Source organism: Luxibacter massiliensis (assembly GCF_900604355.1).
Classification (GTDB): Bacteria; Bacillota; Clostridia; order Lachnospirales; family Lachnospiraceae; genus Luxibacter; species Luxibacter massiliensis.
This window is the reverse complement of record NZ_UWOE01000002.1, coordinates 56,478-114,148: the sequence shown is the minus strand read 5'-3', so window position 1 is coordinate 114,148 and position 57,671 is coordinate 56,478. Positions and strand designations below refer to the sequence as shown.

General features: G+C 39.6%; 48 protein-coding genes, 7 tRNA genes and 3 rRNA genes (2 of these 58 cut by a window edge). 20 read left to right on the top strand and 38 right to left on the bottom strand.

Annotated features, from left to right (window positions below; all coding sequences use genetic code 11):
* The 3 genes from EFA47_RS18500 to EFA47_RS18490 form a co-directional block, all read right to left on the bottom strand.
* Positions 1–412, bottom strand: the start of a protein-coding gene (locus EFA47_RS18500; RefSeq protein ID WP_122644665.1) for an NYN domain-containing protein. Its footprint begins 563 nt before the window's first position; only the first 412 of its 975 coding nucleotides appear in the window; its start codon is at positions 410–412; its stop codon lies off the left edge, out of view.
* On the bottom strand, positions 388–942 hold the full coding sequence (yfcE, locus tag EFA47_RS18495; protein WP_122644664.1) for a phosphodiesterase: 555 nt from the start codon (positions 940–942) through the stop codon (positions 388–390). Before yfcE ends, EFA47_RS18500 begins: the two co-directional genes overlap by 25 nt.
* A gap of 81 nt (positions 943–1,023) precedes the next feature.
* Positions 1,024–1,701, bottom strand: coding sequence for a TIGR00266 family protein (locus EFA47_RS18490; RefSeq protein ID WP_122644663.1), 678 nt, complete (start codon positions 1,699–1,701; stop codon positions 1,024–1,026).
* A gap of 337 nt (positions 1,702–2,038) precedes the next feature.
* Between EFA47_RS18490 and EFA47_RS20005 the strand changes: the two genes are divergently transcribed.
* A complete protein-coding gene (locus EFA47_RS20005; protein ID WP_164690067.1) occupies positions 2,039–2,215 on the top strand; it encodes a hypothetical protein in 177 nt (58 codons plus the stop codon).
* A gap of 303 nt (positions 2,216–2,518) precedes the next feature.
* On the opposite strand, the gene ilvC is transcribed toward EFA47_RS20005, so the two are convergent.
* The 5 genes from ilvC to speB all read right to left on the bottom strand — a co-directional run bounded on the left by ilvC (position 2,519) and on the right by speB (position 10,314).
* On the bottom strand, positions 2,519–3,505 hold the full coding sequence (gene ilvC / locus EFA47_RS18485; RefSeq protein ID WP_122644662.1) for a ketol-acid reductoisomerase: 987 nt from the start codon (positions 3,503–3,505) through the stop codon (positions 2,519–2,521).
* A gap of 627 nt (positions 3,506–4,132) precedes the next feature.
* Entirely contained in the window at positions 4,133–4,858 is a 726-nt protein-coding gene (locus tag EFA47_RS18480; protein WP_122644661.1) for a FadR/GntR family transcriptional regulator, read from the bottom strand.
* Positions 4,859–5,022: 164 nt separating this feature from the next.
* Positions 5,023–7,779: a cation-translocating P-type ATPase gene (locus tag EFA47_RS18475; protein WP_122644660.1), complete on the bottom strand. Its 2,757-nt coding sequence runs from the start codon at positions 7,777–7,779 to the stop codon at positions 5,023–5,025.
* 92 nt (positions 7,780–7,871) lie between these two features.
* Positions 7,872–9,332, bottom strand: a complete 1,461-nt coding sequence (locus EFA47_RS18470) for a YjiH family protein (RefSeq protein WP_235853375.1) — start codon at positions 9,330–9,332, stop codon at positions 7,872–7,874.
* A 28-nt stretch (positions 9,333–9,360) separates the two neighbouring features.
* Complete coding sequence (speB, locus tag EFA47_RS18465) at positions 9,361–10,314, bottom strand: agmatinase (RefSeq protein ID WP_122644659.1); 954 nt, start codon at positions 10,312–10,314, stop codon at positions 9,361–9,363.
* Between the two features lie 183 nt (positions 10,315–10,497).
* On the opposite strand from speB, the gene EFA47_RS18460 reads away from it, so the two are divergent.
* Positions 10,498–11,391, top strand: a complete 894-nt coding sequence (locus EFA47_RS18460; RefSeq protein ID WP_122644658.1) for a LysR family transcriptional regulator — start codon at positions 10,498–10,500, stop codon at positions 11,389–11,391.
* 7 nt (positions 11,392–11,398) lie between these two features.
* Here EFA47_RS18460 and EFA47_RS18455 read toward each other — a convergent pair whose 3' ends face one another.
* Complete coding sequence (locus EFA47_RS18455) at positions 11,399–12,013, bottom strand: nucleoside recognition protein (protein WP_122644657.1); 615 nt, start codon at positions 12,011–12,013, stop codon at positions 11,399–11,401.
* An 87-nt stretch (positions 12,014–12,100) separates the two neighbouring features.
* Positions 12,101–13,843 carry a DUF885 domain-containing protein gene (locus EFA47_RS18450; protein ID WP_122644656.1) on the bottom strand — a complete coding sequence of 581 codons (1,743 nt, stop codon included), beginning with the start codon at positions 13,841–13,843 and terminating at the stop codon, positions 12,101–12,103.
* 179 nt (positions 13,844–14,022) lie between these two features.
* Between EFA47_RS18450 and EFA47_RS18445 the strand changes: the two genes are divergently transcribed.
* Together EFA47_RS18445 and EFA47_RS18440 are read left to right on the top strand one after the other, a co-directional pair.
* Positions 14,023–14,550, top strand: a complete 528-nt coding sequence (locus EFA47_RS18445; protein WP_122644655.1) for a spore maturation protein — start codon at positions 14,023–14,025, stop codon at positions 14,548–14,550.
* A gap of 109 nt (positions 14,551–14,659) precedes the next feature.
* Positions 14,660–15,316: an ABC transporter ATP-binding protein gene (locus EFA47_RS18440; protein WP_122644654.1), complete on the top strand. Its 657-nt coding sequence runs from the start codon at positions 14,660–14,662 to the stop codon at positions 15,314–15,316.
* A gap of 79 nt (positions 15,317–15,395) precedes the next feature.
* On the opposite strand, the gene rsmI is transcribed toward EFA47_RS18440, so the two are convergent.
* From rsmI to EFA47_RS18420, 4 genes are read right to left on the bottom strand one after another with little or no spacing between them, the layout of a single operon-like run.
* On the bottom strand, positions 15,396–16,238 hold the full coding sequence (gene rsmI, locus EFA47_RS18435) for a 16S rRNA (cytidine(1402)-2'-O)-methyltransferase (RefSeq protein ID WP_122644653.1): 843 nt from the start codon (positions 16,236–16,238) through the stop codon (positions 15,396–15,398).
* Between the two features lie 44 nt (positions 16,239–16,282).
* Positions 16,283–16,999: a tRNA1(Val) (adenine(37)-N6)-methyltransferase gene (locus EFA47_RS18430; RefSeq protein WP_122644652.1), complete on the bottom strand. Its 717-nt coding sequence runs from the start codon at positions 16,997–16,999 to the stop codon at positions 16,283–16,285.
* Complete coding sequence (locus EFA47_RS18425) at positions 16,989–17,894, bottom strand: PSP1 domain-containing protein (RefSeq protein WP_122644651.1); 906 nt, start codon at positions 17,892–17,894, stop codon at positions 16,989–16,991. Before EFA47_RS18425 ends, EFA47_RS18430 begins: the two co-directional genes overlap by 11 nt.
* A gap of 4 nt (positions 17,895–17,898) precedes the next feature.
* Positions 17,899–18,894, bottom strand: a complete 996-nt coding sequence (locus EFA47_RS18420) for a DNA polymerase III subunit (RefSeq protein WP_122644650.1) — start codon at positions 18,892–18,894, stop codon at positions 17,899–17,901.
* A gap of 306 nt (positions 18,895–19,200) precedes the next feature.
* On the opposite strand from EFA47_RS18420, the gene EFA47_RS20000 reads away from it, so the two are divergent.
* A complete protein-coding gene (locus tag EFA47_RS20000) occupies positions 19,201–19,356 on the top strand; it encodes a hypothetical protein (protein WP_164690066.1) in 156 nt (51 codons plus the stop codon).
* Positions 19,357–19,396: 40 nt separating this feature from the next.
* Here the strand turns inward: EFA47_RS20000 and EFA47_RS18415 are convergent, their stop codons facing one another.
* From EFA47_RS18415 to EFA47_RS18330, 17 genes are all read right to left on the bottom strand, one after another.
* Entirely contained in the window at positions 19,397–19,978 is a 582-nt protein-coding gene (locus EFA47_RS18415; RefSeq protein ID WP_122644649.1) for a nucleoside/nucleotide kinase family protein, read from the bottom strand.
* Positions 19,971–21,386 (bottom strand): aminotransferase class I/II-fold pyridoxal phosphate-dependent enzyme, encoded by a 1,416-nt coding sequence (locus EFA47_RS18410; protein ID WP_122644648.1) that lies wholly within the window; start codon positions 21,384–21,386, stop codon positions 19,971–19,973. Before EFA47_RS18410 ends, EFA47_RS18415 begins: the two co-directional genes overlap by 8 nt.
* 272 nt (positions 21,387–21,658) lie before the next feature.
* On the bottom strand, positions 21,659–21,868 hold the full coding sequence (locus tag EFA47_RS18405; protein ID WP_122644647.1) for a helix-turn-helix transcriptional regulator: 210 nt from the start codon (positions 21,866–21,868) through the stop codon (positions 21,659–21,661).
* A 156-nt stretch (positions 21,869–22,024) separates the two neighbouring features.
* Entirely contained in the window at positions 22,025–22,237 is a 213-nt protein-coding gene (locus tag EFA47_RS18400) for a helix-turn-helix transcriptional regulator (protein WP_122644646.1), read from the bottom strand.
* Between the two features lie 309 nt (positions 22,238–22,546).
* A tRNA-Phe gene (locus EFA47_RS18395) sits at positions 22,547–22,619 on the bottom strand.
* A gap of 157 nt (positions 22,620–22,776) precedes the next feature.
* Positions 22,777–22,850 (bottom strand) — tRNA-Met (locus EFA47_RS18390).
* Between the two features lie 31 nt (positions 22,851–22,881).
* Positions 22,882–22,954 (bottom strand) — tRNA-Thr (locus EFA47_RS18385).
* 116 nt (positions 22,955–23,070) lie between these two features.
* Positions 23,071–23,152, bottom strand: a tRNA-Tyr gene (locus EFA47_RS18380).
* Between the two features lie 13 nt (positions 23,153–23,165).
* Positions 23,166–23,238, bottom strand: a tRNA-Val gene (locus tag EFA47_RS18375).
* Positions 23,239–23,243: 5 nt separating this feature from the next.
* Positions 23,244–23,317, bottom strand: a tRNA-Asp gene (locus tag EFA47_RS18370).
* Between the two features lie 67 nt (positions 23,318–23,384).
* Positions 23,385–26,281: ribosomal RNA gene (locus EFA47_RS18365) — 23S ribosomal RNA — on the bottom strand.
* 261 nt (positions 26,282–26,542) lie between these two features.
* Positions 26,543–26,660: ribosomal RNA gene (gene rrf / locus EFA47_RS18360) — 5S ribosomal RNA — on the bottom strand.
* A gap of 120 nt (positions 26,661–26,780) precedes the next feature.
* Positions 26,781–28,313 (bottom strand): 16S ribosomal RNA (locus EFA47_RS18355).
* Together the 16S, 23S and 5S rRNA genes with 7 tRNA genes alongside form the textbook arrangement of a ribosomal RNA operon.
* Before the next feature lie 373 nt (positions 28,314–28,686).
* Positions 28,687–28,774 (bottom strand) — tRNA-Ser (locus tag EFA47_RS18350).
* A gap of 351 nt (positions 28,775–29,125) precedes the next feature.
* Positions 29,126–29,839 carry a lysophospholipid acyltransferase family protein gene (locus tag EFA47_RS18340; protein WP_122644644.1) on the bottom strand — a complete coding sequence of 238 codons (714 nt, stop codon included), beginning with the start codon at positions 29,837–29,839 and terminating at the stop codon, positions 29,126–29,128.
* A gap of 91 nt (positions 29,840–29,930) precedes the next feature.
* Positions 29,931–30,485 (bottom strand): Fe-S-containing hydro-lyase, encoded by a 555-nt coding sequence (locus EFA47_RS18335; RefSeq protein WP_122644643.1) that lies wholly within the window; start codon positions 30,483–30,485, stop codon positions 29,931–29,933.
* Between the two features lie 92 nt (positions 30,486–30,577).
* Positions 30,578–31,423, bottom strand: coding sequence for a fumarate hydratase (locus EFA47_RS18330; protein WP_122644642.1), 846 nt, complete (start codon positions 31,421–31,423; stop codon positions 30,578–30,580).
* A 403-nt stretch (positions 31,424–31,826) separates the two neighbouring features.
* On the opposite strand from EFA47_RS18330, the gene EFA47_RS18325 reads away from it, so the two are divergent.
* Positions 31,827–32,609, top strand: coding sequence for a helix-turn-helix domain-containing protein (locus EFA47_RS18325; RefSeq protein ID WP_122644641.1), 783 nt, complete (start codon positions 31,827–31,829; stop codon positions 32,607–32,609).
* Between the two features lie 267 nt (positions 32,610–32,876).
* Positions 32,877–33,362, top strand: coding sequence for a C-GCAxxG-C-C family (seleno)protein (locus EFA47_RS18320; protein WP_122644640.1), 486 nt, complete (start codon positions 32,877–32,879; stop codon positions 33,360–33,362).
* A gap of 308 nt (positions 33,363–33,670) precedes the next feature.
* Here EFA47_RS18320 and gyrA read toward each other — a convergent pair whose 3' ends face one another.
* The 6 genes from gyrA to dnaA form a co-directional block, all read right to left on the bottom strand.
* Complete coding sequence (gyrA, locus tag EFA47_RS18315) at positions 33,671–36,166, bottom strand: DNA gyrase subunit A (protein ID WP_122644853.1); 2,496 nt, start codon at positions 36,164–36,166, stop codon at positions 33,671–33,673.
* 206 nt (positions 36,167–36,372) lie between these two features.
* Complete coding sequence (gene gyrB, locus EFA47_RS18310; protein WP_122644639.1) at positions 36,373–38,310, bottom strand: DNA topoisomerase (ATP-hydrolyzing) subunit B; 1,938 nt, start codon at positions 38,308–38,310, stop codon at positions 36,373–36,375.
* An 11-nt stretch (positions 38,311–38,321) separates the two neighbouring features.
* Positions 38,322–39,407 carry a DNA replication/repair protein RecF gene (gene recF, locus EFA47_RS18305; RefSeq protein ID WP_122644638.1) on the bottom strand — a complete coding sequence of 362 codons (1,086 nt, stop codon included), beginning with the start codon at positions 39,405–39,407 and terminating at the stop codon, positions 38,322–38,324.
* 41 nt (positions 39,408–39,448) lie between these two features.
* Complete coding sequence (locus tag EFA47_RS18300; protein ID WP_122644637.1) at positions 39,449–39,664, bottom strand: RNA-binding S4 domain-containing protein; 216 nt, start codon at positions 39,662–39,664, stop codon at positions 39,449–39,451.
* 76 nt (positions 39,665–39,740) lie between these two features.
* On the bottom strand, positions 39,741–40,850 hold the full coding sequence (dnaN, locus tag EFA47_RS18295; RefSeq protein WP_122644636.1) for a DNA polymerase III subunit beta: 1,110 nt from the start codon (positions 40,848–40,850) through the stop codon (positions 39,741–39,743).
* A gap of 277 nt (positions 40,851–41,127) precedes the next feature.
* Positions 41,128–42,498, bottom strand: a complete 1,371-nt coding sequence (gene dnaA, locus EFA47_RS18290; protein WP_122644635.1) for a chromosomal replication initiator protein DnaA — start codon at positions 42,496–42,498, stop codon at positions 41,128–41,130.
* A gap of 542 nt (positions 42,499–43,040) precedes the next feature.
* On the opposite strand from dnaA, the gene rpmH reads away from it, so the two are divergent.
* The 8 genes from rpmH to rsmG all read left to right on the top strand — a co-directional run bounded on the left by rpmH (position 43,041) and on the right by rsmG (position 50,160).
* On the top strand, positions 43,041–43,175 hold the full coding sequence (gene rpmH / locus EFA47_RS18285; RefSeq protein WP_122644634.1) for a 50S ribosomal protein L34: 135 nt from the start codon (positions 43,041–43,043) through the stop codon (positions 43,173–43,175).
* A 45-nt stretch (positions 43,176–43,220) separates the two neighbouring features.
* On the top strand, positions 43,221–43,562 hold the full coding sequence (gene rnpA, locus EFA47_RS18280; RefSeq protein WP_122644633.1) for a ribonuclease P protein component: 342 nt from the start codon (positions 43,221–43,223) through the stop codon (positions 43,560–43,562).
* A 69-nt stretch (positions 43,563–43,631) separates the two neighbouring features.
* Positions 43,632–43,844, top strand: a complete 213-nt coding sequence (gene yidD / locus EFA47_RS18275) for a membrane protein insertion efficiency factor YidD (protein WP_122644632.1) — start codon at positions 43,632–43,634, stop codon at positions 43,842–43,844.
* Positions 43,845–43,856: 12 nt separating this feature from the next.
* On the top strand, positions 43,857–45,140 hold the full coding sequence (locus EFA47_RS18270) for a YidC/Oxa1 family membrane protein insertase (RefSeq protein ID WP_122644631.1): 1,284 nt from the start codon (positions 43,857–43,859) through the stop codon (positions 45,138–45,140).
* 33 nt (positions 45,141–45,173) lie between these two features.
* Complete coding sequence (jag, locus tag EFA47_RS18265) at positions 45,174–45,986, top strand: RNA-binding cell elongation regulator Jag/EloR (protein WP_122644630.1); 813 nt, start codon at positions 45,174–45,176, stop codon at positions 45,984–45,986.
* Positions 45,987–46,078: 92 nt separating this feature from the next.
* Positions 46,079–47,491: a tRNA uridine-5-carboxymethylaminomethyl(34) synthesis GTPase MnmE gene (gene mnmE, locus EFA47_RS18260; RefSeq protein WP_122644629.1), complete on the top strand. Its 1,413-nt coding sequence runs from the start codon at positions 46,079–46,081 to the stop codon at positions 47,489–47,491.
* Positions 47,457–49,349 (top strand): tRNA uridine-5-carboxymethylaminomethyl(34) synthesis enzyme MnmG, encoded by a 1,893-nt coding sequence (mnmG, locus tag EFA47_RS18255; protein ID WP_122644628.1) that lies wholly within the window; start codon positions 47,457–47,459, stop codon positions 49,347–49,349. Before mnmE ends, mnmG begins: the two co-directional genes overlap by 35 nt.
* Before the next feature lie 100 nt (positions 49,350–49,449).
* Positions 49,450–50,160 (top strand): 16S rRNA (guanine(527)-N(7))-methyltransferase RsmG, encoded by a 711-nt coding sequence (rsmG, locus tag EFA47_RS18250; protein WP_122644627.1) that lies wholly within the window; start codon positions 49,450–49,452, stop codon positions 50,158–50,160.
* A 507-nt stretch (positions 50,161–50,667) separates the two neighbouring features.
* On the opposite strand, the gene EFA47_RS18240 is transcribed toward rsmG, so the two are convergent.
* Entirely contained in the window at positions 50,668–51,624 is a 957-nt protein-coding gene (locus EFA47_RS18240) for an alpha/beta fold hydrolase (protein ID WP_122644625.1), read from the bottom strand.
* A gap of 1,203 nt (positions 51,625–52,827) precedes the next feature.
* Between EFA47_RS18240 and EFA47_RS18235 the strand changes: the two genes are divergently transcribed.
* The 5 genes from EFA47_RS18235 to EFA47_RS18215 all read left to right on the top strand — a co-directional run.
* On the top strand, positions 52,828–53,595 hold the full coding sequence (locus EFA47_RS18235) for a ParA family protein (protein ID WP_122644624.1): 768 nt from the start codon (positions 52,828–52,830) through the stop codon (positions 53,593–53,595).
* 2 nt (positions 53,596–53,597) lie between these two features.
* A complete protein-coding gene (locus EFA47_RS18230; protein ID WP_122644623.1) occupies positions 53,598–54,515 on the top strand; it encodes a ParB/RepB/Spo0J family partition protein in 918 nt (305 codons plus the stop codon).
* Between the two features lie 232 nt (positions 54,516–54,747).
* Positions 54,748–55,266 (top strand): DUF4446 family protein, encoded by a 519-nt coding sequence (locus EFA47_RS18225; protein ID WP_122644622.1) that lies wholly within the window; start codon positions 54,748–54,750, stop codon positions 55,264–55,266.
* A 109-nt stretch (positions 55,267–55,375) separates the two neighbouring features.
* Complete coding sequence (serS, locus tag EFA47_RS18220) at positions 55,376–56,665, top strand: serine--tRNA ligase (RefSeq protein ID WP_122644621.1); 1,290 nt, start codon at positions 55,376–55,378, stop codon at positions 56,663–56,665.
* A gap of 198 nt (positions 56,666–56,863) precedes the next feature.
* Positions 56,864–57,671, top strand: partial view of a DUF3881 family protein gene (locus EFA47_RS18215; protein ID WP_122644620.1) — the 5' portion only. Its footprint extends 68 nt past the window's final position; 808 of the gene's 876 nt are visible here — the first part of the coding sequence; its start codon is at positions 56,864–56,866; its stop codon lies beyond the right edge, outside the window.

Here is a 57,671-nt window from a genome sequence, read left to right as displayed (position 1 = left end):
GCACTGTGAAAATATCGCACGCCTTACGAAACGGAACCGGAGTTTTATCTTCCCCCATACCTATCACTGTTTTGCCACTTTCCCTAAGTCTGCTGGCTAATTTTGTAAAATCACTGTCACTGGATACCAGGCAGAACCCCTCCAGGTCACTTGTATAAAGCATATCCATTGCATCAATTATCATAGCAGAATCAGTAGCGTTCTTACCATGTGTATAACTGAACTGCTGTATAGGAGTAATTGAATTCTGCAAAAGCACTTCTTTCCAGCTAGAATTATAAGTACTGGTCCAGTCTCCGTAAATTCTCTTGTAAGTTACATTCCCATATTTTGACAATTCATCCAATATTGGTTTTATATACTTTGCAGAAACATTGTCTGCATCTATTAAAAGTGCATACTTGTCTTCCATGTCTGGTACACCTCTCCATTCATAACTTTCCATTCAAATACTTGATTATAATAAACCATATAACTATGCTCAGAATTTTCTTTTGGAATAGAAACAGAACCAGGATTCATATAAATATATCCTTCCATTTTATCACATGCGGGAATATGTGTATGTCCATTCAGCAATATATCCCCCTGCCTGATCATCGGTGGATTCTCAGGATTAAATATATGTCCATGAGTAGCAAAGATTGTCTGTCCATCTAAATTCAACAGACAGTACTCTGCCATTATTGGAAAGTCCAGAACCATCTGATCGACCTCAGTGTCACAGTTCCCGCGTACACATAATAGTTGTTCCTTCATGGAATTGAGCATCTCTATCACCTTTTTGGGGTTATATTCCCTAGGCAGATCATTCCTCGGCCCATGATACAGAATATCTCCAAGTATTAACAGTCTCTCCGCATTTTCCTTTTTATACGCCTCCAACATCTGCTGGCAGTAAAAAGCAGAACCATGGATATCTGATGCTATCATCAGTTTCATATAATAGTCTCCTCTCTGTTCAAAGGGGTCTGTCCCTTTTGCAAAAGGGACTGTCCCCTTTGCTCTTCATTTTCAGAATTTTCAGGCATTTCCTGTGGGGAAAAATGGACGGATAGATTCGGCCACACTGGAAATTGGCATTGTCTGGAGCCATACTCTACCTGGCCCAGTCAGGACTGTGTTAAACAAACCTTCACCACCCAGCAATTTATTTTTCAGTCCGGGCACCTGCTGGATATTCATCTGGACACTGGGTTCAAACCCTGCCACATTCCCTGTATCGACAATAATCTGCTGTCCCGGCTGCAGCTGGTACTCTACTAATTCTCCATCTATTTCTACAAATGCCATCCCTGAACCTGACAGGCGCTGCATAATAAAACCTTCCCCTCCGAAAAACCCAGCTCCAAGCTTCTTGTTAAAATGGATAGACAGCTGGACACTCCCTTCTGAAGCAAGAAATGCGCTCTTTTGTACGATCATTTCATTTCCAGGCCCAATCTGGACAGGCATGATCTTCCCTGGGAAACTAGATCCAAATGCAATAAGTCCATTTCCATTTGCTGTATAAATATTCTGAAACATACTTTCACCTGAAAAGGCTTTAGAAAACATCTTTCCTATGCCGCCTCCTGATGTCTCCATCTGCATATTGGGACTCATCCAGACCATTGACCCTTTTTCTGTAATCATCTGTTCCCTGTCCGCAAGCTGACACTCCACAACAGGGAATACCCCTCCCTTGATCTCATATTTCATAAAACTCTCCATTCTGCCGCTTATTGCCGCCTCTAATATAGTGTATAAGTTCTCTTTTTATCCTACTGTACTAGGCGCATTGCTGTCAAGCAAAGTTACTGCCTTAAAACTAATTCCCGGATTTCCCCTAAATACATTACTCATATATCGCATCCTAGCGTTACATACGTATCTTCATTCCTGCTATTTAATTTCTAATAACAAAATGAGCCTATATCTCTGCTGGGTTGCAGCAGGTTATAGACTCATTCACAGCTAAACAGCCTTAATAATTCGCATGAGTTTTCCAAATGTAATATTTTATTTGATATAATCCTCTTAAAGAAGGAGGAGCACCATGAAACCTAACACCGAGGAATTAAGCCAAAAATATATCAATAATCCACCAGAAGGAATAACATCCAAGGATATTCGCCATATAAACAAGGATGAATTTTGGGATATGGACTATTTCCTAAACGAAAATGATTTATTTGCTGATGAGGCTGGTGTGGAAAGTTTTTATCTCTTCTAACCGTACCGTCTTAACGTCATTCTCACACAAGAGTTTATTTAACGAACGTTAGATAGACTCCTGTTTTTTTCAGATTTATAAAAATCGGAATTTCCTATAAAACAAAAAATCACCCCACGGCTGAAAACATTCAGTCATGGGGTGAGCCTGATATGCCTGTTATTTTAACTTGTCGTTACTGTCACACCTCGATTTCTGGCCCGTCCTTCAGGGCCTGTTCTCTTTGGAAAAAGTCGTGGGAACAGAATAAGGACAAATGCGAAAACCTTTGAATGTACGGCAAACGACTCTCAATACACGATACTACTTTAATCTTTCCTTTAATCTATCCTCAGCCTTAGTAAATTCGCAGTTTAACGCCTCATCCTCTAATCTATTTAATGACTCCAAATGATTTTCCTGCTGTTCCTTTGTCCATTCTTCCGCAAATTTTCCACCTTTTATCCTGTCATACCTATTTTTTAGGAATTTACGGATTTCTGACGTATCAACATCATGAAAACCTATTAGCTGGCCATACTGGCTAGTGTGGGAATGGAATGGCAGCTGGCGGAAGAAACCAACCTCTGCCGCTTTCTCCATCATAACAGCTGGCTCCTTTGAAAGGTACATCTCCATTAATACAGCCTCCTCGGGATGCCCCATTTCCACTTGGAGTTTAAATGCTTCCACAAATACGTTATAAATAATAGGCCAGGTTCCCTGTTCTGCCATCAGATCCAGACAAGTCTCATCATCAAAAGTCACTTCTATCGCGCCTTTCCTGGTTGCACCAATTGCCTTGCACAAAGCCTTTCCGTATTCCAGCGCTTTTCCTGATGCATCCTGATGCACAGCTACGAATGCAGGCGAGCCTTCCCCTTTTTCAAATAACTCCCGGACGCCTTTCCCTATCATACGGGGCGCCGCCATAACAACATCCAACTCTGGGGCAGGCGTGATTTTCTTGAAAGTTATATTGTATCCCGACGCAAAATTCAAAATATTGCCTGGAGCCAGGTTGGGGGCAATCTGCTTTTCATATATTTCTGGGGCCACTTCATCTGGAAGCAATAAAAATAAAATTTCTGCCTTTTTCGCTGCTTCCTCTATAGAATAAACCATAAACCCGTCTTCGTTTGCCTGATCAAATGACTCGTCATGCCTGCTGCCTACAATTACATTCTTAATACCTGAATCCCGCATGTTCAATGCCTGGCTCCTGCCCTGATTTCCATACCCGATTATTGCCACCGTCTTGTCAATGATCAATCCTAAATCTGCATCTTCATCATAATAAATATTAGCCATACTTCCACTCCTCCTATTTTTTGTTTAATCAGCAGACATCTGGTGTCTTATGTCTGTCTTAAACATAGCACTGCTAAACTATAGAGTCAACATTAATTTTATTTTTCTACTATATTGACAAAGTACAGCTCTGTTTTATGTATAAATTGTATATCTGAGAATGTCTCTTACCAAATATCTGTCTGTCCTCAATGTCATACCCAAAGGGTATCCCCTAATGCAGGCCCTTAAAGGGGCGGGTGGACTTCGTCCAGCAAGGTATACCCACAGGGCACCCCTTAGCACATGTCCTTCGGACGGGTGGTCTTCGTCCAGCAAGGTATACCCACAGGGCACCCCTTAACACATGTCCTTCGGACGGGTGGTCTTCGTCCAACAAGGTACACTTATTGAACTACTAATGTTCAATAAGATATATTTAAGGGGATACCACTCAAAAGTATGCCCTGTTAAATACTTTAGTGTCTGCCTGCTCTTAACAAGGGTAAATATTAAGGGGCGATCTTTAGAATATGAGTTCTGAAAAAATCACCTATATTTTCTTAGCGGACTAAACCTTTCATTTATCTTTTAATATATTAAGGTGTCAGAAGGCTGCTGCCCTCCTGACACCCTATTTACAATATATCATCCCTGTACACAGGGAGCCTCGTCTAACACTAGATCCTTCCAACTCTCCAGGGATGTCTGTACCGCCTCCTCCATGGCTCTCTTATCTCTTAACTCTAATGCTTCTAAAATCTTACTGTGATTTTCTACCACAACCTTTGAATAATCCCTGTTTGAAATCACCAGTGACGGCTGAAATAACTCCATGATACAGCGCCCTATACTCAAAATAAAAGGATTATGTGTGCTTTCATAAATTGCAATATGAAATTCCAGGTCATGGTCAACAGTCGTTATCCCTTTACTTAAATCATATTTTGTCCTCTCATGAATTGACCTCAATTTTCTAATATCATCCGCAGCAGCGTTGTCAACAGCCATAAGGCTAACGGAAATCTCTATCATTTTTCTAAATTCTGCCAGTTTTTCCCTGCTCTCCTCCCCACTCTGCAAGATCAACTGAAAAATCAGCGGATTAATCACAGTGGTATCTACAGCAGTCCGAATACGGCTGCCGTTTCCCTTACATATCTCTACGACTCCCAAAGCCTCCAACATTTTTATTGCTTCGCGTACACTAGATTTTCCCACGCCGAAACGCTCTGACAACTCCGTCTCCGACGGAAGAAAATCCCCTGGCCGCAGTTCTCCGCTTATTAGTCCTTCTTTAATTTTCTCAACCACCATTTTAGACAGGGACTGCTTAGGCAGCGGGGTCATCCAATTATCTTTTTTACTTTCCATGATGCTCCTCCATGAGATGGTTACAAAAGGGACAGTCCCCTTTGCAAAGGGGACTGTCCCTTTTGCTCTCCATTGTCAGAATATTTTACTTTTTTATTCTAACATACCCTCCATCTACTGTAAATCTGATTTGAGTTTACCCGTACTGCCCCTTGCCAATTTTTTTACTTCGCCGCGCCTCCAATCATTACTTTCTTTGTATTGCCTCCTCTCCCCTTTATTATTCCACTCTTTTCTGTATCTTCCGTTAACATGCCAAGAAGTACAAATATCTCATGGGCAAGTACTGGGAATGCCGCCAGGATCAATAAGACTCCCCATTCCTGTAGGGAAAGTGATGCTGTGCCAAACATTCTTGTCAGATAGGGCACTTCCGTCACCGCCGCCTGCAAAGCTAACCCAGCGGCAAATGCGGCGGCCATCACTGGATTAAATTCTCTCTTTCTGGAAAATACAGAAGTATGTACATCTTTCATCCCCCAAGCGTGGAAAAGCTGGGATATTCCAAGCACAGTAAATGCATAGGTCTGTGCTCTGGCCAATACATCCGGGGACTGTAATACTGCCGTAATATTTGCCAATGTAAATGCTTTCTGCTGTTCTGCCAGCATTTCCCATGGCAGCTTCAAAAAGGCTGTCAGGCTAATGGCTGCAATAAGGCATCCATAAAAAACTGTACAAGCTGTGCCTCCATTTGAAAACAAACCTTCCTTCGCCTTTCTCGGAGGACGTTTCATCAACGCTTCTTTATCATTCTTATCTACCCCTAAAGCCAAAGCCGGAAGGGAATCTGTAATCAAGTTTATCCATAATATGTGGCTGGCTTTCAGAGGGGAAGCAATACCCATTAATACTGCTGCAAACATAGTAATAATTTCACCAAAATTTGATGACAGCAGAAACAGTACTGTTTTTTTAATATTTTCATAAATGCTGCGCCCTTCTTCGATTGCCTTCTCAATTGTTGCAAAATTATCATCTGTTAAAATCATATCTGCCGCATTCTTTGCCACATCTGTCCCCGTAACCCCCATTGCAATACCAATATCAGCCATTTTCAGGGATGGGGCGTCATTTACACCATCCCCTGTCATGGCAGCTATATTTCCGGTATCCTTCATAGCCTTCACAATCCTTACTTTATGCTCTGGGGAAACCCTGGCAAATACATGGGTCGTACCAAGTCTTTGTTTCAACTGTGTGTCTGAAAGCTTTTCCAGCTCCTCCCCCGTCATACATTCTTCCAGCTTTTTTGCAATCCCCAGTTCCCCTGCAATCGCAAATGCCGTATCCACATGGTCTCCCGTTATCATGACTGTCCGCACAGATGCTCTCCTGAACTGCTCAACCGCCTCCTTTGCCTCCGGCCTCACAGGGTCTATCATCCCTGCCAGTCCTACAAATACCAGATCCTGTTCCCTAGCCTCCTTCTCCCCCCGCTTTACAGCTACAGCCAATACCCTCAGTGCCTGGGCGGAGAAATCATCCACTGCCTGCCTGACCTGTCTTTTGTACTGATCTGTCATTGCATGTATCCTGCCATTTATCAATATTTTACTGCACCTTGCCAGAACCACTTCCGGCGCCCCTTTTGTATATGCCACAAACCCCTCTTTTCCTCTGTGTACTGTGGTCATCATTTTACGCTTGGAGTCAAACGCCAACTCTCCAATACGCGGCAGCCTTGCCTCTAACACCTCCCTCTTTGTCCGCCCTGCCAAGGGCGTCTCCCCCTTCAGCCGGAACCCTTGTACAAATCTAAGCAGGGCCAGCTCCGTAGGGTCTCCAAGCTCTTCCTCCCCTGAAATAACTGCATCATTGCACAGGGCCATTCCTTCCAGAAACTCATCTGGTATGTCAGATAATACATCGCTGCTTTTATAAACATTTTGATTTACATAGTACCGCGTAACTGTCATTTTATTTTGTGTCAGGGTACCTGTTTTGTCAGAGCATACAACATTTACAGCACCTAATGTCTCTACAGACGGGAGCTTTCTGACAATGGTATTGACTTTCACCATTCTTGATACACTTAGAGCCAACACAATTGTGACAATCGCCGGGAGTCCCTCAGGGACGGCCGCCACTGCCAAAGAGATGGCAGTAATCAACATTTCGAGTATGTTCCTCTTCTGAAACACTGCAATGGCAAAAAGAGCAGCACAGAGCAGCACAGATACGATGCTCAGCATTTTCCCCAACCCTGCTAATTTTTTTTGAAGAGGCGTGAATTCTTTAGGTGCATCACTGATAATTGATGCTATTTTACCTATCTCGGTTCCCATCCCTGCACCGATGACAATCCCTTCGCCTCTCCCGCCTGTCACTAAAGTAGACATAAATGCTTCGTTTTTCCTATCCCCCGCCGGCAGAGGTTTTGCAGCCTGGAAGGCTGCATCCTTACTCACAGGAAGAGATTCCCCTGTGAGGGCAGATTCCTCTACCTTTAAATTCCAAGTCTTAATCAAACGCAAATCTGCTGCCACCTGTGCACCGGCCTCCAGAAGAACCAGATCGCCCTTTACCAGCTCAGATGCCGGTATTTCTCTAACCCTCCCCCCTCTTCTCACAACCGCGTGTGGACTTGTCAGCTTTTTAAGCGACTCCAGGGCCTTTTGAGCTTTCCCCTCCTGAATCACCCCCACAGTGGCATTGACTATAATAACGACGCAAATGATAATAGCATCGCTGACCTCCCTTAACAGGAATGAGACTAGGGCTGCAACAAGCAGCACGCATATCAGGGGGTCATTTAACTGCTCTAAAAATGCCTCAGCGGCCGTCTTTTTCTTACCCTCCTCTAAAATATTAGGCCCGTCCACACTGAGCCTTTGCGCCGCCTCGGCCTCCGTAAGGCCCTCCTCCCTGTCTGTATGCAGTAAATCTAAAATCTCCCGCAAAGATTTCTCTTCAAACAAAAAACCCCTCCTTTCACGCTTGTACCATACTGACTACTGTATCGTATGCGCAAAGGAAGGGGTTTAGTCCAGCTTTTTAAATATTATTATACTTAAAATAGTAAGTGCATAAAGACTGCACTGATAGGTATAGCAATAATTGTCCTCTCAAAGAAACAAATGATAAGTTCTTTTAGAGATACCGGTATTTTAGTAGACATCATAACTACAATAGTCTCAGAGAAAAAGATAATCTGAACCATGGAGACAGTGACTACCATATACCTTGCACCTTCCGCCAGCATTGCCACTTTATCTGAAATCAGCAGCACCGGAAGAAACATTTCTGCTATGCCAACTGGCAGCGACGGTGCAATCTCTGCTGCATTTGGAACTGCCAGAATAGACAGAAGAGGTTCAAACAACTTGCCAATCCAGTTAAAGACAGGCGTATATGTAGCAATTACCATGGCGATGATCCCTGCTGCCGTCAACAGTGAAATTACCTTTGGAAGTACAAAACAACTATCCTTCAAACTTGAGGTAATCTCCTTAACCAGGCTTGGCGCTGTGGCAGCCTTTTTAATCGCCCTGCTGCTCCCAGTCTTCAGAATTTTACTTGCGGGAACCTTTTCAGCCTCAATATCTTCTTTTGTCTGTACTCTGCCATCAAGAAAAACAGATTCCTTTTTGGACAAAGGCGGTATTCTTGCCATGAAAAAGCTTACAAATAGGGTAACCAACAGTGCTATAAAATAAATGGGCAGAAAATAATCTGACAGATCGGCTGTTTCTATTACCTTATAGGCAAATCCAACGCTTACTGCACTGAAACCTGTTGCTATCAAAACAGCCTCTTTCTTTGTATAAATTCCTCTCTGATATAGTTTACTGGTAATCAGGACACCTACAGATGCTGAACTGACAAAAGAGGCAATCGCATTTACCGCGCTTCTCCCTGGAATTTTAAATACTGGCCTCATCAAAGGCTCCATCAGACTCCCTATAAAATCCACAATCCCATAATTCAAGAGGAAAGGCATAAAGACTGCACTGACAGGAATAATCCATGCCACATCCATTGCGATAGAGTACACAGTCTCCCCAATATCAGGACTAATAATAAACTCCGGACCTCCGAATCCGGGAATTGTATAATGTAATAGCAGAATAGCTGAACATACCGCGCCAAACATATACAAAAGCGGGTGTATCTTAGAATCCTCTTCATAATATTTATAGATAACAGAGCCTTTATCTTTACAGATAAATTTTCCATACACACTCAGAAGGCCGTTTCCTATAATGATTAACCCTCCCAGCCAGAGTCCTGCAAGTCCTAAAATTTCTTTAATATTTTTGTAAATAATTCCAAACGTTACGTCCGTACTCCCCCGGAATGTAATCGGCACAAAAAATATAAATACTGCAATTAGTGTGAAGAAAACTGCTTTTACTGTACCCTGCTGCCACTGTCCTTTGGTTAATGTCAGGGCATCCAGTACTGCATTGTCATTCAAGTTCTCCTCAGGGTTTACTGTAATATTCTCTTGATTTTTACTCTCTTTTCCCACACTGTCTCCTCCTTAAAGTAAAATCATATTACTGATTTTCTTTTTTCTTCAGCGCCAGGATGGAGAGATATTCAAATACAATATTTGCTGCCAGGTACGCCGTAATCTCACCGTGGTCATACGCAGGCAGTACCTCTACAATATCAAAGCCTATAAAATTCAAGTCTTTAATCTTTCTTACAAGCTCAAGGGCCTCTAAAGATGTAAAGCCTCCAACTTCCGGCGTGCCTGTTCCCGGGGCATAAGCCGGGTCTACAAAGTCAATATCAAATGTCAGGAAACAAGGTTTGTCTCCGACTCTCTCCAGAACAGCCTGGATTAACGCATCAAATCCCATCTCCCTGACTTTATGTGCCGGGATCAGCTTCATTCCCAGTTCTGCAGCCATTTTATGCTCATTTGGGTCATACAGGGAACCACGCATGCCAATCTGGATAGAATGTCCTGCATCAATGAGGTTTTCCTCCAGGGCCCTTCTAAATGGTGTGCCATGATTATATTTCTGGCCAAATACCTCATCACATAAATCAGAATGTGAGTCAAAGTGTACAAGGGCCACAGGGCCATATTTCTTTGCAACTGCCCTTAATTCAGCCAGTGTGATAGAGTGATCCCCACCTAAAACAATTGGGCAGGCATTATCTTTCAGGATATTTGCAACGCCTTTCTCAATAGCTTCATATGTAGGATGGATATACCCTGGTGTTACATTAAAATCTCCAATATCCCCACCCTTTAAATTTTCCATGATATTAACCTGCATAATTACGTTGTTAGGTTTCATCATTGCAGAAATATTTCTGATTGCATTTGGGCCAAACCGGGAACCTGACCTAAAAGAGCTCGCTGTGTCAAATGGCGCCCCTGCAATCGCAAAATCCAGGCCATCTGCAGAAGTAATTTTTTCCATTCTCATAAATGTTCCCATATTACAAAATCTTGGTGATGATAACGCACTAGCAGGCTGCTTAATTTCTGACATAATAATACCTCCAAAATATAATTCTTATTTTTTAATTTTGATTTGGTTATTGTCGACAAATAAACCTTTTTCGTTGATAAAATACTATCACTTTATAAGGCGCCTGTGTTATACTAATACTTGATAAGTTATATGGAAAATCATATAATTAATCTAGACAATATATTTGGCAGGTAACGACTGATGGATATTAAATATTTTAAGTACGTGTTGGAAATTTCAGAATGTGGCTCGATCAACAAAGCTGCCCAGAATCTTCAGCTTTCTCAGCCAAATTTGAGTGTGTGCATTAAGAATATGGAATCAGAGCTTGGTTTTCCTGTTTTCAGGAGAAACAGCAGCGGAATCTACCTCACGCCAGAAGGTAAACTATTTCTAAAATCCGCCCAAAAAATCGTACTTGAAATGGAAGCCATTTCCAATATACCTTTGCTTTTTACAAATAAGGAAAATATATCTATTTCCTGTACATATTCCTTTGATTTTATGAACCATTTCATCAAATTTAAAAAAAAGAACCCTCCCAAAATGTACGAGGATTCTTTCAAAGAAACCGGTTTGATTCAGACAATCCGGGATGTCATCGAACAGCGGTACAGAATGTCTTTATTTTATTGTTTCGATTCTGTCAGTGACACATACACCCAGATTGCAAAAAAGCATAATCTAAAGTTAATACCCATAGCAAAAGACAGGCCCCTGATACTTCTTGCGTCCAAACGCCATCCCCTGTCACAAAAAAAAGAAATATTGTTTGAAGAAATCAAGAATTATAAATTTATCATGTATGAAAACTTTAAATTTGAAGAATGGCTTAAAATACTGGGATTCCAAAATGATAACCGTATTTTGTATGTTTTTGACCGCGGAGGCCTAATTGACGCAATCCGTCAGAGTATGTACGTCACTGTTATGATGAAACGTTTTACAGATACTTACAGCGAAGATTGTGTGGAAATTCCAGTCGTCAATGCCCCCAGCCAGATGAATGCCTATCTTATGTATCACTCCACCTATACTGTAAATACACGGGAAAGGCTGTTCATCCGGCAGCTAAAAGAACTGTTTGCAAAATAGCAGGATATTATTTACTAGTCTTGCTCTTCATCTTACAATATACAATTGCCACCACTGTACTTACTGCCGTGGCAACAATCCCCGCCCCGACAATTGCCGATGGGTTCACACTCCCGTACTGGCTCCTGTAGGCAATTACATTTACGGGAATTAATTGTAGTGAGGAGATATTCATAATAAGAAATGTACACATCTCATCAGAGGCTACCCCCGGTTTCTGCGCAATACCCGGCGCTCTTCCTTCCCTTCTCTCCTTTTCTAAATCTGCAAGTGCGCTCATGCCCTGCAGTCCGGCAGGCGTTGCCGCCCACCCAAGTCCCAGAAAATTTGCAATAAAATTAGTACTTATATATTCATTTGCCTTATGTCCCCGGGGGATATTCGGAAACAAGAAATGAATAAGAGGACTCATTTTTTTAGAAGCCATTTCAATAATCCCCGCACGGGTGGCGATTTCCATAATACCCACCCAGAATGACATAACGCCCATCATTGTAATACACAAGGTGACTGCCTCTCTCGAAGAATCTAAGGCTGCATTTGTAATATCCGGCATCTTTCCATTAAAAGCACCAAAGATAACGCCCACAATAATCATCCCTGCCCATAAATAATTCAGCAATTTTTTTCCTCCTTGTTCCTATACTGCAGTCTTTCTATTTCACCAAACAGGCGCCTAAATAATCTATACAAATGAATACATATATCCCTATTCGCCTATTTTCCACATATACTCTTCCACAAGGCCAAAAGGTGCGGGGCCTACTGACAATACAGCTTCATGAAACTCTTTCTGAGAATAATCCTCTCCCTTTTTCTTAACCCAGTCTTTTTTTAATTCCAAAAACTCTACATACCCTATATAATATTTCAAATAATTTCCTGGAGAGCCTATAATTAGTTGGTACATCCTCTCTAAAGCCTTGGCGTCTGTTATCCCATAATTTTTAAAAAATGCAACCATATCAAGCCTGCTCCAGCCTTCATAATGTACTCCCATATCTGCCAACGCATATAACCCCAGTATAATAGAGCTGTTTTTCTGGAGAAATGTGGCCTGCTCTTTGCTCATCGGGGTCAGGTAATAGCTGCACATCTCCGCATAGGTGGCCCACCCCTCCACATATCCCCCGAAGTTAAAAATACTTCTAAGAGGGTCAGGGTCAGTGGCCGCATAATAGATAGTCTGGTACAGATGTCCTGGATACCCTTCATGCGCAAGTGTTGTATAAAGTGTCAGGTTATTATTCATATGAGCCTTATTTACATAGATCACATTTTCCGATATATTATCAATTGCCGGAATCATATAAAATGCCGGACTTAAATGTTCCTCCATGGCTTCAGGGACATATTTTACCTGGGTTGCTGTATCAGGCGGTTCCGGGAAAGATGCTTGAATCTTTTCCTCAAGCTCATTCAGTATACTGACGGGGTTGGAACTTTCCATTGCTGCCGTTTCTTTGGCCTCATTTCCTCCAATACTGAGAGCTTCTTCCATAGCTTCCAAGTCAGATACTATCTGGCGCCTTGTCAAATCCTCAAGTTCCTCTATGCTCCGGTCTGATCCAGTCGCCTCTGCAACTACCTGCTCATAGTAAGCTTTCCCTTCTGGAAGATAACACAACCCCTCATTATTTGTGCCACTTCCTTTTAACTTCTGTATTTCTGAAACTAGTTTGCTATAAGCAGGTAAAATATAACTTTGCAGCATATACGCATTTTTTTTAATATAACTGCTCTGTTCTCCTGCAGATAACCCAAGCTGGCCAATGCGTTCCACGAATGTAGAAATCAAATAATTACTTTCTCCCATTTCCATAAAAGCCGTACACTGGCTGATGACCGTATCTGCCGCCTCATCAGACATAAACAGTCCGGCATCTGCTTTCGCCTTTTCAAATTCTATTAAAGCATTAAAATACTCTGGCGTTGTCTCCATTAACTGCAAGTATGTATCTACATCCTCCACAGAATAAAACTGGTACTCGGACAAAAGAACCGGTAACTGCGTCTGGATTCCACTTACAAGGCCGAGCGGCTCATCATATAATAAATATTTTGCGCCTTTTTCAGACATCTCCAGGTAATAATCCAAAATATCGTATGTAAGCTGATTTTCTGTAGATAATAAATCATAAGAGAACTTATTTAATGCAGCCCGCAGATTCTCTGAGGCAGCTGCAGCCTCTTCGGGATCTGTGGTAAAACTGCCAAATAAAACCGGAGCATTCTTAATTCCATACTTTTCAGGCTCCTTTAATGAATAATGAAGGCTGACTGTATTTGATGCAACCTCCTGGCAAAATATTTCATTTGTAAATGAACGGAATGCTTTATTCTGACTCTTGTCTGTACTGCATCCGGTAAAGACGAAGGTACAGCCAATACTGATTGTGAGAACTACGGCAAGAAGCCGCTTTTTTATACTGCCGGGAATAAGAAATGACATAAGAACTCCCCTGGAATCTTTGTATTATCTTATGAACATAGGATAGCCGATATGCCCAATGCCAGGATTTACTTTATCTTAAATTCATGCCTCTGTATAAATAGGCATATAAATAAAATAACTATGTTCTGATGAGTACGTCTTTGGAAATATTTATCCAATCCGTTCCAGGAGGTTCCATGCAGTTTTTTCTATATATCTCGGATTTTATTATCCCTTTTATTATTCTTGCGATCGTTTCTTATGGAGTTTTAAAAAATACCAATGTATATGACAATTTTATCAAGGGGGCAAAAAGCGGATTCCTTACTGTAATTAAACTCATGCCCACCTTAATTGGACTGATGGTTGCCGTGGGGGTGTTACGTGCATCTGGATTTCTAGAATTCCTCTCAACCCTCATAGGGCATTTCACTGCTTACATAGGCTTTCCTGGTGAACTTGTACCTCTTACCATTGTAAAAATGTTCTCCTCCTCAGCTGCAACAGGTCTGCTTCTGGACATTTTTAAGGAGTACGGTACCGATTCCAGGCTCGGCCTAATATCTTCTATCTCCATGGCTTGTACTGAAACAATATTCTATACCATGAGTGTTTATTTTATGACTGCTAAAATAAAAAATACAAGATATACCCTCACTGGGGCACTCCTGGCGACCTTCGCCGGACTTGTGGCCAGTGTAATATTGGCAAATATGATGTTGTAATATCTCGTCCTGATTTTACTCCTGTAAAGCATTAAAGATGTACTATAAAGATTGTTTTGCCATAAGGGATGTGCTAAAATTATAAGAAGAAAACAACGGAGGTGTTTCTATGGCAAGCATAACGTTTAAAAATTTAAATAAAATATATCCCAACGGTTTTGTATCTGTCAAAGATTTCTCACTTCATATCGACGACGGAGAGTTCGTTGCCTTTCATGGCCCAAGCGGCTGCGGGAAATCTACGATTCTTAGAATGATTGGGGGACTGGAAGATATTACCTCTGGCGAGATTTATCTGGGAAATGATCTCCTTAACGATATTCTCCCCAGAGACAGGAGCCTGGCAATGGCTTTCCCGAATTATGTATTATACACACATTTTAATGTCTATGACAATATGGCATTAGGGTTAAGGCTGCGCAACCTCCCCCGGGGCGTCATTGATACACGGGTCAAAGCTGCAGCAGATTTTTTTGGTATTTCAAAAGTGATTGATAAAAAAATCCGTTCCATTTCCGAGACAGACAGGCAGAGGGTCGCACTTGGACGAGCTGTTGTATGCCATCCAAAAGTCTTGCTTGTAGATGAAGATTTTGCCAGGCAAAATGAACTTCGGCGAAAAGAAATGATTGCAGATATAAAAAAAATTAACCGTGAAATGGGGATTACCATACTTTACGTGACTAATAATTACGATGAAGCAATAACAGTTGGAACTAAAGTCGTATTCATGAAAGATGGGGAAATTACGGAGATTAGACCTTGATTTAGGACGTAACCTTTTGTAAAAGGGTTACGTCCTAAATTGATTTTTAACCTGTACCAGAATGTAAACAGACCTGTACCTATCTTTTTACAAGATAATTATAAATTTCTCTCTTTTGTACTCCTCTGTCTTTGGCAACTCTTCTCATTGCATCTTTTTTTCCTATACCAGTCGAAATATAGTAGTCCATATGTTCTTCAACAGACATCTCTTCCCATTTCTCTTTTTCTTCGCGTACTGCCTCCTGTCTGCTGCGGCCGTCAATTACAAGAACACATTCTCCCTTTGGCACATTGTTCTCATAATAAGTAATTGCATTCTCTAAGGTACTAGAAAATATTGTTTCATGACGCTTTGTGAGCTCACGGCATACCGAGATCTTTCTATCCCCCAGATGTTCTAACAGGAGCTTTAGTGTTTTAACCAGTCTATGTGGAGCCTCATATAAAACAATTGTACGAAATTCATTTTTCATTTCTTCTAAAATGAGTTCTCTTTCTTTTTTATCCGCCGGCAGAAATGCCTCAAATGCAAAACGTCTTGTGGGTAACCCAGATATAGTAAGAGCCGTGATGCATGCAGCAGCCCCTGGCAGTGAAGTTACAGGAATATGCTCTTCATAACACATTTTTACCAGTTCTTCTCCGGGATCCGATATTCCAGGTGTACCCGCATCTGTAATTAAAGCAACATCCTGGCCCTCCAATAAATCTTGAATAAGCTTTTTTCCTTTAGTAAACTTATTATGCTCATGATAACTCGTCATGGGTGTCTGAATATCAAAATGATTCAATAATTTTATACTATTCCTGGTATCCTCCGCAGCAATTAAGTCAACTTCCCTCAGAATCCTTACTGCCCGGAAAGTCATGTCCTCAAGATTTCCTATAGGTGTTGCACACAGGTATAATGTTCCTGACATAAAACCTCCTTTAGGACGTAATCTTTTTTAAAAAGGCTACGTCCCTAATTTACTTCAGACCTGTACCTTTCGTACATAATCACTGGCGGCTCAACTTTCACCCGTGATTTTCCGCCCTTTATCCCTTCTATCATAACCATGGTGGGTTCTTTATCGATATATGGATGAATAAATTGGATCCGTTTTGGCTCAATTTTATAGGTATTCATCTTTATCAGTATTTCTGCAATTCTAAAGGGTTTGTGTATCATGTAAAATCTTCCCTTACTCTCCTGAAGTAATTTTCCGCTTTCTCTGAGTATGTCATCCAGGCTGCATAGAATTTCATGCCTGGCAATACTTTTTGCATCTTGCTCATTCTGCAGGCCATGATTATCAAGCATATAGGGTGGATTTGTCACAATTACGTCAAAAAAGGCCAGCTTAAATATCTCCGCCGCCTTCTTGATATCTCCAGTGATTATCTCTATCTTTTGCTGCAGGCCATTATGCCGCACACTTCTTCTTGCCATGTCTGCACTTTCTTCTTGTATCTCCAGTCCAGTAAAATGTCCTCCCTGGCTTTTTGCTGACAAAAGAATCGGAAGAATCCCTGTCCCTGTACCCATATCCAGCACAGTTTCTCCCTTTTTAATCCTTGTAAAATCAGAAAGAAGTACAGCATCCACTCCAAAACAAAATCGTGCTGGATCTTGGATAATTTCAAGACCATTCAACTGTAAATCATCCAGCCGTTCTCCCTGTTTTAAATTAGTTATCATCCAGTTTCGAGGCTCCTTCCGACTTTTCAAGCTCTGCCAGGTTACGCATTTCTTCCTTTGAGACTCTGGCCTTTTTCCGTCTGGGCCGGAATTTCAGTTCCTCCGCCCTATACTCTCTGATTTCTTTCTCATCATTTTCAAGAGTTACAACAACTTTTACCAATTTCCTCAAAACACTCAATGAGTGGACATTTCCCGTCAAACCTTCTGAGGTAGTGACTGTATCCCCTACAGACGGCAGCTGGCTGTTCAGTTCCTCATATGTTTCTTCTTCATTTGTCAGACAGCACATAAGCCTTCCGCAAACTCCTGATATCTTTGTTGGATTCAGGGATAGATTCTGTTCTTTAGCCATTTTAATGGACACTGCGGCAAACTCAGACAGATACGTGCTGCAGCAGAGAGGCCTTCCACATATGCCTATTCCGCCTCTGATCTTAGTCTCATCCCTCACCCCAATCTGCCTTAGTTCAATCCTGGTACGGAAAACAGAAGCCAGGTCTTTTACCAACTCTCTGAAATCAATCCGCCCATCTGCTGTAAAATAGAAAAGTACCTTGTTATTATCAAAAGTATACTCTGCATCGATCAGCTTCATCTCCAGGCCATGCTTACGTATTTTCTCTAAGCATATTTTAAATGCTTCCTTTTCCTTCTCCCTGTTCTTCTCCTCTGTCTGGTGATCCTGATCCGTAGCAATCCGTATAACAGATTTAAGGGGTTGTACCACTTCTTCATCCTTTACTTCTTTCGGCCCGCTGACCACGCGGCCAAACTCAATCCCCCGTGCAGTTTCTACAATCACATGCTCCCCTTTTGTAATATTAAACTTCCCAGGAGCAAAGAAATAAATCTTTCCTGCTGTGCGGAATCTTACTCCTATTACCTTTATCATTCTATTAATTCTCCTTTATTGTCAACAACAACAGTTCCATGGCTAAATCAAAATTAACATTTGCCTTCAGTCTGGATTTTACTTTTTCAAGAGCATCCAAAATAATCTCAATACCTTCGTATGAGCTTTTACTTGCACGCTCCTTAATATATTTGAGCTGATCTGAAAAGACAACCCTGTCTACATTCTTCGTAGCTTTGTAAATAAGTACATCCCTATACCAGATAGCCATAATATCCAAGTAATCATTAATCCCAAGTTTATAAGAAACGCATTTCTTTACCGCCTCAGCCAAGTCACTGACATCCATTTCATTAATATTCCTCAATAAATGGACTGCTTCTTCTTTAATTTCATTAAAATTCTCTGAGGTGGCAAGCATGATTGCCTTTCCCATGTTTCCCTGTGCAAATGCAACGCAGACATCAGCCTTATAATCAGGTATCTGCATCTGTTCCATTAAGTATTTCTTCACAAGCTGGTCTTTAATATTACGCAGCTTAAGCATGACACATCTGGAACGGATCGTAGGGAGCAAGGTTTCAGCATTCTCTGTCAAAAGCAGAATAACGGCATATTTAGGCGGCTCCTCTATAGTCTTTAGTATGGCATTCTGTGCCTGTACCGTCATCATATCTGCATCTGCAATTATATAAATTTTATACTTACTGCTGTATGGCTTTATAACGATATCATTATTTACCTGCTCCCGTATATCGTCTATACTTACTGTATTTGGTTTTTCATGTGATACCTTGATGATATCCGGCTGATTATTATTCACCGCCTGCTTGCAGGACTGGCACTTGCCGCAGGCATCGCCGTCATCTTCTCTTTCCTGGCACTGCAGGCTCATGGCAAATAAATTGGCCAAAAGTTTCTTACCAGAACCTTTTTCTCCATTTAAGATATAAGCATGGGAAACTTTGTCCATCTTTACTGCATTCTCTATATACTGAATAATGTTATTATGTCCAACTACATCTTTAAATCCGCTCATACTATCACCTGCTGCCTCTCTGCCCTTCCCTGTAAACTTCTGTTTATATTTTACTACATGTATCTTACAAGGTTGTGAACTATTCATTAAGTATATCATAATTTTCCATGAAGATATAGCCTATAAATATTGGTTTTTCCAGGCTTTTTTACTCTATCTCAGAAAATAAAATGCCCGGAGCATCTGGAATTATTTTATTATTTTCATATTCGAAAATTTGCCGGCCCTGTGAAAGATATCTCTTAACTTTATAAAAGCTGGGGTATATATTTTATCACAATGGACATGCTATAGCGAGGTGATCTTATGGCTTCTTATGTAGCTCCTGAATTACAGGACAAATTCGAGTCTTTACCAATTAATTTAAAAAACTGTATCCTGGACAAAAATGTTCAGCTCAGAAATATCCACGACCTGATCCATGTCCTGGAGGATATAGTGGCAGAAGGAGAGACAGAGTAACCCTGTCTCTCCTTCCTTTCCCATATCTGCCCGATTGGTATTACTCAAACCCCTGGATATACCTTCTAATTTTATCCAGGCATTCATCAACAGAAGTATTCTGAAACCGCTTTGTTACTCCTGCTTCCCGTAAATTTTCTTCCGAAAAGTCTTCCTCATCAGCAAGAAACCTTCTACATAATTCAGCATATTTAGGATCACTCTGAAGCCTTTCCCTGTGCAGTGCTCTTTGAAGCCTCTCTCCATCTTCCACTTCAATATATATTGGGACTAGTCTATTGTTCCCAAAATATCTGCACATGGCTTGATATGACTGCAAGGTTCCGATTACAATATAATCATAATTTTTCAGGTCTATCTGACCGTCATCAGCAGTAAAATACTTCCATATCCCGCATTTTGTATTATATGCTCTTACTTCAATAACACGTCCCTTTTTCTCAAGGTCTGCCAGTGCCAGTTCATCCACAAAATAATATTCTGTACCATTGGTCTCCCCATCCCGGATTGGCCTTGTAGTATACAATATAATAGTTTTATAATTTAACTCCTGGGTAAGTCTCTTAAAAATAGTATCTTTCCCGGAAGAGCTCTTACCCATAATATAAAAAATCTTACCCATCACATAATACCTCTGTTTTGCCTTTGTTTTTCAATCCCTCTATAGAAAATCCCGCTGCCCTGTAATTCTGTAAGAGCTGCTTTGCTTCTTTTGATATTCTCTCGCCCGGCACTATGAGAGGTATCCCAGGCGGATACACATACGCATACTCCGTACAAATCCGTCCTACACACTCCTCCCAGCAAACCTCTTCTGTTGTAATTCTAAAATCTCCTTTTAACATATCGTCAAGCTGAGCCGGTGTATATACCTGCTGGAGTTCAGGAAGTGCAAACGATACGCCACATTCCTCTATATTTTTATGCAAATGACTGTCAATTTCCTGCATAGCGCCCACAAACCGTTTCATTCCATCTGCAGTATCACATATTGATGTCATTGCGAGGACATAAGTACCTGATGCCATTTCCATCTGTAGATGATACTCTTTTAACAGCCTGTGATACAAATCCCGGCCATTAATATTTGTCCCAGCTGTGGAAATTACAATCTTAGAACGGTCATAACACCTTGTCTCAGCGATACTTAAAAATCTCAGTTGGCCAAGTTCCTCCCTGGCTTCCTTTAATATACGGATATATGGGTCAAAATATTTTTCACGATTATCATTTAACATCTGGATACATTCATCCATGGCTGCCATAAATATATAGGAGGGACTGCTTGTCTGCAGCATATGGAGATATTTCCGTATTTCCCTTCTATCTGCCAGATTTCCATTCATATGGATAAGGGCTGTCTGTGTCAGTGACGGCAGTGTTTTGTGGAGGCTGTGGATTACAACATCTGCTCCCAGTATATTAGAGTTTTTTGGAAAATATGGATGAAACCCCAGATGAGCCCCATGGGCCTCGTCCACAATCACAGGAATCCCTTTGGTATGTGCTATATAGGTAATTCCCTGAATATCAGAAATTACGCCGTCATAAGTGGGAGATGTAATTACGACAGCTTTCACATCAGGATTTTTCTCCAGAATATCCGCTATATCTTCTATTTTTATTTCTCCATTAAGTCCCTTTTCTTCATAAAAATCAGGATATATATATATAGGCTCCAAGCTATTTAACAATACAGCATGGTATACAGACTTATGGCAGTTTCTGGAGATTAATATCTTATCTCCCCTTTTTGTACACCCCATAATAGCGCTCAAAATTCCTGCCGTACTACCATTTACCAGGTAAGATGTCTCATCAGCCCCATATACGCTGGCCGCCCTTTCCTGTGCCTTCTTTAAAATTCCCTCTGCATGGTGCAGGTCATCAAAACCTTCAATTTCGGTAATATCTATATGATATGGCAGCTTAATTCCCATCATACTACCATTTCTTTTATGTCCTGGCATATGAAATCCGTAATAATCAGTCCGGCTATATTGATCTAGTATATCATACAAAGTCTCCACTATATTCCCCCATCAAATCTTACATTATATACCAAATACATCCTACCGTACATGCCCTCGGGGGAAAATACTACAGCCAACAATATATTCCCCTAAAGGACGATCCTTATAATATGCCCTTACAAGCAAACAGATCCTGTCCAATAACATATATTTGACTATTCTATTATAAAATATATTTGCCACAAAATATACATAAAAATACCGTAGGCCCAATAAGTTAATAATTAGTCCTACGATATCCTATCATATATATCCTCTACACATATTCCTTACTTAACTTTTCTGCCGGACAAAATATCCAGAGAAATATTAAAAACATTGGCAATCGCTATAGCTGTGAGTAAATTAGGGAGCCTACTGCCGTTTTCATAATTAGATAAGGCCTGCCGTGTTATAAATAATCTTTTTGCAAGCTGCTCCTGCGTCATTCCACTGTTTTTTCTTAATATACGAATGTTCTCGCTAATATTAGATGTCATAATACCATATCCTTTCTTACTTTATATATGGTATCATTTAAATAAGAGTTTGTAAACATTCTGTCGCAATTTTATTTTCTACTATATTCCTTATAAACCAAAAATATTAGAAAGTCATCTTTAGCATATATCTAATAAAACTGTTTCTAATTACATTTAAATTTTTACATTTCTGCCGACTAACTCATCCAAAGTAACTTGAAAAAAATCTGCAATTAAAATAGCCATTGCCAAGCTAGGGGTACGTCCTCCATTTTCATAACTGGACAGAGCTGAGCGCGTCACATATAATTTGTCTGCCAACTGCTGTTGTGTCATTCCTTTAGCAACTCTGAAACGGCGTATATTTTTGCCAATGTTATTTTCCATAATACCAAATCCTTTCCTGTAAAGATATTAGCACTATATGGCAAGATTTGTAAACATTCCGTCGCATCATACTATAAATTTTTTTGTATACTAAACTTTAAAATTATAAAACTTCTATATCTGTTAATATAAAAGTTCTGCCTCTCAGAATCAACCACGTAATCTTAGCTGTAAATCCAGGTTCAATCCACACAAAAAACTTTTTATAAAAAACTATTACCCCCATTAGATTTTAATTCTCTATTTTTTACCAAAAATTAAAAACGCTGAAACCCGTCTATAAATAGGGAATCAGCGTAAATTAAAAAATGCCCAGAGCCGGAATCGAACCAGCGACACGAGGATTTTCAGTCCTCTGCTCTACCAACTGAGCTATCTGGGCATATACACATCTTCTTTCATCTCCATGTGCTCCCTCAAGAACTTTGTTCTTTCAGTTATGGCATTATTGCCTATATCCACAAATAATTCTGCTTGTTTAAGCAAGCTTAAAAGCCAAATCTATCTGTTTATGCACACTCTGAATTACCACGTGTAAATTGCGGGGGCAGGATTTGAACCTACGACCTTCGGGTTATGAGCCCGACGAGCTTCCAGACTGCTCCACCCCGCGATATTAAATTAATTATCTCTTTCTGAGATAAAGCCGATGATCGGACTCGAACCGATAACCTGCTGATTACAAATCAGCTGCTCTGCCAATTGAGCCACATCGGCTAGTTATGAGCACTTAACAACTATTCTTTAATTGCTTATGTGCCATACATACCGACACCCTTAGTGAACATATTCACAAATTTAGCAGCCGGTACGTTCCGACTTCACCATCGGAATGGATGGAGAAGGATTCGAACCTTCGAAGGCGTTGCCAACAGATTTACAGTCTGCCCCCTTTGGCCACTCGGGAATCCATCCATATTTTAGTAAGTGGGACCTATAGGGCTCGAACCTATGACCCTCTGCTTGTAAGGCAGATGCTCTCCCAGCTGAGCTAAGATCCCACAAACGACCCAGAAGAGACTCGAACTCTCGACCTCCGCCGTGACAGGGCGGCGCTCTAACCAACTGAGCCACTGGGCCTTATTCATAAGGTATATACCCTAAAAACTGCATACAAAGTAACGCACACCCTTCCCTACTGCCTTCCTTGGTTATGCCCTCGACCTATTAGTAGCAGCCAGCTCCATGTGTTGCCACACTTCCACCCCTGCCCTATCTACCTCGTCGTCTTCAAGGGGTCTTACCAACTTTGCGTCATGGGACATCTTATCTTGGGGGGGGCTTCACGCTTAGATGCCTTCAGCGTTTATCCCTTCCCGGCTTGGCTGCCCTGCTATGCCCTTGGCAGGGCAACAGGTGCACCAGCGGCCAGTCCATCCCGGTCCTCTCGTACTAAGGACAGCTCCCCTCAGATATCCTACGCCCGCGCCGGATAGGGACCGAACTGTCTCACGACGTTCTGAACCCAGCTCGCGTACCGCTTTAATGGGCGAACAGCCCAACCCTTGGGACCTACTCCAGCCCCAGGATGCGATGAGCCGACATCGAGGTGCCAAACCACTCCGTCGATGTGAACTCTTGGGAGTGATAAGCCTGTTATCCCCAGGGTAGCTTTTATCCGTTGAGCGATGGCAATCCCACTTTATACCACCGGATCACTAAGTCCTACTTTCGTACCTGCCCCACCCGTCGGTGTCGCAGTCAAGCCCCCTTATGCCTTTGCACTCTGCGGATGGTTTCCAACCATCCTGAGGGGACCTTTGAGCGCCTCCGATACCCTTTCGGAGGCGACCGCCCCAGTCAAACTCCCCGCCTGGCATTGTCCCCCAGCCGGTTCACGGCTGTTGGTTAGAAACCCAATACTGCAAGGGTGGTATCCCAACAATGGCTCCCCTGCGGCTGGCGCCGCAGGCTCTTCGCCTCCCACCTATCCTGTACATGCAATACCGGATCCCAGTGCCAAGCTGGAGTAAAGCTCCATGGGGTCTTTCCGTCCTGGCGCGGGTAACCAGCATCTTCACTGGTATTTCAATTTCACCGGGTGCATTGTTGAGACAGTGCCCAAATCATTACGCCTTTCGTGCGGGTCGGAACTTACCCGACAAGGAATTTCGCTACCTTAGGACCGTTATAGTTACGGCCGCCGTTTACTGGGGCTTAAGTTCAAAGCTTCGCTTGCGCTAACCTCTCCCCTTAACCTTCCAGCACCGGGCAGGCGTCAGCCCATATACCTCACCTTGCGGTTTTGCATAGACCTGTGTTTTTGCTAAACAGTTGCTTGGGCCAATTCTCTGCGGCCTGGGCCTCCCCAGGCACCCCTTCTCCCTAAGTTACGGGGCCATTTTGCCGAGTTCCTTAACAATGCTTCTCCCGTCGGCCTTAGGATCCTCTCCTCATCCACCTGTGTCGGTTTACGGTACGGGCATGCCATGAGCCATAGCGGCTTTTCTTGGCAGCCGGCCTGCACGCTTCGCTACTCTCTCTTCGCTCCGCCTCACGCCTTTGGCTTGCGCGCCGGTTTTTCCTTGCGCGCGCCTCCTGCGCTTGCCCCGGGTTCTCCTCCCCCGGGTCGTGCCCCGCCGCCTGCGTCCCCACAGTTCTGTCATGGCATGGTACAGGAATTTCTGCCTGTTGTCCATCGGCTACGCCTCCCGGCCTCGCCTTAGGCCCCGACTTACCCAGGGCAGATCAGCTTTACCCTGGAATCCTTGGATATTCGGCCGGAAGGATTCCCACCTTCCTCTCGCTACTCATTCCGGCATTCTCCCTTCTTAACGCTCCACCAACCCTTCCGGCCTGGCTTCGCCGCCTTAAGAATGCTCCCCTACCGGCTGAATCTCTTCAGCCCCTGGGCTTCGGCAGTGTGTTTGAGCCCCGGACATTTTCGGCGCAGGGCCTCTCGGCTAGTGAGCTATTACGCACTCTTTTAATGCATGGCTGCTTCTGAGCCAACATCCTAGCTGTCTTCGAAACCCCACATCCTTTCCCACTTAACACACATTTTGGGGCCTTAGCCGCAGGTCTGGGCTCTTTCCCTCTTGACTGCCCAACTTATCTCGGGCAGTCTGACTCCCTGGCACCGTCTACGCGGCATTCGGAGTTTGATATTCTTCGGTAAGCTTTGACGCCCCCTAGGAAATTCAGTGCTCTACCTCCGCAAGACTTGCCTGGGGCTAGCCCTAAAGCTATTTCGGGGAGAACCAGCTATCTCCGGGTTCGATTGGAATTTCTCCCCTATCCACGCCTCATCCCCACCCTTTTCAACGGATGTGGGTTCGGCCCTCCACCGCCTTTTACGGCGGCTTCAGCCTGGGCATGGATAGATCACCCGGTTTCGGGTCTGCGTCGGCCGACTCTGGCGCCCTATTCAGGCTCGGTTTCCCTTCGGCTCCGCGCTCCTCGCGCTTAACCTCGCCAGCCGCCGCAACTCGCCGGACCGTTCTACAAAAAGTACGCGGTCGCGCCTCCTGTGCGCTCCCACAGCTTGTAGACATATGGTTTCAGGTTCTCTTTCACTCCCCTCCCGGGGTCCTTTTCACCTTTCCTTCACAGTACTATGCGCTATCGGTCACTAAGTAGTATTTAGCCTTACGGGGTGGTCCCCGCTCATTCCCACAGGGTTCCTCGTGTCCCGTGGTACTCTGGATCCCGCCTTGCCGGCCTGCTTTTCGCTTACGGGGCCTTCACCCTCTCTGGCTGGCTTTCCCAAAGCCATTCTGCTAAGCTCGTCGGTCATCTTTGCGGTCCGAACCCCGGAGCGCTCGCGCCCCGGTTTGGACTCTTCCCATTTCGCTCGCCGCTACTCTGGGAATCACTGTTGTTTTCTCTTCCTCCGGCTACTTAGATGTTTCAGTTCGCCGGGTTCCCTTCCCTGGCTTATGGATTGGGCCAGGGATACTGGGGGGCTCCCCCAGTGGGTTTCCCCATTCAGACACCTCCGGATCGCAGGGTATTTGCCCCTCCCCGGAGCTTTTCGCAGCTTATCGCGTCTTTCATCGGCTCTTAGTGCCTAGGCATCCGCCATATGCCCTTATCAGCATAACCACCCCCGCCGTGGGACTCCCACGGCCACTCATGCCTAGCGTGGCATGGGTTGGCATTAGGTCAATTTTTTTTACGCCTGTTTTCTTCAGGACTCCCATGCCCCTTCGGGCATGGCCTCGGATGTCTTGATATCTTCTTTGTCTATCTTCTCTTACTTTGTATGCAGTTTTCAAGGTACATTCCTGGCTGCTTTATCAGCCACCACGCCCCAGGATCTTTCCTGGGCCCTGGTCGCTGGTAAACACTGCCCCTCTTTTTTTTATTTGGCGGCCACCTGCTCTCCCACACCGTCGCCAGTGCAGTACCATCGGCCGCTTGGGCCTTAACCATCGTGTTCGGGATGGGTACGGGTGTTGCCCCCAAGCGCATCGCCGCCAAAATGCCTCGTTATTAAGCTTCCTCCTTGCCTTGCCCCCCGCTTGACCCGGCCCTGCCCCGCCAAGCGCTCTGCTTAATAACTGAACAATAGACAACGGCCCTCTACTTCTCTCGTCCTTAGAAAGGAGGTGATCCAGCCGCACCTTCCGATACGGCTACCTTGTTACGACTTCACCCCAGTTACCGGCCCCGCCTTCGGCAGCTCCCCCCTTCCGGTTGGGTCACTGACTTCGGGCGTTGCCAACTCCCATGGTGTGACGGGCGGTGTGTACAAGACCCGGGAACGTATTCACCGCGGCATTCTGATCCGCGATTACTAGCGATTCCAGCTTCATGTAGCCGGGTTGCAGGCTACAATCCGAACTGGGACGTTATTTTTGGGGTTTGCTCCGCCTCGCGGCCTCGCCTCCCTTTGTTTACGCCATTGTAGCACGTGTGTAGCCCTGCCCATAAGGGGCATGATGATTTGACGTCATCCCCACCTTCCTCCAGGTTCTCCCTGGCAGTCCCCCTAGAGTGCCCACCTTTTTTGTGCTGGCTACTAAGGGTAAGGGTTGCGCTCGTTGCGGGACTTAACCCAACATCTCACGACACGAGCTGACGACAACCATGCACCACCTGTCTCGGATGCTCCGAAGAGAAGGCGACATTGCTCGCCGGCCATCCGGATGTCAAGGGCAGGTAAGGTTCTTCGCGTTGCTTCGAATTAAACCACATGCTCCACCGCTTGTGCGGGTCCCCGTCAATTCCTTTGAGTTTCATTCTTGCGAACGTACTCCCCAGGTGGACTACTTATTGCGTTGGCTGCGGCACCGGGCAGCTTTGCTCCCCGACACCTAGTAGTCATCGTTTACGGCGTGGACTACCAGGGTATCTAATCCTGTTTGCTCCCCACGCTTTCGAGCCTCAACGTCAGTTACCGTCCAGTAAGCCGCCTTCGCCACTGGTGTTCCTCCTAATATCTACGCATTTCACCGCTACACTAGGAATTCCGCTTACCTCTCCGGCACTCCAGGCCCGCAGTTTCCAATGCACTCCCGGGGTTGGGCCCCGGGTTTTCACATCAGACTTGCTGGCCCGTCTACGCTCCCTTTACACCCAGTAAATCCGGATAACGCTTGCCCCCTACGTATTACCGCGGCTGCTGGCACGTAGTTAGCCGGGGCTTCTTAGTCAGGTACCGTCATTTTCTTCCCTGCTGATAGAAGTTTACGTACCGAAATACTTCATCCTTCACGCGGCGTCGCTGCATCAGGGTTCCCCCCATTGTGCAATATTCCCCACTGCTGCCTCCCGTAGGAGTTTGGGCCGTGTCTCAGTCCCAATGTGGCCGTCCGCCCTCTCAGGCCGGCTACTGATCGTCGCCTTGGTGGGCCGTTGCCCCGCCAACTAGCTAATCAGACGCGGGCCCATCCCATACCACCGGAGTTTTTGCCGCTGCGGCATGCGCCGCCGCGGCCTTATGCGGTATTAGCAGCCATTTCTGGCTGTTATCCCCCGGTATGGGGCAGGTTGCCCACGCGTTACTCACCCGTCCGCCGCTAAGACACCGCGCCCTTCCCCCGTGGGTTCCGTGCGCGGCGCTCCGCTCGACTTGCATGTGTTAAGCACGCCGCCAGCGTTCATCCTGAGCCAGGATCAAACTCTCGTTATAAGCGTCTGCATCCAGTCCAGAATTAACTCCAGCTAATTCTTTCCCGTTTACTTTTCCCACTGGGCCTCCCCAGTGGTGGGTGCATCTCTCGATGCTGTCCTTCTGAATTTCTCTCTTCTGAAATTTTCAAGGTCTGTTGTCTATTGTTCAGTTATCAAGGTCCTTTTTGTCATTTACTGTCTCTCACGAGTCAGCCTAAACATAATATCATTTATTTCCCATATTTGTCAATAGTTTTTTTACAATTTTTCAACTTTTTCCAAACTTGGTTTTTACATACTATATTTAGTAGACAAATCGATATCATCCCACAATACTCCACCTTACATGGAAAAACTACTGGTGATACCAGTAGTTCTGGAAAATATCGAAACGGAGAAAGAGGGATTTGAACCCTCGCGCCGGTTTCCCGACCTACACCCTTAGCAGGGGCGCCTCTTCAGCCTCTTGAGTATTTCTCCTGATTCTGAATACGACTGCAAATCAATCATAATCCGCAGCTTATATCTAATTATACACCAATAGTGCAAAAATTATTATACTAAACGGAATCTATAATGTCAACAATAATCTTTAATATTTTTCAACTACTTGTGTAGGATTACAATACACGTGTTACAACTGAATAATTAAAAACGAGAATTACCTCTCTTTGTGATATATTTGAATCACCACAACCCAAAAAACATAAAGGAGTATCCTCCCATGGCAAGTATGACACGAGATATGAGATATCGTCTATCACTTATTCATTATGGAGAACGTTATGGCGTATCCAACGCCGCAAGAAAAGCGGCACTCCTATCTGGATCTTATTTTACATTTTCTTCAATTGTATTTTGTATCTTTTCCTGCACCAATGCCGCAATTTCTGTTGTTTTCATGTTTTTATATTCTTCATAATATAATGGCTTTAAAAAATGCACTTGCACGCTAACTTTATTGATGGTATTCGTATCAAAAGGTTTAAAAGAATCTATCAGCGCTACGGGGACAATAGGGCATTTTGCTTTAGTAGCAGATTTAAAGCTGCCTCCTTTAAATTCTCCTATTTTATTCCCATTTTTAGATCTTGTCCCTTCTGCAAAAATTAGATAGTTTCTTCCATTTTTTACTTCATTTGATACATCCATAATTACCTGCATTGCCTGCCGTATATTTTCCCGGTCTAATAAATAGGCTTTCATACAGGCAAATACTTGTTTTAAAAATGGAATATTTCCTATATCTTTTTTTGCTACAACTGAAAATGGCTTCGGGCATGCCTCAAGAATTGCAAGTACATCATATAAGCCTTGATGATTCGGAAAAAACATAAAGCCATTCTCCTGAGGTATATTTTCAACGCCATGAGTAATAATCCGCACATTCCCACCTTTATTTGCACGAAGTACAATAAATTTAAGTAAATCATACTGCTGCTTTTCAGTATATTTCTCTGTATGGGATGCATGGTAACACAAGCGGCACCACATAAAAGGAACTAATATAATATTTCTAAAAACCATCAGTAATATACGCTTCATCACGTTTTCCTCTCAATAAAATTATTTTAAATATGCATCTGTACTAAAAGATATGCATAATGAGTCCACTGGATATAACAGTCCACACTTTTTATATTTCCCGATTATATTCTTTAATTGCAGTCTCATATAAGTTATTTCCTTGACTGTCAACTACAACAATTACAGGTAATTTTTCAACTGTAAGCCTGCGGATAGCTTCAGTCCCTAAATCATTATAAACGATAACTTCAGAACTTGTGATACATTTTGATAGTAAAGCACCTGCTCCTCCAACGGCTGCAAAATAAACAGAATCATTTCTGACAATTGCATCAATGACTTCTTTACTCCTTTTTCCTTTGCCAATCATAGCGCCAAGGCCTAAGTCTAAAAAACGTGGGGTATATTTATCCATCCGGCTGGCAGTTGTAGGTCCCGCAGAACCTATAGGACGCCCTTCACGTGCAGGGGAGGGACCCATGTAATAAATAATCTGGTCCTTTAAATTAATAGGAAGGGTTTTCCCTTCTTCCAAAATTTCATACATTCTCTTATGTGCAGCATCCCGTGCCGTATAAATAGTTCCTGTAATATAAACATAATCTCCTGAATGAAGGGATTTTGTAATTTCTTTAGTAATAGGGGTTGTAATATACTTGTCCATAACGTATCCTTTCTCAATGATTTATCAGAATATTCTGAAAATGAAAAACAAAGGGGACAGTCCCCTTTGCAAAAGGGACAGTCCCCCTTTGCTCAGATCTCTCTCTCTATATGTCTGTTCACATGGCAGCAAATGTTTACCCCCACAGGTAATCCTGCAATATGTGTGGGGTAAGTATTGATATGGACAGCTAATGCTGTTATTGTTCCGCCAAGGCCGCCTGGCCCAATTCCTAGTTTATTAATTTTCTCTAACAGTTCTTTTTCTAATTCATTTACATATGGAATGTCAGAATGAGTACCTACTTCTCTAGTCAAAGCTTCTTTTGCCATTATAGCACATTTTTCAAATGTTCCTCCGACACCTACTCCTACAACCATAGGAGGACAGGCATTCGGCCCCGCATCTCTCACAGCAGTCAGAACTGCTTGTTTTACCCCCTCTATTCCTTCTGCCGGCTTTAGCATAAATACCCGGCTCATATTTTCACTTCCGAATCCTTTCGGCGCTACTTTAATCTTTACTTTATCCCCCTCAACTATTTTTGTATGAATAACCGCTGGTGTATTATCTTTTGTATTTTCCCTATCGATAGGATCTCTGACCACAGACTTTCTTAAATATCCCTCTATATATCCACGGCGGACACCTTCATTGACTGCATCTTCTAGAGATCCTCCTTCTAAATGCACATCCTGCCCAATATCCAAAAAAATTACTGCCATTCCTGTATCCTGACAAATTGGTATTGTTTCAGATGCTGCAATCTCCAAGTTTTCCTGGAGTTGAGCTAATATTTGCTTCCCTAATAAAGCTTCTTCCTTTTTTGCAGCTTCTCCCATAGCTTTCTTCATATCTGATGACAAAAAATAATTTGCTTCTATACACATCTCTTTTATATTTTCTGTAATTTTTTCAACATTAATTGTCCGAATCATAATATATAATGTTTTTCCTTTCCATGGCTTTTAACTTTTCAATTGTTTTTGTCTTTTTATAAAATCTGACTTTCTTACTTTCCTTTTGCCATTTTTTATAGTATAACCTTATTAAACGCAGTCGCCCGTCCGAAGGGCATGTATTTAGGGGGCCCTTTAAGTATACTTATTGAACATTAGTAATTCAATAAGATATATAAAAATATACAAATATTCATCATAAAACAATTATCATAATTTATAGAAAATGCAATAAAAATCTCCAATTTTTGATAAAAGAGCATGATTCCAGAAAAAAAACACAGTTGCAACTCAAAGTTGCTAATGTGCATTTCAAGAAATATAGAATATGACAACGTGGCTTGATAGAATTTGTTTATCAAATCACAGGAGGTATTACGCAATGAGTTTAGGTAAAAAGATTTTTAAGTTAAGAAAAGAAAAAGGGTTATCACAAGAGGCTTTAGCTGAGCAAGTCGGAACTACAAGACAAGCTATTAGCAAATGGGAAAATAATCAAGGGTTTCCAGAAACGGAAAAACTTTTGCTATTATCAAATATCTTTGAAGTGTCTACTGATTTTTTATTAAAAGATGAAAAGGCTATGCAAGTTGACGAAGAACATGGATATTATGTTAGTAAAGAAATGGCAAAGGGATTTATAGCTAATCAGAAAAAACTGTGTTGTTATATTAGCGTTGGGGCTATGTTTATTGTTTTAGCCGGTATACCATATACAATGTTCCATGATAATACTGTTTGGCGTTACTTAGGAATGGCAATTTGTTTTGCAGTTGGAATTATATCTTTTGTTATAGGAATGTTTTCTGAAAAACAAGAATATAACATTTTGACACAAGAACCCTTGTTGTTTGATTATGAATATATGAAAGAACTGACAAAGGAATATAATTCAAGAAAGAAAAAATATGTAATTGTTGCTATTCCTTGTACGGTTCTATTTATTGTATGCTTACTAACTTTTGCCTTAACTAAAAGAGGTTACCTTTTATGGTCAGAATATCATGCCCTTGTATTCCTTGGTCTTGCTGTCGGAATATTAGGTTTTATGTATTCACTTGGTGTTATCGAAACATATGAATTGCTAGTGAAGAATGATGAATATTCTAAAAGGTTCTTTTTTAAGCTAAGAAGAAAAATCAGAAAGAAAGTTGAAAAGATATAGTTTTTCTATAAGATATTTCCATATCCTTACACACAGCAATTAGTCTTTATAATTAACTGCTTTTAAAAAAAGACACCATTTTGGTGTCAATGATGTCTTGATAGTGTTATTTTATAGTCATATCAAAGCTCGTTCAATGGTGGTAAATTTGTGGTAAAATGAGTGCTTCGCTATACTTCAAAATGCTTGAAAGTATAGTATTTATGCGGATATTTAAAAATTAGATATATATAATTCAATATAGTTAAAATAAATGGGGGAAAGCAAATGGAAAGTAGAAAAAAACTAAACACAGATTTTTATACTGAAATTGATATAAAAGAGCTCCAAAAAGACGCTGTTGAAATTTTTCATTCAGGATTTGCCTGTTCTGAAGCTGTCATTTACGCTATACGCAAGCATTTTCAACTAGATTTATCAGACGATGCTATTGCCATGAGCTCAGGGTTCCCATGGGGCCTGGGTGGCGGAGGCTGTATCTGCGGTGCTCTTGCCGGTGGAACAATGATCTTGGGTTACTTTTTTGGACGTACTATCCCTGGTGATCCTCAAATTAAAGAGTGCTTTAAATTAAGCCAGGAACTACATGAATATTTTACTAATTCCTTTGGCGCCTCCTGCTGCCGTATACTTACCAGGGGGAAAGAAAAAAATTCTCCCGAACGCAAAGCACAGTGCACTAAATTTGTTTCAGAAACAGTAAAGAAAACTGCAGAAATTATTTTAAGGGAATATTCTGCAAAAAAAGAATGAAACCATAGATAATAGTCCTAAAATATTCACTGCATGATTTTACTCGTTTTACCTTATTGAACATTAGCAGTTCAATCAGTATATTTAAATTGAGTAAGGTATCAAAAGCCTTTATTGAAGTTTATGTATGGCACAATACACAAGAACTGGCAATGAGAGCAGCTTTGGCACAATAGAGATGAGACTTAAATTTGGGGGACTGCAAATTTTGCAGTCCCCCAAATTTTATCTTCATGTTTAAGCCAATTGATTGCATCCTAACTCAATCCCTTCCAGGTACACGTTCAACTGACATTATAAAATACTATTTAACTGCCTTCCTCATCTTCAGAGATTTCTACCTTCTCCCCGTCAATTTCTGCCGAGGCCTTCCTCACTTTTGCGACACTTGCTACAGTTTCATTCTCAGGAAGATTTATAAGCTTAACACCTGATGTGACACGTCCTAAGACAGAAATATCTGAGCACTCCATCCTGATAATGATTCCTTCTGTATTTATAATCATAATCTCATTATCCTCATCTACGGCCTTCATGCCCACTACATTCCCGGTCTTTTCAGTTATCTTATAACATTTTACACCTTTACCGCCTCTATTCTGTCTCGTAAATTCATCTAGATCGGTCCTTTTTCCCATGCCCTTTTCTGAGACAATCAATAGTTCTGCTCCCTGGGTGTTCATCTGCATAGCAATAACCTTATCCCTGTCGCTTAAATTCATACCGCGGACTCCCATGGAGGTTCTGCCCGTGGCCCTTACATCCTGTTCATTAAACCGGATACACTGGCCATATTTCGTTACTAAAATAATATCTTTTTCATTATCAGTTATCTTAACTTCTATAAGCTTATCATCTTCACGGAGAGTAATCGCAGCAAGTCCTGTCTTTCTCACATTTGCATAGTCCCTGATTGGAGTTTTCTTCACAAGGCCTTTTTCCGTTGCCATAAACAGATATTCTCCATCTGAATACTCCTGAATTGGAATGATGGCTGTAATTTTTTCATCCGGCATTAGCTGAAGAAGGTTGATTATAGCTGTTCCTCTTGCAGTCCTGCTGGCCTCCGGGATTTCATAACCTTTCAGACGGTAAACCCGGCCCGTATTAGTAAAAAACATAATATAATGATGAGTCGTAGTTATAAAAAGTTCTTCGATATAATCATCATCGAGAGTCTGCATACCTTTGATACCTTTACCGCCTCTGTTCTGGCTTTTAAATGTATCCATTGTCATCCTCTTAATATAACCAAGCTTAGTCATCGTAATGACTACATTTTCTCTGGGAATTAAATCTTCCATAGATATATCAAATTCATCAAATCCGATAGAAGTCCTTCTTTCATCACCGTATTTTTCAGCAATAATAAGTATCTCTTCCTTGATAACACCAAGAAGCAATTTTCTGTCAGCAAGAATAGCTTTTAATTCTCCTATTTTTTTCATCAGCTCTTCATACTCATTCTCCAGTTTTTCTCTTTCCAAACCGGTAAGAGCACGTAAACGCATATCTACAATAGCCTGTGACTGTACTTCAGATAAATCAAATCTGGCCATCAATTCTTCTTTGGCTATCTGTACATTCTTTGAGCCTCGTATAATTTTAATTACTTCATCAATATGATCCAAAGCAATCAGCAGACCCTGCAAAATATGTGCGCGTTCTTCGGCCTTGTTTAACTCATACTTTGTCCTTCTTGTCACAACCTCTTCCTGATGCTTTAAATAATGCTTCAGCATCTCAAGAATATTCATAATTTTGGGCTGATTGTTGACAAGTGCAAGCATAATAACGCCAAATGTATCCTGAAGCTGTGTATGCTTATAAAGTTGGTTTAAGATAACATTTGGATTAACATCACGGCGCAGTTCAATACAGATTCTCATACCTTCGCGGTTTGACTGGTCACTTAAATCTGTAATTCCATCTATCTTCTTGTCTCTCACAAGCTCTGCCATTTTTTCTATTAGCCTGGCTTTATTTACCATATATGGAAGCTCCGTCACTATAATCCGGTTCTTCCCATTATCCATAGGCTCAATATTAGTAATTGCACGGACTCTTATTTTTCCACGCCCTGTCCTGTAGGCCTCTTCAATCCCTCTTGTACCTAATATTTCTGCCCCAGTAGGAAAATCCGGCCCTTTTATTACCCTGAGGATATCTTCAATTGTAGTCTCACCATTATCATCAATCTGGTCATCAATGATTTTTACTACAGCATGAATGATTTCTTTTAAATTATGAGGAGGGATATTCGTGGCCATACCAACGGCAATGCCTGAAGTCCCGTTTACCAAAAGATTCGGGAATCTGGCTGGAAGTACAGACGGTTCTTTTTCTGTCTCATCAAAGTTAGGGACAAAATCAACTGTATCTTTGTTAATATCAGCCGTCATTTCCATAGAGATTTTACTCAGGCGTGCCTCTGTATATCTCATGGCAGCCGCCCCGTCACCATCAACAGAACCAAAGTTTCCATGTCCATCTACAAGAGGATATCTGGTGGACCACTCCTGTGCCAAATTTACAAGCGCCCCATAAATAGAACTGTCACCGTGGGGATGATACTTACCCATTGTATCTCCTACGATACGTGCACATTTACGGTGAGGTTTATCCGGCCCATTATTTAGTTCAATCATAGAATATAAAATTCTTCTCTGAACTGGTTTTAAACCATCCCTTACGTCGGGAAGCGCCCTGGCTGCAATAACACTCATAGCATAGTCGATATAGGAGGTTTCCATAGTCTTTTTCAAATCGACTTCATGGACTTTATCAAAAATATTATCTTCCATTTTCTTTCCTTTCTTAAATAGATCCTGCTCATTCCTGGTACAAACCATTTATTTAACTGCTTTATGTCATTTTGTATACGTTTTCATTCCCCCAGGCAACACGCCGGCCAGACAGATTTACATGTCCGGTTTGCGGCTGCCGCAGGGTTCTAAGCCCCGTATGTTTTCATCGGGGTTTTTGACTTCTCCCACAGCAAAATATAAGGCTAAATATCCAGGTTTTTCACATATTTAGCATTTTCTTCGATAAATTCCCTTCTCGGCTCTACCTTATCCCCCATCAGGGTAGTGAATGTTAAATCAAGCTCAGAAGATGTTTCTTCATCCATCATTACCTTGAGCAAAATTCTGTTCTCAGGATCCATAGTAGTTTCCCACAACTGGTCAGCATCCATTTCTCCAAGGCCTTTATACCTCTGAATTTTATTATTTCCATCCCGGCCTACCTCAGACAGTATTTGGTTTAATTCCTCATCACTGTATGCATACCAGACTTTTTTATTTTTTTCTAGTTTATATAGCGGCGGCTGGGCCAGATATACATAACCTTCTTTTATTAAATCAGGCATAAATCGGTATAAGAATGTTAATAATAGAGTACTGATATGGGCTCCATCTACATCCGCATCTGTCATAATGATAATTTTATGGTATCTGAGCTTAGAAATATCAAAATCCTCATGGATGCCAGTTCCAAATGCAGTAATCATAGCTTTAATCTCTGCATTTGCATATATCTTGTCCAATCTTGCTTTCTCAACATTGAGTATCTTTCCTCTAAGGGGAAGAATCGCCTGTGTAGAACGTTCCCTTGCCGTCTTTGCTGAACCGCCGGCAGAATCCCCCTCAACGATATATATCTCACAATTTTTTGGGTCTTTATCTGAACAGTCAGCCAGTTTCCCTGGCAGGGACATCCCCTCTAAGGCTGATTTCCTTCTTGTAAGATCCCGGGCCTTCCTGGCAGCCTCTCTCGCACGCTGTGCCATAACCGATTTTTCTATTGTAAGCTTTGCCACATTTGGATTCTGCTCCAGAAATATTTCGAGCTGGCTGCTTACAATATTATCAACTGCACCTCTTGCCTCACTATTCCCCAATTTCTGTTTTGTCTGCCCTTCAAACTGGGGATCTTCAATTTTAACACTGATAATAGCAGTCAGGCCTTCTCTTATATCCTCCCCGGACAGGTTTGGCTCATTGTCTTTTAAAAGCTTATTTTTCCTCGCATAGTCGTTAAAAGTCTTTGTCAAAGCATTCCGAAACCCTACAACGTGTGTCCCTCCCTCGGGAGTAGTAATATTATTTACAAAACCATATGTGTTGTCACTATAGGAATCATTATGCTGCATAGCCACCTCAACGGCCACATTGTCTTTTACGCCTTCACAATAGATAATCTGCTCATATAAAGGCGTCTTACTCCTATTCAGATAGCTGACGAATTCATTAATTCCCCCCTCATAGTGGAAGGTCTTTTCTACAGCTTCATCCTCTCTCTCATCCCTGAGAATAATTTTCAATCCTTTTGTCAAAAATGCCATCTCACGGAAACGCTGCTTTAATGTATCATAGTCAAATATTAAATCTTCAAATATGCCGTCATCTGGGAGGAATGTAACTTTTGTACCTGTTTTATCTTTATCACATTCACCTGTTACTTTCAGTTTATATACAACATTCCCCTTTTCATAGCGCTGTTTATATACCTTACCTTCACTATAAATTTCTACCTCCAGCCAATTTGACAGGGCATTTACAACAGAAGCGCCCACACCATGGAGGCCTCCTGAAACTTTATATCCTCCGCCGCCAAATTTTCCTCCGGCATGGAGGATTGTAAAGACAACCTCTACTGCAGGAAGTCCGGCTTTGTGGTTGATTCCCACCGGAATTCCCCTTCCATTATCAATAACCGTGATGGAATTCCCTTTATTTATATTGACTAAAATTGTATCACAGTACCCAGCCAATGCTTCATCTACTGCATTGTCCACAATTTCATATACCAGATGGTGAAGTCCTCTCGAAGAAGTGCTGCCGATGTACATACCCGGTCTTTTCCTTACTGCTTCCAGTCCCTCTAATATCTGGATCTGATCAGCACCATATTCAGCATCAAATTCTGTACCTGTTGCACCCATTTAAAAACCTCCTAATTTTCTTTTGCTACCTGTCCATTCACAACATGGAAAATTTTATTAATAGAAAATCGATGATTTACAAACTCATCTAATCCAGTACATGTGATTACTGTCTGTATATCATGTATACTATCCAGTAAATAGTTTTGCCTGTGTTTGTCCAATTCAGACAATACATCATCCAATAATAATACAGGAGTATCCCGGATCAATGTCCTGACCAGTTCTATTTCAGAAAGTTTTAAAGAAAGTGCAGCCGTCCGCTGCTGTCCCTGTGATCCAAACTTTCTGATATCAAGGCTGTCCGCCATAAAACATAAATCATCCCTGTGAGGGCCTACTGAAGTACTCCTTAGCCTGATATCCCTCTCCCTGTTCTTCTTAAGAGCCTGCTCCAAATCAGTACTTCCTGAACTTGATTCATATGAAATCAAAATTCTTTCTTTCCCTCCAGTTAATTTATAATGTATATTAGAAATTATTTTATTTACATCTTTTATAAATTTCTTTCTTCTATCAATTACTTTTGTCCCATACTCAACTAATTGCATATCCCAGATATCCAATGTTTCTATAAGATTTTCCTGTTTGCAGATGTCTTTAAGTAAGGAATTTCTTTGATTAATAATACGATTGTAGTTAGAAAGATTATTTAGATATACTTTATCAAGCTGTGACAATTCCAAATCGATGAATCTTCTTCTTCCGGAGGGTCCTTCTTTAATAATATTCAAATCCTCCGGAGAAAAAAAGACAAAATGAATAATTCCAAATAATTCGCTTGCCTTTCGAATTGGAACCTTATTGATTGCAATTCCCTTTGGACTGTTTTTCTTCAGATGCATATCTATCTGAAATTCAGTTCCCTTTTTTTCAATGATTGTCTCCAGATGCGATTCATCACATCCAAACTGAATCAAATCTTTGTCCTTTGTACCTCTGTGTGATTTAGTAGTACCAGACAAATACAGGGCTTCTAAAATATTAGTTTTTCCCTGGGCATTATCTCCATACAGGATATTTGTTTTAGGGTCAAACTTCAAATCCAGCAGCTTGTAATTCCTGTAATTCTTCAATTTTAAAGATTTGATTACCATAATTTCTCCATCAGTATGTAATTATTTTACACTTTTTAAGACTATTTTTCAATTTTTATTTCCTGATTATCGAATTCAGCCGTATCTCCATTATATAATTTTCTTCCCCTTCTTGTCTCTGTCTCTCCATTTACAAGAACCTGTCCATCTTGTATTACTTCTTTTGCCTCGACACCAGAACCTACTAAGCCGGCGGCTTTAAGCGCCTGCCCCAGCTTAATATATTCCTCTGTATTTCGCAACTTTATAATTTCCATAACGCTCCTCTTCTTTCCAGACAAATGTTATATATCTGATGATATATGGCCATACCATATTATCCGCTCATTTTATTTATGAAACTGCATTAAAATTGACTGGAAGAATAAGATAAATATAACTCTGGTTTTCATCCTTGATGAAACATGGAGCCTTAGCATTCATAAAATATAAATCTACTTCCTCGTCGTCAATTACCCTGAGGGCATCGATCAAAAATTTAGGATTAAATCCAATCAGAAGATCTTTTCCCTCTTTGGTGATAAAAATTTCTTCATCCATTGAACCTATCTGTGACTTGATTTTTAATTCCATAGAATCATCTCTGATATCAATAATTATAGGCTTTTTCTCACTCTCTTTAATTAAAAGCGTAGCCCTGTCAATACAGTCTAACAATTCTTTTTTATGAATCTTAACCTTTGTCTCATAGTCACTTGAAAGCATTTGGTCAATTCTAAAATATTCGCCTTCTATCAGCCTGGACACGACTACAGTCTTATCAAATTCAAATACAATATGATTTTTCGTAAATGAAATATCCACGTCTGCATCTGAATCCCCGCCTATAATCTTACTGATTTCCAGAAGAGTTTTACCTGGCACAATCACTTTTTTAGGAGAATAAGATTCTTTTAGTTCAATCTTGCGGATAGATATCCTATGCCCATCCAGAGAGACTACCTTCAGCATATTGTCCTCTATTTCAAACAATTCCCCTGTCATCATTTTATTGGTGTCATTGTCAGCAATAGAAAAAATAGTCTGACGGATAACTTCTTTCAGGGTAAATTCCGAAACTGTAATATAATCTTCTTTTTCTACTGCCGGCAGATAAGAAAAATCTTCTCCCGACTGAGCTGCAATATTAAATTTAGCTTTTTCACAGGTAATGAGTGTCTGGTTATTTTCATCTGTCTCAATTGTCACTTCACTGTCCGGAAGCTTACGGACTATCTCAGAGAATATCTTTGCATTTAAGGCGATAATTCCTCTCTCAATAATATCCCCCTCTATACGTGTCTCAATTCCAAGTTCCATGTCATTAGCTGTTAATTTAATTTCATCAGTGGATACATCCACAAGTATACATTCCAAAATAGGCATTGTTGTTTTGGAAGGCACGGCTTTTGATACAATACTGACTCCTTTAACAAGATTGGATTTTGAACAGATAATTTTCATATTTATGTAACTCCTTTCAATGGATGTGGTGAATATCTTTTTTAGGGCGCTTTTTATAAATATATATAATATTAAGTTCCGTCTTCTTCTTAATAGGGATTGTGAATATGTTCATAAGTGGCTTCAGGCCTTGAAAATCAAAGGGTTGTCCATATTAAAAACTATGTAGAGATTTACTGGAAAGCAATTGGATAATGTGGGGAAAACTAAATTCTTAAATTCACCTTTTTATTATTAATTTAAGAATTAACATCTTTTGAACACGGTTATTCACAACTTATATAGGATTTATTTTCTTTTTTATAATATTTACTGTATTATTCAATGCTTCGTCAACGGTTATATCGTGGGTAATTTTCTTAATGCCATGGCTGACTGAGGCGTGATCCTTTCCCCCAAGTATAATACCTATAGTTTTAAGGGGAGTTTCTGTCATTAAACGGCAAAGATACATGACAATTTGACGTGGCAGTACAATCTCAGCGTTTCGCTTTTTACCTTTTAATTCAGATACAGGAATGTTAAAGTGATCAGAAACTACGTCAATAATTAATTCAGGTGTTATTTCACGGCTGTCGTCAGGTGATATCATATCCTTAAGGGCTTCCGCAGCCAGAGGTATATCTATCGGTTTTTTTTCAAGGTTTGACAAGGCAATCAATTTATTGAGGGAACCTTCGAGCTCCCGTATATTTGATTTAATATTATTGGCTATATATTGAAGGACTTCATTTGGTATATGGTAACGTTCCAGTCCGTCAAGCTCTTCTTTTTTACGCAGGATTGCCATCCTTGTCTCATAATCAGGGGAAGATATATCAGCAATCAATCCCCACTCAAAACGGGTTCTGAGCCTGGCTTCCAGAGTTTCTATATCTTTGGGCGGCTTGTCACTTGATATAATAATTTGTTTTCCTGATACATGAAGATGGTTAAAAGTGTGAAAAAACTCTTCCTGTGTACTTTCTTTTCCGATTATAAATTGAATATCATCTATTAAAAGCACATCGTTATTTCTATATTTTTCACGGAATGTTGTCATGGCAAGCTCATTCTTATTCTTGCCTATTTTTAAAGCGTCAATCAGTTCATTTGTAAAGGTTTCACTTGTTACATAGAGTACTTTCTTTGATGGGTCGTTTTCCAGTATAAAATGTGCAACTGAATGCATCAAATGCGTTTTACCAAGACCTACGCCGCCATATATGAAAAGCGGGTTGTATATTTCACCAGGTGATTCAGCTACCGCCAGTGAAGCTGCATGAGCAAAATTATTATTGCTGCCTACAACAAAAGTATCAAATGTATACTTTGAATTTAGATTTGCATTTTCAAATAGTGCATTTGACTTTTGCTTCCTTACTGTTTGCTTCTTCTTTTCTTTTATAATGACATTATCTTCTGTAACAAAAGAAATTTCATACTCTGTACCCGTAACTTCAGCAATACATACTTTGAAAGGAAGAAGGTATTTTTCTTCAATGTGCTCAAGGCTTGCTTTTAGTTTTACAAGAATATAGACAGTGTCATCGGTCACTTCATATACGGTAAGCGGTGAAATCCACGTATTGTATGAAATATTAGATGAGCAATATTCTAATTTCATTTTATTTAGGATCTGCTCCCAATTGTCTTCTACAATGTTCATCGATTGTACTCCTATAAATATAATAGAGAGATCTACACAGGCAAACTCTCTCTATTACATTTTACATCAAAACAGTTTGATAAGCAATGAGAAATGATGTGTATAACTTTACCAACAGTCTTAACAGTAATAGAATTTAGCGTATTTACATTTGAAAGTATACGGATGAAATCTATTATCCTATTTTTATTTTATAGTTTTCTACATATTATCAACATCGGAAATTATAATTATCCACATTATAAGGCCAATTATAGCCACATTATGTTTTAACCTAAATTTTTAGATGGTGATATATTTGTCTGGATGTGCTTAATGGAATTACATCAGGCAGCAGAAGCATAAGGCATATCTTTGAAATATAATAAAAATCTGCTTTTTATCAGAAAATCCCCGGAATAGCTTGACTTACGTATATTTTTTGAATATAATTAAGAGCAGTGTCTTTCCCTATATTATAATAGAAGAAATAACACTAAAAAATGAGAATAATTGTAAATACTTTATGATAAGTATCTCAATAAAAGGGAGGTGTATTTATAATGAAGATGACATTTCAGCCAAAGAGAAGGAAGAGAGCAAAAGTTCATGGTTTTAGGGCGAGAATGAGCACAAAAGGCGGAAGAAGAGTATTGGCTGCCAGAAGGGCAAAAGGAAGAAAACAGTTATCAGCTTAGGCCGCATCTATGTGGCCTTTTCTTCTATTTATAAAGAGGTATTTGATGAAATTTTCGGAATCTTTAAAGAAAAATAAAGATTTTCAGGATATCTATAAATGTGGAAAATCCTACGCAAATAAGTATCTTGTAATGTATATAAAAGAAAATAATCTGAAGAAGAACAGACTTGGAATTTCTGTAAGTAAAAAAGTTGGAAACAGCGTTGTCAGACATCGTATTACCAGATTAATAAGAGAAAGTTACAGACTTCAAGAAGAACATTTCCGGGGTGGCTTAGATATGATTGTATTAGCAAGAGTGAGTGCAAAGGATAGGACTTACCATGAAATCGAGAGTGCACTTATCCACCTGGGAAAGCTTCATGATATATATTGCCCTGTTTAATATAACAACAGGCGGGAGCCGGCGGTATATAAAATGCCCTGTGCTTTGAATATAAAAGGAGTGACGTAAATGAAGCATATTTTTATAGGATTTATCAGATTCTATCAAAAGTATTTATCTGGACTGAAAACAAGGTATCATTGTATTTATACCCCTACTTGTTCACAGTATGGTATAGAGGCTATACAAAAATATGGAGCTTTTAAAGGCGGGGCCTTGACTGTCTGGAGAATTTTGCGCTGCAATCCTTTTGCAAAAGGCGGATATGATCCGGTACCCTAAGGAGGATAAAAGATGTATGGAATTTTAGCTGCAGGATTTGAGGATTGGCCAATTATTCATCAGATTGCCTGGTTATTGGGAAAAGTGATGAATGGAATTTATAATGTAATGGATGGTATATTTGGTATACAGAATATTGGTATCTGTATTATCATTTTTACTATCATTGTATATACATTGATGATTCCTCTTACAATCAAACAGCAGAAGTGGTCTAAAATGTCTGCTGTGATGAATCCTGAAATTCAGAAAATTCAGAAAAAGTATGCAAATAAAAAAGATCAGGCATCCCTGATGAAACAGCAGGAGGAGATGCAGACTATCTATGAAAAATACGGGACTTCTCCAACAGGGGGGTGTCTTCCGTTATTGATTCAGATGCCAGTTTTATTTGCTTTGTACCCGGTTATTCAGAATATACCAAAATATGTACAGGGCGTAAAAGATGTGTATATGCCGGTCGTAAATCAGATAATGGCTGCAGATGGTTTTCAGAAGATTATGGAGAAAATCGGTGAGGCAAAGCCTGTTTTGATGAGTGCAAGTGCATATGATTATTCAAAGGCAGATACCCTCGTAAATGTGCTGTATAAATTCCAGGACTCTACATGGGATACATTGGTAGATAAGATTCCGGCGCTTGAGAGTATTGTAAATAGTACAACCCAGACAGTGGGGCACCTTAACAGTTTTCTTGGCATTAATATTGGAGAAGCACCTTTCACAATGCTGACTGCAGCAGTAAAGGATTTTTCTATTGTAGGAATTATCCTTGCAGTTATTATACCTGTAATGGCAGGACTTACACAGTTTATAAGTGTAAAACTGCAGCCACAGCCTGAGGTTGACAAAAGTAATCCAATGGCCAACTCTATGAAAACTATGACTTATACAATGCCATTGTTCTCCGTATTTATGGGATTTACGCTTCCCGCCGGCCTTGGTTTATATTGGGCGGTCAGCGCTATCGTAAGAAGCGTGCAGCAGATGGCTATTAATAAATATCTTGGTAAGAAATCAACAGATGAATTAATTAAAGAAAATCAAGAGAAAGCTAAAAAGAAACGCGAGAAAAAAGGAACTTCAGCAAAAGAAATTAATAAAATGGCGACTGCCAGTACAAAGAATGTTGAAGATAAAAGAAAATCTAAAATATCGGATGCTGATAGAGAAGAGCGGCTTAAAAAGGCAGAACAGTATACTAAGAATGCAAAGCCTGGCAGTCTTGCAGCTAAGGCTAACATGGTAAGCAGATATAATAATAGCTCTTCAGATAAGAAGGATGAAGGGAAATAATCAGTCATTCAATATGGAAAGGGAGGATTCAGGATGAATGGTAGTATCAGAGTATCGGCAAAGACAATAGATGATGCAATTACAGAAGCATTGATTCAATTGGGTGTTACCAGTGACAGATTAGAGTATGAAGTCATTGAAAAAGGAAGCGCCGGATTTCTTGGAATTGGTATGAAGCAGGCTGTAATTGAGGCCAGAAGGAAACCTGAACCTGTAGTTGATGAACAGAAGAGTTTGATTCATGAAAAAAATCAGGAAGTAAATACTGAGATTCAATCTAAGTCTGTGAAGGAAGTTAGTAAAAGTGAAGTTATAAAAAAAGAAGTTAAAAAGGAGGCGCCTCCAAAAGAGGGCCACGGGCCGAGACATGAATCTGAACTTGCCGAGGTAAAAGAAGAGACTAAGAAGGCCGTGGAATCTTTCCTGAATGATACCCTGAAAGCAATGGGGATGACAGTTGAGCTTATTTCTGACGTTGATTCTGATGGGGCACTGAGCATAGAGATGAAGGGCAGTAATATGGGGATTCTTATTGGAAAAAGAGGACAAACCTTGGATTCACTTCAATATCTTGCCAACAGAGTAGCTAATAAACATCAGGATGGATATATAAGGGTAAAGCTGGATACAGAAAATTATCGTGCAAGAAGAGAAGAGACACTTAAAAATTTAGCTAAAAATATCGCTTATAAGGTAAAAAGGTCTAAGAGGCCTGTGTCCCTGGAACCTATGAATCCATATGAAAGAAGAATCATACATGCAGCACTCCAGTCAGATTCATATGTAACAACACACAGTGAAGGTGAGGAGCCTTACAGAAAAGTTGTTGTAACTTTAAAAAGATAATTGTATTGAAGCGAAAGAGGACGTTTCCGCTTCACGGATATGTTTTCGTGAAGCAGGGAAACGTCTTTTTTCTAATTTATCAGGAGGTATAGATGAAAAAAGATACGATCGCTGCAATTTCAACTGGCATGACCAATTCGGGCATTGGCATTGTCCGTATTAGTGGTGAGGAAGCATTTAGGATAGTTGCTGAAGTTTATTCTGGGAAAAGTGGAATTGTTAATGAGAAAACCCATACTATCCATTATGGTTTTATAAAGGATGGTACAGAGATTATAGATGAAGTATTGGTTATGTTAATGAAAGCTCCCAGAACTTTTACAGGTGAAGACACAGTTGAAATTAATTGTCATGGGGGGACATATGTAGTAAAACGTATTTTGGAAACTGTTATAAAAAATGGAGCAAGGCCTGCAGATCCTGGAGAATTCACAAAACGGGCTTTTTTAAATGGAAAGTTGGACTTATCCCAGGCAGAGGCTGTAATAGATGTTATTAATTCTAAAAATGAATATGCCCTTAAAAGTTCCGTCAGCCAACTAAAAGGCAGTGTCAAGAATAAAATAGAAGATATAAGGAAGAGGATACTTTATGAGACAGCTTTTATTGAAACAGCTATTGATGATCCGGAGCATTATAAGCTTGATGAGTATCCTGACAGATTAAAAAGTACAATTGGCCGTATATCAAATGAGATTAAGGAACTTATCGATTCTGCCGACAACGGCAGGATTATAAAGGAGGGAATACAGACTGTCATTGTAGGAAAGCCAAATGCCGGAAAATCTTCACTTCTTAATATACTTGCAGGAAGAGAGAGAGCTATTGTGACTGACATAGAAGGTACAACAAGGGATATATTGGAAGAGCAGATACAATTTGGCGGACTGACATTAAATATGATTGATACAGCGGGAATACGGGATACAAGTGATTTAATTGAACAGATGGGAGTAGATAAGGCAGAAAAATATGTCAGGGATGCAGACTTGGTCATTTATGTGGCGGATGCTTCCAGGAAGTTTGACCAAAATGATGAACGTATTATGGGACTCATTTCTGACAAAAAGACTGTTGTACTGCTGAATAAATCAGATTTAAAGACAGAATTAACGAAAGAAATCCTGCAAAATAGAATGAGTATTATATTAAAAAATGAAAATAATGCAGGAATAGTTGCAAAAAATATACCTATGATAGATATTTCGGTTAAAGAAGAGCAGGGAATTCAAGAGTTTGAAAAATTACTTACAGAAATGTTTTTAAATGGAGAAGTGTCATTTAATGAAGAAATATATATAACGAATGTAAGGCATAAATCTGCTTTGTCAGATGCCTATGAAAGTTTGGATAAAGTTATTGTTAGTATTGAAAATAGATTGCCTGAAGATTTTTATTCTATTGATTTAATGGATGCATATGATTCACTTGGAAGTATAACAGGAGAAACGATAGGAGAAGATTTAATAAATGAAATATTCAGCAAATTCTGTATGGGAAAGTAGAGATCATTATGATATAGCTGTAGTGGGTGCAGGGCACGCTGGCTGTGAGGCAGCCCTGGCATCTGCCAGGATGGGATTTAGGACCATTATATTCACGGTGAGTGTGGACAGTATTGCTTTGATGCCATGTAATCCGAATATAGGGGGCAGTTCCAAAGGGCATCTTGTGAGGGAGGTTGATGCACTTGGGGGTGAAATGGGAAAGGTGATTGACAAGACCTTTATCCAGTCAAAAATGTTGAATAAATCGAAAGGGCCAGCGGTCCATTCTCTTCGCGCGCAGGCAGATAAGGCAGGATATAGCCGGACAATGAGGCGTATTTTGGAGGGACAGGAGAATTTAGATATACGTCAGACGGAGATAACAGATATACTCTCAGAAAATCAGAAAATAATTGGTGTTCGGACATACTTAGGCGCCACATACCGCTGCCGTGCGGTGATATTATGTACAGGTACCTATTTGAAGGCAAAATGTATATATGGGGATGTTAGTACTAATACGGGTCCAAATGGTTTGCAGGCTGCAAATTACCTTACAGAGAGTTTAAAGTCAATGGGAATAAAAATGTATCGTTTTAAGACAGGCACACCTGCCAGAATTGACAAAAATTCTATTGATTTTACTAAAATGGAAGAACAAAAAGGAGATGAAAAGATAGTCCCATTTTCATTTACAACCGATCCGGAGGATATTCAGATAGATCAGGTTTCCTGTTGGCTCACATATACAAATGAAAAAACACATGAAGTGATTAAAAATAATTTAGACAGATCTCCCCTGTTTTCAGGAATGATAGAAGGGACAGGCCCTAGATATTGCCCGTCTATCGAGGATAAGGTTGTAAAATTTGCAGATAAAGACAGGCACCAGGTATTTATTGAGCCGGAGGGACTGGATACAACAGAGATGTATATAGGGGGCATGTCAAGTTCACTTCCTGAGGATGTACAATATGATATGTATAGAAGTGTGCCGGGTTTAGAGAACGCAAAGATAGTCAGAAATGCGTACGCCATTGAATATGACTGTATTGATGCCAGGCAGCTGAAAAGCACCCTGGAATTTAAAAATATAGAAGGATTATTCAGCGGAGGCCAATTTAATGGCAGCTCTGGATATGAAGAGGCAGCGGCCCAAGGTTTGATAGCTGGAATTAATGCTGCGAGGAAGCTTCAGGGAAAGGAAGGGATAGTAATTGATCGCTCTGAAGGGTATATAGGTGTTTTAATCGATGATTTAGTCACAAAAGAGAGCCATGAGCCTTATAGGATGATGACTTCAAGAGCTGAATACAGACTTTTGCTGCGGCAGGATAATGCAGATTTAAGACTTACTAAATTGGGGTATGAGGTGGGCCTTATAGATGAAGAACGTTATCAGTATCTGTTGGAAAAAGAGAAATTAATAGAAGAAGAAATTAGACGGGTGGAGCATACAAATATCGGGACTTCAGAAGAGGTACAGAATTTGTTGAAAAAATATGGGAGTACATCTTTAATTTCTGGGACAACATTGGCAGAATTAATACGGCGCCCAGAGTTATCTTATGAAATATTGAAACCTATTGACCAGGGCAGAATGAGCCTTCCCTTTGATATCCAGGAGCAAGTTAATATTAATATTAAATATGAAGGGTATATTAAACGTCAGCAGAGGCAGGTAGAGCAGTTTAAAAAACTTGAGAAGAAATTGATACCAGAGGATATAAATTATCATGATATTAAGAGCTTAAGGCTTGAGGCAAAGCAGAAACTGACTGATATAAAGCCGTTATCTATAGGCCAGGCCTCACGAATATCAGGAGTATCCCCAGCGGATATTTCAGTACTGTTAGTTTATATGGAGGGAAGATAGTTAGACGTTTGAGTAGATAAAAATAAAAAAATGCAGTATATTACTATATTATATATTACTATACAGTGTAATAATATATGAGGTGAATAGGAGAAATTATATGGTAGATAAATTTATGCAGCAACTGGCAGATTTAGATATACATTTAAATGATCAGATGCAGCAAAAGTTTCATAGGTATTACGAATTGCTTGTTGAGTGGAACAGAGTCATGAATTTGACAAGTATTACAGAGTATGGGGAAGTATATGAAAAACATTTCATTGATAGCTTGGCTGTAGTAAAAGCAGTAAATATGGGAGAAATAAGAACAGTTATTGATGTGGGAACTGGTGCTGGTTTTCCTGCATTACCATTGAAGATTGTATTTCCACATTTGAAAGTTGTATTGTTAGATTCGTTGAATAAAAGAGTAAATTTTTTGAATACAGTTATGAAAGATTTAGAATTGGATGGTATTGAAGCTTTTCATGGAAGGGCAGAAGATTTTGCAAGGGAGGGCCAATATAGAGAGCATTTTGATTTGTGTGTTTCCAGGGCAGTTGCTAACCTCTCTACATTAAGTGAGTATTGTATACCTTTTATTAAAGTAAATGGAATATTTATATCTTATAAGTCGGGTCATATAGAGGAGGAGGTGTGTCAATCTGAAAGGGCAATCTCAATTTTAGGAGGAAAAATAAAAGATGTTATAAAATTTCAGATTCCAGGCACAGAGATAGGAAGAGCTTTTGTCAAAATACAAAAAATTAATAAGACTCAGAAAAGATATCCCAGGAAAGCGGGAATGCCTTCAAAAGAACCATTATAACCAGGACCATAATGGTTGCAGGTTTTTAATATGATTATATGCTAAGAGATTCATGATATTTATTATATAAGAGTGTACTTGATAATTAATACTATTGATTTATTTTTTATACCGGTACTTAGATTTACCTGTTTAAGTATTGTAAATTATCAAGTACACTTTATTATACCCAAAGGGCATCCCATAATGCATGTCCTTTGGACGGGCGGCCTGCGTCCGGCAAGGTATACCCAAAGGGCATCCCATAATGCATGTCCTTTGGACGGGCGGCCTGCGTCCGGCAAGGTATACCCAAAGGGCATCCCATAATGCATGTCCTTTGGACGGGCGGCCTGCGTCCGGCAAGGTATACCCAAAGGGCATCCCATAATGCATGTCCTTTGGACGGGCGGACTGCGTCCAGCAAGGTATACCCAAAGGGCATCCCATAATGCATGTCCTTTGGGCGGGTGGAATGCGTCCAGTAAGGTTATACTTATTGAACTGCTAATGTTCAATAAGGTATATTTATATATCAAATAAAATTTTTACTTGTTCTGTAAATTCTTTTGGCATTTCCATGTGTGGCAGATGCTTTGTTTTACTTATTTCTACAATTTCAATAGACGGAAGTTGATTTTGATATTGATTAGCTATCAATATATTCTCGGGATTTGAGTTACCAACTATTATAAATATACTATTATTTAATTTTTTGAGACAAGATATTATGTTGGCATTCGTGTATCTTGATATTATACTTCCGTAAAGGTATTTCGAACGAGTATTATCTATGTGTGATGCTTCAAAATAACTTAAAATATCTTTTTCTTCAATTTTATTATGATCATAAAAATAATTCATATTAAAATTACTTTCAATGGTTTTTTTGTTAATAATAATATTATATAAAAATGTTCCAAGGATAGGAGTCGAAATTATAAATCTGAGAGATTTAGTTTTTTTAGTAGGTATTTTTGATAAAGAAACAAGATTACTTGGATTAACTAATATAATTTTATTAATAATAGAATCATCATTTCCACAGGCCATTAAACTAAAGGAGCTTGATTCTCCAGTCGCAATAATATCTGTTTTTTCCCCTATTTTATGTTTAATAAAATCACTGATTAACTGCACATATAAATAGTTTGTATATGTAAGGTTAGGTTTATCAGAACGTCCGCAGCCGAGTAAATCCAGTGTATAAACTGTATTGGTTTTAGATAATGTGTTTATTATTTTCTTCCATTCATATGAAGAGCTACAGACATCTAAATCGTGTATAAGAAGAATAGGAGATCCACTTCCACATTTTGTATAAAATATGCGCCCAAACCTCCAATCATAATATTCTGCGTTTTTCTCCAATAATAGATTGTCCAGGGTGGAAATATAATAAACAAATCTATTAATGACATGTACTGCACTTGCTGCGATTCCTGTTATAATAGTACATGCAGTAAATTTCTTTTTCCAACTCAAAAAATCACCTCTTTCAAATTATACCTTGTTAGACGAAGTCTACCCGTCCGAAGGACATGTATTATGGTATGCCCTGTGGGCAAGTCTTTTCAAATAGAATTTATCCATCCAAAGGAACTGATTTAGAAGACACCTTCAGAGATATCTATTATTATACTACATTGATAAACGCAAATAAAGTAAAATTGTATTAAAATGCATATGCAAATGTTTCACGTGAAACATTCATGAAACTATGTTGATTAAATATTAGGAAACAGATATATGTGCTTTATAATTTATTTCTATAAATGTCTAAAACTCATTTGTTCTTTTTGGATAAAATTTATTAAATGGTTTAATATATGTTTGTTCCAGATACAGACGTTTGAATACAATACCTCAGATATATTTCTTAATTAGTATTTGCTAATTGTTAATAATCTCTTTAATATAAGTTTTCACAAATTATCTCTGACAGTATAATATATATATTTACATTTCTTATATTTAATATGATATATTTTTATGAGCAAATATGTACTAAAATCTAAACAACAAAAATTTAATTTCTAATACCATATAGTATAAATAGTAATTTTGATCTAACATCTCAATCAAACATAGTATTAAAAGATACTTTATAAAGTATACACTTAATTCTGAATATACATTAACGTATACCCAAAGAGGCGGCAGACTCTATTCGATAAGGTATACCCAAAAGGCATCCCGTTATGCAGGCCCTTAAAGGGGCGGGTGGACTTCGTCCAATAAGTATAAACCAAGACACTTTTGGATACATCTAATATAATACATTTTATAAATTGTTTTTAAAAATGCATATTAGCTTTTGTCCAAAATAGTAAAACATAAAATAAATTAAATAAATGTTTCACGTGAAACATTTAAAAAAAATATACATATACCAAAAGCTATACCTTATTAAATATTAGTAGTTCAATAAGTATACCTTGCTGGACGAAGTCCATTTGTCCAAAGGACATGTATTAGGGGATGGCATGTGGGTATACCTTGCTGGACGAATTCGGCCCGTCCGAGTACATGTATTAAGGAATGCCCTGATTCTGTTTAAGAAGTATGCTTACTAATACGTTTATTTAAGTTTTATATAAAAAATATATGTTTCACGTGAAACATTGTGTAGATATAAAAATTAAAAGATGATATAATAATAAAGTGTTCAATGAAAGGAGTACGAAAATGGGTAGAATTATCGCAATTGCCAATCAAAAGGGCGGAGTAGGAAAAACTACTACAGCTATTAATTTATCTGCAGCATTAGCGGACCTTGGGAAAAAAGTATTATCCTTGGATATGGATCCACAGGGAAATATGACAAGTGGTCTTAGTGTGGATAAAACTGGGATAGAATATAGTGTTTATGATTTGATTATAGGTAATGCCAGCATTGAAAAATGCATATGCAAGGAAGTATATGAAAACTTGGATGTTCTCCCATCTAATATTAATTTATCAGCAGCCGAGATAGAATTGATAGGTGTTGACAATAAAGAATATATTATCAAAAATGAAATTGAAAAAGTAAAAGATGATTATGATTATATAATCATAGATTGCCCTCCTGCATTGAGCATGCTTACCATTAATGCAATGACAACAGCAGATTCAGTACTTGTTCCTATTCAATGTGAATATTATGCACTTGAGGGGTTAAGTCAGCTAATACATACTATAGAATTAGTCCAAGATAGATTGAATCCTTCTTTAAATATTGAAGGTGTTGTTTTTACAATGTATGACGCAAGAACAAATTTATCTTTACAAGTAGTGGAAAACGTTAAGGATAACCTAAACCAAAATATATATAAAACTATTATACCAAGAAATATTCGTTTGGCTGAAGCCCCGAGCTATGGAATGCCTATTAATTTATATGATCCCAAATCAGCAGGGGCGGAAAGCTATATGATGTTAGCGGAAGAAGTGATTCATAAAGGAGAAAAATAGTTATGGCAGTTAAAAGAAATGGTTTAGGAAAGGGATTAGACAGTCTTATCCCCGATAAAAATACAAAAAATAATACGACTTACCAAGTAGAAGAAAAAGCTGTGGATCATCCTGGGGAATCAAATAATTTTGGGGAAATTCTTGTTAAAATAAATAAAGTGGAGCCTAATCGTGAACAACCTCGGAAAGAGTTTGATGAGGATTCCCTTTTAGAATTAGCAGATTCTATTAAACAATTTGGCATTCTTCAGCCTTTATTAGTACAAAAAAAGAAAGATTATTATGAAATAATTGCTGGTGAGAGAAGATGGAGAGCTGCTAAAATTGCTGGAATTAAAGAAGTGCCCGTGGTTATAAAAGAGTATACAGCTCAGGAAATAGTTGAAATTTCTTTAATAGAAAATATACAGAGAGAGAATTTGAATCCTATTGAGGAAGCCATGGCTTATAAAAGACTTCTGGAAGAATTTAGTTTAAAACAGGATGAAGTGGCTGAACGAGTTTCAAAGAGCAGAACAGCAGTAACTAATTCTATGCGCTTGTTAAAATTAAGCGCTAAAGTACAGCAAATGATAGTAGATGATATGATTACTACTGGACATGCCCGTGCGCTTTTAGCAATTGATGATGAAGAACAACAATTTATAATAGCTAATAAAATCTTTGATGAAAAGTTGAGCGTAAGGGAGACTGAAAAATTAGTAAAAACTTTAAAAAACCCTAAGAAAATACAAAAAGTAGAAAAAAAAGAGAATACTTTTATATATACAAATATTGAAGAAAAAATGAAGAATATTATTGGGACAAAAGTAAATGTGAATGCCAAATCTGATGGTAAGGGGAAGATAGAGATAGAATATTATTCAGAGGACGAACTCGAACGTATATTCGATTTGATTTTGAGCATACAAAATCATTAATAAAATAAATATGTATTTCAAGTATCTATATCTAAAGAGGATTCCTTATACATGTCCTTCGGATGGATGGACTTTGCCTAATGAGGTTATACTTATTGAACTGCTAATTTTCAATAAGTATAGATATACTGTCATAGGTGTATTAAAAGTTATTTCTGGATATGATTTATAGTGAGAATAATGGAGTATAGAAAACTGGGAGTGAAACAAATAATTAAGAGGTGTAAAATAAATGGTTAGTGATTTTTTGAATAGTTATGGCATAGATCCATCCTATTTGATTATATTTTTATTTGCTGTTCAAATTATATTTTTTATATTAATGATAAGAGTTAATATGAAGTATAATAGACTGAAAGCAAGTTATTCATCGTTTATGAAAGGAAAAGATGGAAAGAATTTAGAAGAAAGTATTTTAAAACGATTTTCTGAAATAGATGAAATCATAGAAAATGTCAAGAAAAACACAGATGATATTAGTACTATTAACAAACAAATAAAAGGTCATTACCAGAAGATTGGAATTGTCAAATATGATGCTTTTCATGAAATGGGAGGAAACCTGAGTTTTGCTTTAACTATGCTTGACGAAAATAATAATGGTTGGATTATGAATGCCATGCACAGCAGAGAAGGCTGCTACACCTATATTAAAGAAGTAGTAAAAGGGGAAAGCTATATAGAGTTAGCAGAGGAAGAAGCTGAATCTCTTGAAAGGGCAATTTTCCAGGAAGCATATGCTTTAAAATAGTCTTTATTAAATATGTTAAAATGAATGTACTCGAGGGCATATCAAAATAGATGCCCTAGAGAGCAAATAGATACTAAAGCATTTAATAAGGTTTAAAGGAGAAAATAAAATGTTAGATATCAAATTTGTAAGAACAAATCCAGAGGCAGTGAGACAAAATATTAAAAATAAATTCCAGGATGAAAAATTACCTTTAGTGGATGAGGTACTGAAGTTAGATCAGAGGAACCGTGATATTAAACAAGAAGTAGAGGCTCTGAGGGCAGAAAAAAATAAGATATCAAAAGAAATAGGCGCCATGATGGCACAGGGGAAAAAAGAAGATGCAGAAAGCCTGAAAAGACAGGTGTCCGAGAATGCGGACAGAATAGAAGCCTTATCTGTTGAAGAAAAAGAAGTTGAAGAAAATCTTAAAAAAGTTATGATGGTCATTCCTAACATAATTGACCCTTCAGTGCCTATAGGTAAGGATGACAGTGAGAACGTAGAACTTGAAAGATATGGAGAGCCATTTGTACCGGACTTTGACATTCCGTACCATACAGAAATAATGGAAAGTTTTCAGGGGATTGATTTGGACAGCGCACGGAATGTTGCGGGAAGTGGTTTTTATTATTTAATGGGAGATATAGCACGTATTCATTCTGCAGTAATATCTTATGCCAGAGATTTTATGATTAACAGAGGGTTTACATATTGTATACCTCCTTTCATGATTAGAAGTAATGTAGTAACTGGCGTTATGAGTTTTGCAGAAATGGATGCAATGATGTATAAGATAGAAGGGGAAGACTTGTATCTTATTGGTACAAGTGAACACTCTATGATTGGTAAATTCATTAATACACAGATTGCAGAGGAAGAATTACCTCAAACTTTGACAAGTTATTCACCCTGTTTTAGAAAAGAAAAAGGGTCCCATGGTATTGAAGAGAGAGGTGTATATAGAATCCATCAATTTGAAAAACAGGAAATGATTGTAGTTTGTAAACCAGAAGAAAGTATGCAGTGGTACGAGAAATTATGGAAAAATACTGTTGATTTATTCCGTTCACTGGATATACCTGTCCGCACATTGGAATGTTGCTCTGGTGATTTGGCAGACTTAAAAGTAAAATCAGTAGATGTAGAAGCTTGGTCGCCCAGGCAGAAAAAATATTTTGAGGTAGGCAGTTGTTCCAATTTAGGAGATGCCCAGGCCAGAAGGTTAGGCATCAGGGTAAAAGGAAAAGAGGGTAAATACTTTGCCCATACTTTGAATAATACAGTAGTGGCACCTCCAAGAATGTTAATTGCATTTCTGGAGAATAATTTACAGGCAGATGGGTCAGTTAAAATACCTGAAGCACTTCAGCCATATATGGGCGGATGCAGCCAGATTCATGTGAAAAATAAATAAAAAGATTACATTTGACTGCCAAATTGCAGATGGACATTGATTGGTATACCCAACATGGCTTATTACTAGGCCCATAATGCTTGTCTTTCGGACGCATGGACTTCATCCGACAAGGTTATACCTATTAAACTGCGAATGTTCAGTAAGAAATAAATTGTAGTAGTCTTTTAAATTAAGTTATATAATTTGGAGAATAATATGCATCAATATTTAAAGGCCATTGGTTTCAATAATCTAAATACAAAAAAAGAATTAAAAGAGATTCTGAACCAAGTGGAAACAAATTTTACACATCAGACTATTGTTTCTTATCAGGAAGATGCAGATTACTGTGAATTCCAAAAAGAGTATGGTCAAAATATAGGAATTACAATTTGTGGCGAGTTAGATGGACATGAAAATTTTGATGCAGATTATTATTTTCCATATTTTGAAGGGAGTGGCATAACCACTTGCGTAGAAGTCCTGGTAGAAAAAAGAATTGAAAAAGAACAGTATGTAGGAATTTGTGAAGATCCTAAAGTTGGCATAAGTCTTATCTTTCATCTACAAAATGGAATTGAATATATGAAAGAACAGCAGCTCGGCTTTGATTTTAGGCCAGCAACTTCAGTAACATTTTCAGGGTTGGCATTGTCTGGTAAAATCTTGTTTCCTGTTAAAAAAAACAAGGAACAAATGAGAAATGAAAAGGAAGCATCAGATAATAGAAAAATGCTTCTAAATGCTGCACGCAGCGGGGATCAGACGGCAATTGAAACACTAACTTTAGATGACATCGATATTTATTCAAAGGTGTCAAGAAGACTTATAAACGAGGATATTTTTACGATCGTAGATACATATTTTATGCCGTATGGTGTGGAATGTGATTTATATTCTATTATGGGGGAAATACTTGCCGTAAGAAAAATAGAAAATAGCCTGACAGGTGAAGAGTTATATCAATTAAAATTAGACGTTAATGAACTACAGTTTGACATTTGCGTACCTAAAAGTGAAGTTA

Coding starts and splice junctions, on each gene's coding strand:
- yfcE (WP_122644664.1), bottom strand. CDS start 942: ATGAAACTGATGATAGCATCAGATATCCATGGTTCTGCTTTTTACTGC.
- EFA47_RS18490 (WP_122644663.1), bottom strand. CDS start 1,701: ATGAAATATGAGATCAAGGGAGGGGTATTCCCTGTTGTGGAGTGTCAG.
- EFA47_RS20005 (WP_164690067.1), top strand. CDS start 2,039: ATGAAACCTAACACCGAGGAATTAAGCCAAAAATATATCAATAATCCA.
- ilvC (WP_122644662.1), bottom strand. CDS start 3,505: ATGGCTAATATTTATTATGATGAAGATGCAGATTTAGGATTGATCATT.
- EFA47_RS18480 (WP_122644661.1), bottom strand. CDS start 4,858: ATGGAAAGTAAAAAAGATAATTGGATGACCCCGCTGCCTAAGCAGTCC.
- speB (WP_122644659.1), bottom strand. CDS start 10,314: ATGTCAGAAATTAAGCAGCCTGCTAGTGCGTTATCATCACCAAGATTT.
- EFA47_RS18460 (WP_122644658.1), top strand. CDS start 10,498: ATGGATATTAAATATTTTAAGTACGTGTTGGAAATTTCAGAATGTGGC.
- EFA47_RS18450 (WP_122644656.1), bottom strand. CDS start 13,843: ATGTCATTTCTTATTCCCGGCAGTATAAAAAAGCGGCTTCTTGCCGTA.
- EFA47_RS18445 (WP_122644655.1), top strand. CDS start 14,023: ATGCAGTTTTTTCTATATATCTCGGATTTTATTATCCCTTTTATTATT.
- EFA47_RS18440 (WP_122644654.1), top strand. CDS start 14,660: ATGGCAAGCATAACGTTTAAAAATTTAAATAAAATATATCCCAACGGT.
- rsmI (WP_122644653.1), bottom strand. CDS start 16,238: ATGTCAGGAACATTATACCTGTGTGCAACACCTATAGGAAATCTTGAG.
- EFA47_RS18430 (WP_122644652.1), bottom strand. CDS start 16,999: ATGATAACTAATTTAAAACAGGGAGAACGGCTGGATGATTTACAGTTG.
- EFA47_RS18425 (WP_122644651.1), bottom strand. CDS start 17,894: ATGATAAAGGTAATAGGAGTAAGATTCCGCACAGCAGGAAAGATTTAT.
- EFA47_RS18420 (WP_122644650.1), bottom strand. CDS start 18,894: ATGAGCGGATTTAAAGATGTAGTTGGACATAATAACATTATTCAGTAT.
- EFA47_RS20000 (WP_164690066.1), top strand. CDS start 19,201: ATGGCTTCTTATGTAGCTCCTGAATTACAGGACAAATTCGAGTCTTTA.
- EFA47_RS18415 (WP_122644649.1), bottom strand. CDS start 19,978: ATGGGTAAGATTTTTTATATTATGGGTAAGAGCTCTTCCGGGAAAGAT.
- EFA47_RS18405 (WP_122644647.1), bottom strand. CDS start 21,868: ATGACATCTAATATTAGCGAGAACATTCGTATATTAAGAAAAAACAGT.
- EFA47_RS18400 (WP_122644646.1), bottom strand. CDS start 22,237: ATGGAAAATAACATTGGCAAAAATATACGCCGTTTCAGAGTTGCTAAA.
- EFA47_RS18340 (WP_122644644.1), bottom strand. CDS start 29,839: ATGAAGCGTATATTACTGATGGTTTTTAGAAATATTATATTAGTTCCT.
- EFA47_RS18335 (WP_122644643.1), bottom strand. CDS start 30,485: ATGGACAAGTATATTACAACCCCTATTACTAAAGAAATTACAAAATCC.
- EFA47_RS18330 (WP_122644642.1), bottom strand. CDS start 31,423: ATGATTCGGACAATTAATGTTGAAAAAATTACAGAAAATATAAAAGAG.
- EFA47_RS18325 (WP_122644641.1), top strand. CDS start 31,827: ATGAGTTTAGGTAAAAAGATTTTTAAGTTAAGAAAAGAAAAAGGGTTA.
- EFA47_RS18320 (WP_122644640.1), top strand. CDS start 32,877: ATGGAAAGTAGAAAAAAACTAAACACAGATTTTTATACTGAAATTGAT.
- gyrA (WP_122644853.1), bottom strand. CDS start 36,166: ATGGAAGATAATATTTTTGATAAAGTCCATGAAGTCGATTTGAAAAAG.
- gyrB (WP_122644639.1), bottom strand. CDS start 38,310: ATGGGTGCAACAGGTACAGAATTTGATGCTGAATATGGTGCTGATCAG.
- recF (WP_122644638.1), bottom strand. CDS start 39,407: ATGGTAATCAAATCTTTAAAATTGAAGAATTACAGGAATTACAAGCTG.
- EFA47_RS18300 (WP_122644637.1), bottom strand. CDS start 39,664: ATGGAAATTATAAAGTTGCGAAATACAGAGGAATATATTAAGCTGGGG.
- dnaN (WP_122644636.1), bottom strand. CDS start 40,850: ATGAAAATTATCTGTTCAAAATCCAATCTTGTTAAAGGAGTCAGTATT.
- dnaA (WP_122644635.1), bottom strand. CDS start 42,498: ATGAACATTGTAGAAGACAATTGGGAGCAGATCCTAAATAAAATGAAA.
- rpmH (WP_122644634.1), top strand. CDS start 43,041: ATGAAGATGACATTTCAGCCAAAGAGAAGGAAGAGAGCAAAAGTTCAT.
- rnpA (WP_122644633.1), top strand. CDS start 43,221: ATGAAATTTTCGGAATCTTTAAAGAAAAATAAAGATTTTCAGGATATC.
- yidD (WP_122644632.1), top strand. CDS start 43,632: ATGAAGCATATTTTTATAGGATTTATCAGATTCTATCAAAAGTATTTA.
- EFA47_RS18270 (WP_122644631.1), top strand. CDS start 43,857: ATGTATGGAATTTTAGCTGCAGGATTTGAGGATTGGCCAATTATTCAT.
- jag (WP_122644630.1), top strand. CDS start 45,174: ATGAATGGTAGTATCAGAGTATCGGCAAAGACAATAGATGATGCAATT.
- mnmE (WP_122644629.1), top strand. CDS start 46,079: ATGAAAAAAGATACGATCGCTGCAATTTCAACTGGCATGACCAATTCG.
- mnmG (WP_122644628.1), top strand. CDS start 47,457: ATGAAATATTCAGCAAATTCTGTATGGGAAAGTAGAGATCATTATGAT.
- rsmG (WP_122644627.1), top strand. CDS start 49,450: ATGGTAGATAAATTTATGCAGCAACTGGCAGATTTAGATATACATTTA.
- EFA47_RS18235 (WP_122644624.1), top strand. CDS start 52,828: ATGGGTAGAATTATCGCAATTGCCAATCAAAAGGGCGGAGTAGGAAAA.
- EFA47_RS18230 (WP_122644623.1), top strand. CDS start 53,598: ATGGCAGTTAAAAGAAATGGTTTAGGAAAGGGATTAGACAGTCTTATC.
- EFA47_RS18225 (WP_122644622.1), top strand. CDS start 54,748: ATGGTTAGTGATTTTTTGAATAGTTATGGCATAGATCCATCCTATTTG.
- serS (WP_122644621.1), top strand. CDS start 55,376: ATGTTAGATATCAAATTTGTAAGAACAAATCCAGAGGCAGTGAGACAA.